Here is a 48588-nt window from a genome sequence, read left to right on the forward strand (position 1 = left end):
CTACCTGAAACTCATAAAAAGCTATATTTAGAAAGACATTTACAAATAGTAATTTAGTGTATAATTTTCACCTTAATCTTGTCCATTATTCGTAAAATAATAATGGTTTATTAAGCATACCTTTTTTAAAAAAAATAATTTTAAAATTTTTTATTTTTTTATATAACTGGTCTAAAAAATAAAAAAGCCGTAGTACAACGTACTACGACCTTAATGGCAGGGGCACTAGGATTTGAACCCAGAACCAATGGTTTTGGAGACCACTACTCTACCGTTGAGCCATACCCCTAAGACATTAATTATTATATAACATAACTTTAAAGAAAGCAACAATTTTTCTAACTTTATATTATATTTTTTTCTTTACACACTATTTTATATAAATCTTTTATTCAAAATACAAAAATATATAGGATAAATCCTTAAAAATTTATCCTATATATTAACTTAGTTTGCTATTATCTTTAACTTCTTAACTAAGCTTTTTATCTTAATTATTTTACTTTAGATTTACCTATTAGCCTAAATTTATTGAGGCTAATAAAAAGCTTTATGAAACTTTGATATTTTTAATTAAATTGTAAATAATCATAGCAGCTTCCCCATTGCTTATACTGCGGCTTCCATTAAAGTTTCCGCTTTTATCACCTTTATTAAGGTTAAGTGCATAGGCCATTGCCGCATATCCTTTATATTTTTCATCTACATTATCTTTAAAAGGATTAATAAATACTTCTGGATGTATTGCTATTTGGTCATATCCTAAATATCTTATAATAAGCTTTGCTGCTTCTTGATTTGAAACAAGTGAATTGGGAGCTTTTTCTTCTTTTTTAACAACTCCATTTTGAATAAGCATATCATAAAATTCATCATCAGTATAATTGTTTTGCATTGGTGAATAAAGATATTTTAGAAAATTAATTTGAGAAATATTCATATTAGGATTAAATTTATCGCCTTCAATATAATATCCATTCTCTAAAAGTTCTTTTACTATCTTTTCACACCATTGTCCACTTATATCTGTATACTCTGGTAATTTATTCTCCTTATATACTTGTCCTGTATAATCTAATCTCTTACCGCTTATTGGATCAATAATATAATTTTCATCTAAATTCTTAAAATTATAAACTAATCCTGTTTTTGATTTATCTATCATAACATATTGCATTCCAAAGGTTTTTAATTCTTTAAATTTATTAAAGGCAGATTCTTTAGTCATTGCTTGGCTAACATCTGGGAATGTAATATTGTTATACCAGGTATTAGTGTATCCAACAATTTTTCCTTTAGTCGTATCAACTTGAACATATAATGAATTGTTTGTAAATTCAATTCCATTCACTTGACGAACAAAGTTTAAAGATAAAACGTTACTTTCTTCTGTAATTGCAATTTTAAAAACTTTATTTTCAATTTCTTTATATTTTGTTTGAGCAAATTTATTAGGAGCAATTGTCTTTAAAAAGTTTTCTGCTAAAATTTTTGCATCTGCCTTTGAAACAGTTTTGTTTGAAAGATTGTCATAATCATAGCAGTGTAAAGAAAGTACTTCTCCAGTATTTGCATCTACTTCACCGTAGGCATTATCAAATGAAATATTCCATGCATATCCATCATTTATATAATTCTTATTTAAACTTGCTTCCTTAAATTTCTTATCTGAAGTTATTATGTCTGTTGCCCCTCTAAGAATACTTTCTGCTTTTTCCTTTGAAATAAGTCCTGAAACATTTTTAACTGCTTCTGTTTCCTCCTTAGTTAATTCTTGATTCATCCTAGTTAAACTGCTTTGTGCACTGATTCCACTTGCAGAATCTTTCATGTCATTATATAACTTATTTTCACTATAAAGCGTTACTGGTTCTCCTGTTTTTGCATCTATAGCTTGACTCATATTATCATGTGTTGAATATCCTGCAAATACATTCATTTTCTTTTCCTTATAATCATAATATGAATAATATTTTAAATTAACACCAAGCTTTTCTATATATGCTTTTTCTGCTACTGCAGCTTCAATTGTTTTATCTACACTTGGGTATTCCATTCCTTTACCTTCTAGGTTGTTTCCTGAGAAAGAAGTAACTTCTCCAGTATACTTGTTTACACCAATGTTCACAGTAACAAAATTAACAGGAATTCCATTTACAAATTTTTGATAAGCAAAATTATATTCTTGATTAGAATAACTATTAGAATCTTCATCAACATTTTTCATTTGGCTTGCATCTGCTATCATAGCTTTGCTTAAAAACTCCTCAGCTGTAGCTTTTGCCACATCTTTTGTAATTCTAGCTAAGCCTTTTTTATCTTCATCTCCATCATGTTTATTATACTCATATAAAAAACCATTTTCTCCCACAGATGCAGATACAACTCCATGATTCCCCTCCTTTTCTGACCAACTAAGGTTCCAAACTCTAACTTTACCATTAATCGTTTCACGCTCACTTGAATAATGTGTGAACTCACTATATTTGTCTGGAACCTTTATAATTTTCTTTGCATCTACGATTGCCTGTTCAAGACCTTTACTATCTTCTTCTGCTCCAAAGGCTGGTACACATATAGTGAATAAGAACAAACAAACCATTAGTATTCTAGTAAGAAACCCTTTCTTCTTCATAAATTTACACGCTTCCTTTCATTATCTCCTTATCTATATTTTACAATGTTAATAATATAATGTCTTGAGATTATTTTTAAGATTTAAATCTTATTTCAATATTAATACGATTCATAGATTTAAAATTTTGCACTTTAAAAAATTTTTTTATATTTTATTTTATATAGAATTTTTAAATAACGAAAACATGCATAAATACATAATCTAAACAAAAACCATTTATGGCCCTTAAAATCAATAAATGATAAATAAATTAATAAAAGGCAATATATAATGTAAAATATATAAGTTCTAATTAAGAAAGTTCATAATTTAGTTGGTTGTCTTATCCAATTACTCTAATATAGAAATTAAATCTTAATGAACAAAATTTTTTAGAACATATATAAATTAAAACATATAAATAAAATGGAATTATACTTGCTAAAACAAGTATTAATTCCATTTTTTAATCCTATTAAATTGGCTATATATATTCTATTTATTTTTATCATTTTTCCGTACTTCCATATATTTTTCCAATGATATATTTCCATAGTATTTTAGTGCCTTTATAAGCTCATCCTCATTAATTATTCCAAGTAGCTCCATATCTTCATTGAGTATATAAAAACTATTAAATTTATTTTTATCAACTAAAGTTAATACATTAACTAAACCCTTTTTGTAATACACAGAAATGGCCTTGTTTTCTATGTAATTATGTTTCTTTAGCTTTCTTACCTTATTAAACATATCCCCCATTATTATATACATAGTTTTTTCTCTTTCTAAAAATGTTGTATATGTTATTAATATGGCTGCAAGAAATAAACTTATATTTACCTTATGTAATAATAGCATTATACTAAATCCCAAGAATAATACCCCTGAAATAATAAAACTAAAAATTTCTGTAATTTTCTTTGATTTTTTATATAAAAATCTTTTTGACAATAATATTTCACATATTCTTGATCCATCCAAGGGATATGCTGGCAGCAAGTTAAAAATACCTAAACATAAATTAATCATTATACTGCTTTTTATAAATTGCACTTTAAAATAATTATAAAGAAAACACATAATGACAGTTATAAAAATATTAAATAATGGTCCTGCTAAATATACCATTAATTTTCTCTTTTCAGTTAATTCATCAATATTGCTTAATTCAGCCTTTGCACCTAATATACTAATGTTTAAATTATTAAATTTGCACCCAAAGTTACTTGCAATTATTATATGTGCAAATTCATGTAGTATTACCCATAGAAAGCTAACAAGAACATCGCTTTTAAAATCACCAAGCCACATTAATATTGATAATTCTACAATCAATACCATATACCATTTTTTCATTTCCAACCCCTATAATATTGCTAGAACAGTATATCTGCACACGCTTAATTTGAATTGCTATTATCCCTTATATATTGCATAAAATTCACTGCTTTCAACTTTAAATTTTCTATTTTTAAATCGTCTGCAGTAAAATTGCCTATTCTTAGGTCCTTCCCTTGTATATTTCCTATGTACATTCCATTAAAAGCATCTATGGCTCCATTATAATTAAAATCTTGCTCTAAGGTCTGTTTACATCTAATATGTAATTCATTAATTTGAGCTACTGGAATATATTTTAATCCAGTGAAAAATAATAATAAGATTGTAGCACCTGTTAATTCTATAATTACTCTTTTAATTAAAGTTTCTATAATTGTATCTTTTGATCTTAAATTAATCCCATATTTTGAGCTGATAGAATTATCAACTTTCTTATCTTTAGTTAAATATTTATTATTTGTGCCTTTCGCCACTTTATTTATATTCTTATAATAATTTTCATAAGCTGATCTATAGCTGCTCATACTATACTCCTTTAAATTTATTATCATCTAATTATATTTAATAGAAGATAAAAATATGAATATAAAATTAGAACATCTATAATAACGAAATATGAAGGAGAAAATTCCTTTAGAATTTTCTCCTTCACTATTGACGATTTAAAAATGTATTTTCTTTCTTCTCATTCCTACATTTATTACTAACCCTACGGAAATTACAGTTGTAAGCAGCGAGCTTCCACCATAACTTATAAGAGGCAGTGTTATTCCCGTAATAGGCATTAATCCTATTGTCATTCCTATGTTTTGGAATATTGCAAATAAGAAATATGAAACTATACCAACGCATATAACAGAACCAAATATATCTTTGGCCGTTCTCCCTATTGAGATCATTTTATAAATCAAAAATCCATACATAGTTAATAGCAAAATGGCACCTACAAAACCCCATTGATCTGCTATTGCTGAAAAAATGAAATCTGTTCTAACTTCTGGGACATTTTGTGCAGAATAGCTTGTATCTTTATTATTATTATCTAAAGATGGTCTGCTTCCTAAAAGTCCACCTGAACCAATTGCAATTTCAGATTGAGTTAAATGATAAGTATTAGCATTATCTGCCTCTGGATTTAAAAATCCTGCAAATCTTGCTTTTTGATAAGGTTCTATGATTCCTGAATTCCAAACTATAGCTATTAAAAGAACTAATGTAGCTAAACCTCCACCAATAATCCTCATGTCTAATCCTATAGTGAAAAAAATTCCAAGAACTATGAAAAAGCATACCATACTCATTCCCATATCAGGTTGAGTTACAATAAATACAACTGGTACAGCTGCATAAAAAGCTAAGATAAAAAAGTTTTTAACATCATTAATCTTGCCTTCCATTTCTTCTAACTGTTTGGCAAGCATTAGAATAATTCCTATTTTAGCAAATTCAGCTGGTTGAATCTGAAATGAACCAACACCAATCCATCCTCTTGCACCATTAACAACCATACCTATCCCAGGAATTTTAGCAAGTATTAGAAGAACTACTGAGCCCCAATAAAATATAGGTACATACTCATATATTATTTTGTAATCAACTGCCATTAAAAAATACAATGCAACCATAGATAATCCAAAAGCAATAGCTTGCTTTTTTACAAAGGATAATCCATTGTCCATCCCTTTTGTACAAAGATATATATTTAGTGTACCATATAAAATCAAAAGAATTAAAGAAACTAATGCAGTCTTGTCAATTTCTTTAATTAATCTAGAATCCAATTTGAATTGTTTAAACAATATTTCACCTCCAAGTTAAGTGTTTATATCATAATTTTAAGTTAAAATATATTTTTGAATAATTTCATCCCTTACAATTATACCTTATTATTACTCCATTCTCCATAATAATTATGCTCATCTAATAAATCATAATAATTTTGTAATAATTAAAAATTATACTTTAATAAATCCTATATATTTTTAGAAAATTTAATATTATATATGCCTTAAAATAAATGTATAATAGATATTATAAAATGGTTTCTTATAAAAAAATGCATAAAGAATTCTAGTTAGCTAAAAAACCATCCACAAAGCCTAATACAATCGGCTTATATGAATGGTTCTTATGATTACCTGTTATTATCTTCCTCTGATATTTTTAATAGGAATATTAGCTATTAATGCAGAATTATTTGCGCCTTCTTCATCGTCGCTTCTATTCACGGATATTTCAACATCTTCTACTTGTATATCTATGTACTTAGAAATTACTTCTAATATTTCTTCTCTTATTTTTTCTATAACATCTGGTGCAATTTCTCCTCTATCGTGTATAAGAATCAATTTTAACCTATCTTTTGCAACTTCTTTAGGCGTTGGTTTATTATTAAAACTTTTAAAAAAACCCATTTTTATATCCTCCCTTAATTGCGCTTAAATAGCTTCTTTAAGGAGCCAAAGAATCCTTGATTATTATCTACTTCTAAATTCATTAAAGGAACTTCTTCTCCTGTAATTCTTCTTGCAATATTTTTAAATGCTTGTCCTGCATATGCACCGTCTTCTAATACGATAGGTTCTCCTTTATTAGTTGAAACAGTTACATTTTTATCATCTGGTACAACTCCTAATAATTCTATTGAAAGAGTTTCTATAATATCAGATACGTCAAGCATATCACCATTTTTAGTCATTTGATAATTTAATCTGTTAATGATTACTGAGTGATCTTCTAAACCCTTTGCATCAAGCTTTCCAATTACTCTATCTGCATCTCTAACAGATGTAATTTCAGGATTTACAACCACAATTGCTTTATCTGCACCTATAACGGCATTTTCAAAACCTTGCTCAATACCTGCTGGAGAATCTATTAATACATAGTCAAATTCTTCCTTTAATTCTTTAACAATTTTAAGCATGTCTTGTGCTCTTATATCATCCTTATCCTTTGTTTGTGCCGTAGGTAAAAGGCAAAGATTAGGCAATCTTTTATCTTTTATAAGACCTTGCTTTAACCTGCATCTTCCTTCTATGACATCTATTATTGTATATACTATTCTGTTTTCTAGTCCAAGTAATACATCTAAATTTCTAAGTCCCGTATCACCATCTATAACAACTACCTTTTTTCCAATTGAAGCTAAAGCAGTTCCTATATTAGCTGTAGTAGTTGTTTTACCAACACCACCTTTACCTGAAGTTATTACAATAGATACTCCCATTTACAAATCCCTCCGACACTTTAATATATATATTTGTTTGGTAAATATGGTTCAACTATTATTGCCCCATCCTTAATCTTTGCTAATTCTGGATAACTTGGTTTTTCAACATCATCTGGAGACATAGCTATTACGCTTGCAATCTTTAATATTTCTGGCTGCAACAAAAATGCAGCAATAACTGCTTTTGAATTTCCATTAGTTCCTGCACTTACTTTTCCCCTTATGCGTCCTAAAACAATTACATTTCCTGATGCATAAACTTCCGCTCCACTATTTATATCACCAATAATAACTATGTTACCTTGGTACTTAATACACTGTCCACCTCTAACTGTTTTCCTTATAAATTTAGTTCTTCCCTCATTTACCCCTGAAAACACTTTAGGTTCTTTTTGAATCTCTTTATCTACTTCTTTTTCTATATCTTCTAGAACAATATCCTTTAATTGTATTTCAGTTAATAAGGTTTGCTTTAAAGTTTCAGCTTGTTTCTTATTAATTGATTTTAAATCTATTGATAAAATTAAGGTTGTCCCTTTATAAAAATGCTTTCCCTTAGAAAGTTTCTTTACTAACAACAGAAGCATATCTTCAAAACAAGCAAACTTATTCATGTTAATAGTTGTATTTATCCCATCTTTATTCCCTTTTATTAAAATACCATCATTATTATACATTCCCTACCTCCAATAAATTTTGCAGGTTAAAATGGCTGAATTCTTTTTTAAAATAGCAACCTCTTTACGATTATATCATTATAACAACTATTTTTGTATATATCTTTCAATAATTTTCAATTTAATTTTATTAAAACTCAAAAAAACTTACACTCTGACTTCAACATTATCTACTATATTAATACTATCTTCTTTAACCTCACAATCAACTGCAATTATATTTACCCCTGCTTTTTTCGCTTCCCTTAAGGCATCTCCAAATTCCTTATGTGTTTCATCATTGGGCTCAAAATATAAGACATTCTTCATTTGTATTACAAATATAATATAAGCATCGTAACCTTCTTTTAAACAAGCACAAAGTTCCTTAATATGCTTAACAGCTCTTTCACTAGGTGCATCTGGAAATCTTACAACCTTATTATCTTCCAAGGTTACACCCTTTACTTCTATAAATGCTTTTCTAGCTTTTGTCTCAACATAAAAATCAAACCTAGATTTATTATATGTAGTTTCTGGTTTTATTAAAGTAACCTCCTTAAACAAATTTCCTTTAAGTATCCATTCATGAACAACTTTATTGGGAACTTGAGAATCCATATTTATTAATCTTTCATCTTTTACAACACCTATAAGCGAAAATTTAGTTTTTCTTTTTGGATTGTCATTTTCTTCGACAAATACTGTGACACCTGGAATTAATAATTCTCTGCACCTTCCTGTGTTTTTAACATGGCATATTTCTATTTTCCCATTAATCTCAACTCTTGCAATAAACCTGTTTGGTCTTTCTATAAATTTTCCTTTTATAATATTTTCATATTTCATTTGTTCCTCCAATAAATTAAGTTTTAATAATATTATTAATTATCCCTTATATGATATTATATTCTACTTTAACTATCTTAACTCCTGTGATAATTTAAAATCTTAATTAGCATATATCACTATCTTAGTCATTTGTTTTTAAAATAACATTCTATAACACAAAACAAATATTATATCACTCATTTTATAAAAAATAAATATTATTCTCGCAAAACGAATAAAATTTAGCATTAAAAGTATATTTATACTTCTTTTGCTTTTTATTCACAATTTTATTCATTTAACGACAAATATATTTACTTTAATTTTATACTATGTAAATATATAACTGAAAAGTAGCTTAATGGTTACAGATAATTTAAATAAAGGGGAATTTAAAAATGAAAAATTTTAAAATCAGAATATTATCTTTAGGAGTTTTATCTGCTGTCATATTTTCTTCAACTCCAGTTTTTGCAAAAACTAAACCATCTTCTGAAAACAAAGTCTCTACTGCTATCTATTCAGAAACAAAGACTGCTTATAGGTCTAGTGACATTGTAGGTGATATTGTAAATGGTGGTGGCGTTATTGAATATGGTGATGAAGGAGAAGCAGTAAAAAGAGTCCAAACTGCTTTATGGAATTTAGGATATTTAAATAATACAGTATTTCAAACAGATATAGACGGATATTTTGGAGACAAAACACGTTCCGCTGTAAAATCTTTCCAAAAGCATTGGAACTTAAGTCCAGTTGATGGGAAAGTCGGTAAAAAAACATGGTCAAAAATGAGATATGCATTAGATCAAGACTAATTATATTCAGATTACAGATTGGTGGTAACTTCAGTTACTGCCTTTTTATTTTATACAATGTGTAGTACGAACATTTCCAACAAAATGCACACTGATGTAATAACCGGATATAAATTAATGTTTTTATCCACGTTAATCTAATAATATCTAAATCAAAGTATTATAAATGTCCTACTAGATAAGATTCTTATTTACGTTTCTAACACGATATAATACAACAATAATACATTTTTCTTGTAATATCATTCTTAATCTTCTTAACTCAATTCCATTTCACGCATTCAATGGTCAAAGTTTTATACTTTCATTAACATAAAAAAATATCTCTAATAGTTTTATAATCACTTCACAAGACTATACACTAATAGAGATATTCATAAATTTATTTACGTATTATTTTTTATTAAAAGGGTTATTTACAACATATTTTTGAAATGATTCTGATTTTGTAGCGTAATTAGGATCCAGCTGTAATATTTTATCCTTAAAATATTGCTCATAAACTGATTTAATTACTGGTGCCATATTAGTTCCATGTCCTCCATCAAATGCTACTGCAACTACAGCTATTTGCGGATCATCTTGAGGAGCATACCCTGCATAAACAGCATATGGCTTTCTTCCAAAATCTGTTTGATCTTCTCTAACGTCGGCTGTACCAGTTTTACCTGCTGTTTGTATTGGAAAACCTACAAATGTAGTACTTGCTGTACCTCCATCTGACTCATTAACAGCTACCATCCCTTGTTTAATTACTTTTTGAGCACTATCTGAAATTTTCACTGTATTTAATACTTCTGGTTTGAATTCTTGTATTAAATTCCCATTATTATCTGTAATCTTGTCAACCAAATGAAGTTTATATCTTGTTCCACCATTAGCAATCGTTGAAATATAGGATGCTAATTGTACTGGAGTAAAACTATTCATCCCTTGGCCTATTGATGCATAAACAAGTTGAGCTGGAGATTTCATATCTCCAGGCGTATTATTAATTGTAAACTGAGCTATTGCTTCTGCTACTGCTGAAACTTGAGCATCTAAATTCACTTTCTTACCTAAACTCTCTAAGCTAGCTACTCTATTCTTATATATATCAGAATTATCCATTATATTCTTAATATCACTTCTTACGGCTTTAGCAAAATTATCATGGGTCATTAATGGTTCAACCTCAACCTTTTTTAATTCTGCCTCAACTTTTTCCTTTATAGCTTGTTTAGAAGTTGCAACTTTTTCATTATCATTATCATGAAAACCAAAGTCAAATGGGATGAATGTTTTCCCATTATATTCTCCCTTTTCCAAAGCATCAACTAAATTAAATCTTGCCATTGAAATAATATTGTCTTTCCACGATTTAAAGTTATATGTTTGCCCAAAATTTTCTCCTATTTCTATTCCGGTTACACCTTTTTCTTTACCGCTTGGATCAACACCCAATCCAAATTGCCATGCATATTTTGCAATAGAGTCTAATGCTCCAATATTATTTTTACCACCTTGTTGTATAAGTATTCTAGTTGCTATATCGTAAAAATAATAGTTAATTGATTTTTGTATTGCTGTGCTCAGACCTATTAATCCTTGGGGTGCTTCTAATCCTTTTGCGTGGAAGCTTGTGCCATATATTTCAGGATGTTCTACATTATAGTCTCCCCTGTCATTTATCATTGTAGTTGAGTCTATTGCTCCTGATTCTATTCCAGCAACTGCTGTAAGAGGCTTAAATGTAGAACCTGGAGGAATCAATGACATAGTAGCATAATTATAAAAAGGCTTCGGATATAGATCAAAGCTATCTGATCTAGTTCCATCTGAACTTTTGGGGAATAATTCATCTACAGTCTTATTTAATCCCATCTTTTGTATAAATTCCTTTCCGAATTTTTCTAAATTCGGGTTGAAGTATTGATTATTTTCCTCCGTTGTTAATTGTCCTGCAACTGTAAACAAGTTTGGATTATAATTCGGATAACTTACTAAAGATAAAATTCTTCCTGTTTTGACTTCAACTGCAACTAGAGCACCTCTTGTCGCGCTTAAAAATCTATATCCATCTTCTGGCGTATTTCTTATTTTTTCAAGACTATCAGCAAAAGCTTGTTCAGATACATATTGAACACCACTATCTATTGTAAGGTGAACATCCTTTCCAGGGTAAGATTCAAGTTTAAATAATTCTTGAGTCATTCTTCCTTGCGAATTAACTTTAATTGTAGTTCCACCTTTAACACCAGCTAATTGTTCTTCAAAAGCTGATTCTATACCAATAGTACCAATTAAATCTGATGAAATATCATAGCCTTTAAGTTCATACTTTTCTTTTTGTGTATCACCAATTGATGATACATATCCTAAAACTGAAGATGCTAAATTATTATATGGATACTCTCTTATTGGTGTAAGACTAACATCTATTCCAGGTAAATCTGAAAGTTTTTGCCTAACTATTAAAGAAGTTTCTCTCTTAATATTTCCTGCAATAGTTACTGCACGATATCCCTTAAAACTCTGCATTTTTATAGCATCTTTTACCAGCATAAATTTTCTAATGTCATTTAGGGAATATCCTTGCTCTAGAATTAAATTTGTTAATTCTTTATCTGACATTGGTGAATATATTTTGCTTTTCTCTTTCTTTGCATAGTCTGGATCTATAAGTTCAATTAAATTATAAGCTTTAACCAACTCATAAAAGGAATCTTCTGGACTTATCTTTAAAAGAGCTTTATCCAGTTGTGCATTTTGTTCTTCAGATAACTGTTCAACATTTTTCAAATTTTCATCTTTCTTTTTTAAAATATCATTTAAGCCTCGATCCTTTTTAAACCTTAATTCTTCATAGTCTTGAGATTCTTTATTATCACTTTTATATTGTAAATATATTTTATTTTGACTATCTATTTTTAAAGGCAGCGTATCTTGAATCTTTTCTCCATTTTCATCTAATATCTTAAAAAGTTGTTTCATCGTTGAATATAGTTGTTTATCTGCCTCATCTGTTTTGGTATAAGTAATTGTATAAGTCTGCTTATTAGTAGCTAAAATATTTCCGTTTTGATCATAGATCTTTCCTCTTGGAGCCTTTTCTGCCACAAATCTTGTTGATGTAACGTCAGCTCTTTCTTTGTATTCTTCATAACTAAATACCTGTAAATACAATAACCTAAAAGTGATAATAGTAAATATTACACCCATGACAATGCATAAAACAGTATATCTTGAAATTTTCTTTTTCTTTTTAATTGTTGGTTTATTTACTATCATTTAAACCTCCATCTTCGCTTTGAATATTCATCATCATAAATATTCATCACTACTTTATACACAAAGAACATTATTATACTATTATATATTCCCATAATGATACTTTTTGAAAATTGTATTTCAATATCCGCTAAATAGAATACTGTGAACACTCCAAGATACTTCATTATGGTAATAATGAAAATTGAAATTACAGGAATTAATTTCTTTTCTTTTACTATTCCTACTCCAATATAGTTAGCTAAAAGGCATAATAATAAATTTAGTAAAGAATTTACTCCGAAGCCATTAAAAAAGAAAATATCTTGAAGTATTCCACTAACAACGCCTACAAATACAGCTTTCTCTTTTCTATTTACTATAGAATAAGCAATAGCAGTTACAAATAATAAGCTAGGGTAAACACCTCTTATTGAAAAAAAGGGTATTAATGAATTATCTAATATAAGTAAAGCTATAGAAACTAAAATAATAACTAACTTCTCCATTTATTTCCCTCTAATTATATTTAATTTCTCTCGTATCCTTTGGAGAGACAATAAATAATTCCTCTAATTTATTAAAATCTACATATGGCTTTACAATTGCACTTTTCATTACCTTTACTTTATCTTCTTCCACTGAGATTACTTCTCCAATTCTAATTTCCTTTGGATAAAGCATTCCTACCCCAGATGTCATTATTACATCGCCTTCTTTAACCTCTGAGTCCATTGGAAGGTCATATACCTTAGCTAAGTTTCTATTTTTACTATCTGAAAATCCTTTTATATACCCTGTAGCATCTCTAGTACTTTGAACCATAACACTTACTGCTATATTTTCATTAACCAAGGATTGTACTATACTCCAATTACTTCCTACACTGGTTACTTGTCCCACTAAGCCTTGAGCTGCTATAACAATCATACCTTTTTGTACATTGTCATTTTTACCTTTATTCACTACATAGCCATCTAAAAAGTTTCCACCGCTATGTGATATAATGTCACATGCTATATAATCATAATTATTTCTTTCTTCCTCGAATTTTAATACATCTCTTAATCTATCATTTTCTTCTTTTAAATCTGAATAAGCTGCCAATTCATTTTCGAGCTCTTGATTTTTCTTAACTAACTCTTTGTTTTGTGCTTTTACTTCTGAAAAGTTTAAGAAGAAATCTAATGTTCCTTTAATTTTATTAGTTCCATTATATATTACACTTTGCAAGGGATTTAGAGTACTACCGGCACCATTTTCAATAATACTTCTATTTTCTTTCTTCACAGTATAAACTATTAACCCTAAAAAGCCAACTGACAGCACTATAATAGTTACTGCCAGTTTATTCCTAAGAAGCTTCATTTACTAACCTCTTTGATCTCTACTAATTTTATCAAAATCTTCTAGTGCCTTACCTGCCCCAAGTACTACACAATCAAGAGGTGCCTCTGCAATATGTACAGGCATGTTCGTTTCTTTGTTTATTAATACATCTAATCCTCTTAAATAAGCACCTCCACCAGCAAGCATTATTCCTTTTTCCATAATATCTGCTGAAAGCTCAGGTGGTGTCTTTTCTAGTGTAGTTTTAATTGATTCTATAATAGCAAATACTGGTTCCTTTAATGCATCTCTAACTTGAGTTTCTGTAATTTCAACAATCTTTGGAAGACCTGAAATTAAGTCTCTTCCCTTTATTTCCATTATCTTTTCTTCTTCTTCACTTGGATATGCTGATCCAATTTCCATCTTTACTTGTTCAGCAGTTCTTTCTCCAATCATCAAGTTAAATTCTTTCTTTATATAAGAGATTATTGATTGATCTAATTCATCTCCTGCTTTTCTAATAGATTTACTAGTTACTATACCACCTAAAGAAATAACAGCTACTTCTGTAGTACCGCCGCCAATATCAACTATCATACTTCCTGTTGGTTCACTTACTGGAAGCCCTGCTCCAATTGCTGCTGCCATTGGTTCTTCCATTAATATAACATCTCTAGCTCCTGAAAGCTTTGTTGCTTCTTCAATAGCTCTCTTTTCAACTTCTGTAATTCCTGATGGGTAACAAACTATTATTCTTGGGTTCTTAAAGGCATTCTTAGTTGATACCTTTTCTATTAAGTTTTTCAGCATTGTTTGTGCTATATCAAAGTCTGCTATTACACCATCTCTAAGTGGTCTTATTGCTACTATATTTCCTGGAGTTCTACCTATCATAAGCTTGGCTTCTGATCCAACTGCTAATGTTTTTTTAGTCATAGTGTTTACTGCAACAACTGATGGTTCTCTTAAAACAATTCCTTTACCTTTTACAAATACTAGGGTATTTGCAGTTCCTAAATCTATCCCCATATCTTTTCCTGATCCAAAAAATCCCATTCGTTTTTTCCCCTTCCGATTTTACATTAGTCCTCTCTCTTTGAGGCTAACAAATTTATTATTTCCTACTATAATATGGTCTACTAAATTAATTCCTATTATATTTCCACATTCTTTAATTCTTAATGTAATGTTTATGTCTTCTTTACTAGGCGTTGGATCCCCTGATGGATGATTATGACATATAATTATAGATGCACTGTTTTTATCAATTGCCTGCTTAAATATTTCTCTTGGATGAACAATTGAAGTATTTAAACTGCCTTTAAAAACATCCTTAGTTCCGATAATTATATTTTTGGTACTTAGTAATACTACCTTTAAAATTTCTTGAGTTAACTCATTCATTTCTCCCATGAGAAGATCTGCTAAGTCCTTTGGAGAGTTAATCTTAACATCATTTTTCATTGCTTTTAGCGTTTTAAACCTTCTAAAAAGCTCTGATAAGGCTAAAATCTGAGAAGCTTTTCCTTCTTTTATGCCTTTTATAGATGTTATATCATTAAAGCTTGCACTTAAAATTCCATCTAATCCCTCTAACTCTGATAAAAGTCTTCCACTTAATTGAAGTACATTTTCGCCTTGAGTCCCAGTTCTAAGTATAATTGCTAATAATTCAGAATTACTTAAACTCTCAGCTCCATAAGTTAATAATTTTTCTTTAGGTCTTTCATTTTGTGGTATATCCTTAATTTTAAGGCTACTATCCATAAGTTTATTACCTCCACATATATGATACTCTCTTATTCCCTCAAAATTATTGTACTTCTTCCAGCATAAATTTCAATTTGTTTAATGGAAGTCCTACAACATTATAGTAACATCCCTTTATTTCCTTAACAAATATTCCACCTATACCTTGAATTCCATAAGCCCCCGCTTTATCTAAAGGTTCACCAGTTTTTATGTATTCGTGTATCTCATCATCACTTATTTCAGAAAAACTAACTTCTGTAGCTAAACTTTCCTTAATTATCACATCTTTAACAGTATTAATAACCACTATCCCAGAATAAACTAAATGAATTCTTCCTTGAAGTGATTTTATAATATTAAACGCATCTTCTTCATCCTTTGGCTTTCCAAGAATCTTATCTTCTAAGGTAACTATAGTGTCTGCTGATATTATAATTGAATCCTCATTCATTTTTCTTTGAACGTCAAGTGCCTTCCCTAAAGCTACATCTTTAACATATTTGTCGATTGATCCCTCAAAAGGAACCTTACTTTCATCAAAGTCACTTACTATTATATCAAAATCTTTGACTAATCTAAATAGAAGTTCTTGCCTTCTTTGTGAAGCAGACGCTAATACTATTTTCATATTATTCACATCCTAAAATAAAGAATCTAATGTATATTATTGACAAATAATATGCATTGTAGACATGTTAATTTTTAACTAAAAAAATATTAATTAAAAAAAGCATAGAAATGACAGTAAAGTGTATAAATCATTTCTATACCATATAGTTTATCATTTAAGATGTTCTTAAACAAGTCTGTTATATTAACTTATAGCTTTTTTTATACAAATGTAATTTTGTTGTAATAATTATTGATTATTTCTTTAGAAAAATGATCAACAAACCTGTTATTTCATTTTCTATAATACTTTATCAGCATACTATTTTAATAGTCCACAATTAAATAAACAACTTCATAACTACTCAAATATACTTTGCATGATTTATTTGTTATTTCTTTTGTATATCTTAATTTTTAAGCAATTTGTATAATTCTTGCATATTTTTACCATTATTTGTTTTATCCAATTCCTCTGGCAAAGCTTTTACGTAATTATTTAAAGCTTCTATTTTTTTAGATTTAATATTATCATCATTTATAACTGTATCGACCCATGTTTTAAATTCTGATGTCTTTATACTTTTCACTTCACTTTCTTGAAGTTTATTTGTAATTGTTAAGTAACCATCTATTATTTCAGTTAATTTTTTCATTTCACTTTTATCACTTTGAATATTTAAATTAACTTTAGCAACATCCATATTATTTGCTTTAAATTCTTGTATTTTTTTAATTCCATCCTGTTCTTTATATATCCCAGCCAACACTCTGTACTTACCTTCATCTTCTACTATAAAAGGCTCACAGTATTTAGATATAGACGATATTATTTCTTTAGCATTTTCTTCTTTAGAATAATATCCACATTGTAATGCTATAAAATTTTCTTCTTGGCTTCCATTATTTATTTCACTTGAATTTTTTGAATTATTTTCAATTTGTTTTCCTTGAAAAATAAAATTGCTAATATAAAAGCCGAAGCCTATAGTTATTGAAATAACTACTGCAATGTTTAATAAAAATTTTATCTTACTTGATTTTCCATATTCATATCTTGTGTATCTCATAGTATACCCCCTTTTTAATTATTTTATTCTATAAAATACACTTCTATGAATCTGCTTTACAGATTTTTTAAGTAATAAAAAAACATCCTACTAAATAAATAGAAGGATGTAAATATATTCTTTAATATAAATAACTATAATATGTTATATATTGCACTTTAAATTTTACATTATTAATAGCTAAATTTAAGAAATCACAAAAGGATTTTTATCTCTAGTTATCAATTGTCAACTGAAATATATCTATGTATTAATTTTTCTATTTAACAATTCTTCTCGCTGTTGCATATTTTTGTGAATAATATCCATCTGATAAAGAACTTACCATTACAGGCTTTCCTGTTCTTGGTGCATGAATAAATTCACCATTTCCAATATAAATACCAACATGGCTTGTTGAACCTTGTGTATTGAAGAAAACTAAATCTCCTGGTTTTAAATCACTTCTGTTTACTTTAGTTCCTTCCCCTACTTGAGTATATGTAGTACGAGATAGATTAATTCCAAATTTACTGAATACATATTGTGTTAATCCAGAACAGTCAAAGGCATTTGGCCCAGCTGCTCCATAAACATATGGTTTTCCCAAGAATTTATATGCGTAATTAACAACTTGTGTTCCTTTACTAATAGCACCTCTTGAAGCTGTATCAGTGCTTCCACTATCTAATGTTTCTTGTCCATCCGAAGGTGCTTTAATTACTTTTGTCGTTTTAAGTTCACTAGTCTTAAGTGTAATTCCTTTATTAGGTGTAAGTGTAGTATCAGCTTTAGCATTTTGAGTATTAATAAGACATGCTCCTGTAAAAACCAAAGCTCCAACTATGCATTTTATAAGCATATTTTTTTTGTTTCTCATATGTATTTCCTCTCCATAACCTAATTATAATTAATCTAGAAAACATTTTCATTCTTGCTTAAACCATCGTTTAAAATTTCAATATGTTCTTAGTATATTAATAAGTTGGATATTGGTCAAATTTTTTACACTTTTTTATTTTTATTCTAACTAAAATATCTTCCTTTTTCTCAATATTTCTCTATTTCTCTATTTCTCAATGATTTTATTTAATTTTACATTTTTATTCTTTTTCTAGCCTACTATATATGACTCTAATCCCTCAATTTAGTCTATTTTTATTTTTTTATATGGAAATATGATAAAATCCAACTGCAAATGTTTGTGTAGACATTGGATATTAAAACAAATATTTTATGTAACCTTTAAATAATTTTCTAGATAAAAATATGTTCAATAACTAAATATATGTAATCTACTTATTTAGAACAAATGTCTTAATAATTTCAAATTAAAATCACAAAAATAAACCTGAGTATTTTTAATTTATACTCAGGTTTTGCATTCTTAATAAATTTCTAATCGTGCTCACACTCTTTTTATAGATTTAATCAAATTCTTATTTGTGCTTCACACTTTTTTTATAGGTGCATTTTTTATTAGGCTCTTATTTCTTTAAGGACTTCTAGCAAATATTCAAAGCATCTACGAGTAGATGATATATTTAGATGTTCATTTGGAGTGTGTATATCTATTATATCTGGTCCAAAACTTATCATATCTAAATTACCTAATTTTTCTTCAAGAATTCCGCATTCAACTCCAGCGTGAATTGCAACAATTTCAACTTCTTTTCCATACATTTTAGAATATACTTCTTTACATATATCTCTTATTTTTGAATCTTGTCTGTATGGCCATGCTGGATATCCTGCATTAGTGGTAAATGTTCCGCCTAAAATTTCTGTTACGCATTTATTTCTTTCCACTATTTCTTCTCTTAATGACAATACAGAACTTCTTACTGCGCTATCATATTCCACATCATTTTCATTAGTGGTGACTACACCAAGATTAGTTGAACTTTCTGTTAAGCCTTCTATATCAGCACTCATTGTATTTACACCATTTGGATACATATATAGTAAGTTAATTACCTTAGATGTAGTATCATCAGAGAATACCTTTTCTACATTACTTTCTGGATCTGATAGATATACTTTTAAATCTGGATCTTTTTTACCAAATTCTCTTTTTAACTCTTCACATACTCTTGTTTTTAATTCAATTAATTTCTTTTCATCCTTTAAATTAATTGATATGATTGCTTCTGCTTCTCTTGGAATAGCATTATTCTTTGAACCACCATTTATTGAAACTAAATTAAAATCTAATTCCTTTGTAATTTCTTTTAATAATCTTCCAATTAATTTATTAGAATTTCCTTTTTCTAAATGAATATCAGTTCCAGAATGTCCTCCCTTTAGCCCTCTTATTGCAAGCGTATATTCCTTGGTTTCAGATTTCTTATCAATCCATTCAACAGGAAGAGTAGATTTTGTTCTAATTCCTCCTGCACAGCTGACTAAAAGTTTTCCTTCTTCCTCTGAGTCTATATTCAAAACTATTTTTCCACTAAGATAATTGGGCTGAATTGCCATTGCACCACTCATGCCAGCTTCTTCATCAGAGGTTATTAAAACTTCAATTGGTGGATGCTCTAGAGTATTATCTTCTAAGATTGCCATCGCATAAGCAACTGCAATTCCATCGTCTCCTCCAAGTGTAGTTTTATCTGCATATATATAGTCTCCATCAACAACTAATTTAATAGGATCCTTAGTAAAATCGTGTATTTTGTCACTATTTTTTTCGCATACCATATCCATATGTCCTTGAATTATAACTACAGGTGAATTTTCATATCCTTTTGATGCTGGTTTTTTAATAATTACATTTAAAGCACCATCTTGAATACATTCTAACCCTAAATTTCTTCCAAAAGTAATTAAATAATCACTTATTTCCTTTTCATTCCCAGATCCTCTTGGTATTTTGCTTATCTCCTTAAAATGATAAAAAATTCTTTCCTCTGTAATTTCCTCTAAATTTTTCATACTTTACTCTTCCTTTCGCCAATTATGTGATAAAATATCATTATACATATCTTTTTTCTTAGTTTATCATAAAATACTATGATATTATTTATATTTTTATGATTTTATGATTTATTATTTTACACACTATAAGTATAATGTATAAAATTTTAATGTGAGGTGTCTATATGCAAAAAACAAAAATGATTTTTACTATTGGTCCAGCAAGTGATAATGAGGAAACTTTAAGAAAGTTTATTGAAATTGGAATGAGTGCTGCAAGATTAAACTTTTCTCATGGTACACATGAATCACACAAAGAAAAAATTGAATTAATCCAACGTATACGTAAAGAAATGAATTCTGCAACAGCTATAGTCCTAGATATAAAAGGGCCAAAAATCAGAACTCATAACTTTGTAAATGATGGTGTTACTCTTAATGACGGAGATAATTTTGATTTCATTTGTGGTGAAGAAATTCTTGGTGATGAAAAAAGATGTTCTATTTCATATGATGTCCTTTATCAAGACATAAAAGTTGGCGGAAAAATTCTTGTTGATGACGGTTTATTAAAATTTAAAGTTACTGGTGTTGATGGGAAAACTATACATACAACAGTTATTGTTGGCGGAGAAATTAAAAACCATAAAGGTGTTAATGTTCCTAATGTAATTATTAAATTACCATCAATCACAGAAAAAGATATTGAAGATATAAAATTTGGATGCAAAATGGGTGTTGACTTCATAGCTGCTTCTTTCATCAGAAAAGCTAGTGATGTTTTAGATGTAAAAAAAGTTTTAAAAGAAAATCATGGCGAACATATAAAAGTAATAGCTAAAATAGAAAACCAAGAAGGCGTAGATAATATGGATTCTATAATCGAAGTAACTGACGCTGTAATGGTTGCCAGAGGAGATATGGGTGTTGAAATCCCAATTCAAAGAGTTCCTATAATTCAAAAACAAATTATAAAAAAATGTAATGAAGCTGGTAAAGTTGTAATAACTGCAACTCAAATGCTTGATTCAATGATTAGAAATTCACTTCCAACTAGAGCAGAAGCAAGTGATATTTGTAATGCTATTTTTGATGGTACTGATGCAATAATGTTAAGTGGTGAAAGTGCTTCTGGTTTATTCCCTATAGAAGCTGCAAAAACAATGTCTAAAATAGCTCAAGAAGCTGAAGAGTATTTAGATTATGATCATTTAACTTCAAGACTTAGAGAACCATCTCTTAATGATTATGCATCTGCAATAAGCTACTCAGCTTGTAGAACTGCAAATATGTTACATGCAAAAGCTATTGTTGCTGCAACAAAAAGTGGCGCAACTGCTAGAATTCTTTCAAGATATAGAGTTAAAGCTCCAATCATAGCTATAACACCTTATGACCAAGTAAGAAGAACATTAAATTTAAATTTCGGAATATGTCCTATGAAATGTGATATGTTTAATACTACAGATCAAATCTTAACTGAAGCTAAGAACATAGTACATGAATTAGGTATAACTAATCCTGGTGATGACATAATAGTTGCTGCTGGAATGCCAACAACTCATACTGGTGGAACTAATATGTTAAAGATAGAAAAGATCTAATTCCATTAAGATTTATCAGTTAAAATTTAAATGCAATTTCCTTTGTAAATTGTATCACTAAAAAAGGAGCTGTTGCAAAACTAATATAGTTTTGTTGCAGCTCCTTTTTATAAAATAGAAATTGATAATCGTAAAATCAAAACAAATGCTAACTCTTATGCTTTTGTTTTGAAGGTGCATTATTTCTAAAAAAGTGACCCTAACTTCATTAGTTTTTTAATCTAATCATATTAATTATTTATGCCATTTTCCAACCAATAGCCTTTTTTCTCACTCCAACAAAGTTTGCATAAATTCCAGGCTGGCTAACAAGTTCTTCATGTGTACCCTTTTGTACAATATGCCCTTTATTAATAACCAAAATCTGGTCTGAATTTCGAACTGTTTTTAAACGATGAGCAATCATAATAACTGTTTTATTTTTAGTCAATTCATTTACTGCTGTCATAAGCTCACTCTCGTTTTCTGAGTCAACACTAGACGTCGCTTCATCCAATATAATGATTGGAGAATCTTTCAATATTGCTCTAGCAATTGATATTCTCTGTTTCTCTCCTCCTGAAAGACTTGCACCACCTTCACCAATAACTGTTTTATATCCATCAGGCAGCTCCATAATAAATTCATGACAGCATGATTTTTTAGCTGCTGAAACAATTTCTTCCTGAGTTGCATCACTCTTACCAAAGCGGATGTTATTCTCAATAGTATCTGCAAACAGGTAAACATTCTGAAATACTTCACTTATATTTGAAAGAAGACTATCTAAAGAGTATTCCTTTATATCTATTCCCCCTATAGTAATTTTTCCGTTATTTACATCCCAGAATCGTGCAATAAGATTACACAATGTACTTTTTCCTGCTCCAGACGGTCCAACGATAGCCGTTGTCGTATTTTCTGGAATTATAAAACTTACATTATCTAAAATATTGTGACTACCATAGGAAAAAGATACATTCTCAAACTTAATATTGTAGTCTAAAGGATGCTGTTCCTTTCCTTTTTCATCCATTACTGGAGTACAATCAATAGCATTTATCTTTTCAATAGAAACATCTATAATTCTAAGCAGTGAAGACATACTTCCAGCAGATTGAAGTTGTCCAAAAATCATAAATGCAGCTACTGTCATCATAAGACAAATAGGAAGCAGCATACTGCCATCTATGTAAAAGATTATAGCCTCTATAATTACAATAATACTTACCATATATAAAATAATCTGCTGAAGCATTGTATATGGCACAAATGCTCGTTCCATCCTTAAATTGTTGTTTTTGCTTTCCTTAATTGCCCTCTTTACTCTTGTATTTGACTGGTTACCTAGATTAAAGGATTTTACAATAAGCATTCCCTGAATATATTCCAAAATATCTCCAACCAGCTTTTCTTGAGAATTCTGTCTTTTAGAAGATACTTTTTCTGATTTTTTCTGTAACATACCAATACACAATGTGAATAAAAAAGTTCCTGTTAAAATTGTAATTCCAATTCTCCAATCCATAAAAAACATAACTGTAATAACAACACCAACGTGAATATAGCCACCTAAAATATTAGCAAGCACCATTGAAGCATTATTTTCAATATCTCCCATAGTGGTAGTTACGTCTGACGTAAGACTACCAAGATTATTGTCATTAAAATATCCCATAGGCATGTATTTCATTCTGTCTCCAATATGAATGCGCTTTTCTCCACACATAAAATAACTTACCTTAGTTTTTCCAAAATCAGATGCATAACTGCACAATACTTTCAAAATAATGCTCAATATCATAATAATTAGAATTATCCAAACATCTTTTGATTTAACTCCATTTATCAATCCATTAAACACTATTGCCAGCGCACCAAATGTAAGCATATCAAAAATAGAATTCAGCACAGAAAAAACTACTACCCTTTTTAAATTTTTTTTCATACTTCCTGAAAATTTATAGATTTTTTGCAATATCTTTATCATGCTCTTATCCCTCCTTTATTCCTCATCTTTAATATCAATATGTTTCATCCACATATTATTATATACTGTACAGTTTTTTAGAAGATTTTCATGAGTTCCTTCTCCTTCAATATGTCCATTTTTGACAACTAGGATTTTATCAACATCTGTTATAGTCGATAAACGGTGAGCAATCATCAAAACAGTTTTGTTAACTATAACTTTTGCCATTGCTTCTTGAATTACTAATTCGTTTTCAGCATCAATGTAAGCTGTTGCTTCATCCAGTATAACTATGGGGGCATCCTTAAGCATAGCCCTTGCAATAGCAACACGCTGACGTTCTCCACCAGAAAGATGTCCTCCTGCACCTCCTACTGCTGTATCATAACCATATTCTAATTTGGTAATAAAATCATGGCAGCCACATTTCTTTGATACTTCTTCCACTTCCTCATCAGTTGCTGAAGGTTTTCCCATACGGATATTTTCTCTTATTGTTTCATCAAACAAATAGTTATCCTGAGAAATATATGCAATCATATCCATTAACTGTTCATTTGGTATTTTACGAATATCAACGCCGCCTATTTTAACAGCGCCTCCCTTAACATCCCAAAATCCTGCAATGAGTTTTGTTATTGTAGATTTTCCTCCACCACTTGGTCCAACAAATGCTGTAATTGTATTGGCTGGTATTTTTAAGTTTACATCTTTTAACAACGTATGTTTGTTATCATAAGAGAAGGTTACATGTTCCAATTCAATATCTAAAGTTTTTAATAACGTTTTTTCTTTCGGCCTATCAAGTTCAATTTCATCTAGAACACTGCAAATTTCTCCAACTACTGTTTTCAGCTGTGCAATATTATCTGTATAGCTAATTGCTGCAATGATTGGATTTACAATTCCTAATGAAAGTACGATACAGGTTATGAAATCTGGAATACTAAGACTTTTGTTTAAGCAAAGGATATATCCAATTGGAAGTATACTCACCAATACACCTGGCCATATAGTAAAGCTTAAGGATTTAAACCATTGAGCTTCTTTCATCCAATTTACTGCATAAGAAGCATTGTCATTTACAGCATCAGCATATCTTTGATATGAATTAGCAGACTGATTAAAAGCCTTAATTACTTCAATTCCATTAATATATTCAATAGCTGTTGTTGTCATTTTTCTCATCCTCTGAACCAAACCATTGAATTTTTCTTCATATCCTCTCGCCATTCCTTTATAACAGAGAAAGCCAATAGGAAGTGTAATCAATGAAGCAAGTGCCATTCTCCAATCCAGCGAAAATAAATAGATTAAAATAAGCACAGGTACACAAAGATTTGCTGTCATTTCTGGTACCAGATGTGCAAGAATAGTTTCCATACCTTCCACTCGGTCTACGATGACATTTTTCAAATGACCAGATGGAGTATTTACCATATAACCCATAGGAACTCTTGTTAGTTTATCCGCTAAACGCAGACGAATTTCTTGCAAAGTTTCAAATGTTGCTGTATGAGATACTATTGTTGAAAGATTAGATAATACAATCTTAAGTAAAAATCCAAATCCAGCAATTAAAAACCACTCCATATAGACAAAAATATTTTTTTCATTATCCATTAATAATATTACAATTTTTGACACCGCATAAAATGGAACCAGACTTGCAACCACACCAAGAACCGCTAAAACGATTGACAATATATAATTTCCCTTGTTAGGTCTGATAAATTCTATCAATCTAGATAAAGCATTATTTTCATTTTCCATTTCATCATACTCCTTAACATATAAAATAGAGGCTAGTTAACTTCATCTAACCAACCTCTATTTTAGTTATATATTCATTTTTCTACCACTCTTCTATGGCAATTAACACTCCATTTAGACAGAAATTTTTATTTAGCTGGTTTTATCTTTATTACCTATTTTAACAATGATTTTCGGTATTCCGATGGCAGTATTCCTATATTTTTCTTGAAAGCATCTGAAAACTTGCTTGGATTCTCATATCCAATTTTATTTGCAATTTCGGTAATACTCTCATTGGTTTGCTTTAACAACAAGGCAGCCGTATGAATTCGGTAATCTTTCATATAAGCATATATAGAAGTACCATATACTCCCTTAAAGCAAATTTTCATAGAAGTCAAAGAAATATTAAATTTTTTAGATAATTCATCCAAAGAAATATGATCTTGAATATGTTCTACCATGTAATTTCGGATTGCCTTTACTGTCTGTACTTGATTTCTATAAAAATACCGATGTTCTTCTCTACAATCCTTTTCCTTCAAAGAAGATAAAAACATAAGAAGCTCTATTACTTTCAATTTAAAATATCCATGAATTAATTCAGCAGGTGCTGTGTATAGTTCTGAAAAAATATGTTCAATAGCTTGTTGCCCACGAATAATTATAAACTTATTTCTACTGCACATTCTTTTCTTAATTTTATAAATATCAATTGGGATTCTACCTAACGCTTCTGAAATTTTTTCTATTGTATCTGCCGCTTCTGGCAGATTAATTGTAATAGAAATACCATGAAAATGTGAAAGTGGAAAGCTAGTTGATTTAGTTTCATTGCTCAACATTGTTAAGGACATATCTCCAGCTCCAAGGTAAATACAATCACCATTCTTAAATTCACATTCAAACCTGCCTTCTCGGCAATGATTAATTTCTATTACATTAGGCTTAGGTAATTTATTTTGATTAAAACCATTTTCCATATGAAAATCATTATATAATAAATCAATGCCCGGAAAAATGTGATAACATGTAATTGTCCCATCTCCAGTTTCATTACTAGTTTTATAGATATGGCAATCTTCTTCTTCTATCCTCTGCATTTCTGAAGCAAAGAAATCTATAGAAATCCTTTTTTCCAATCCATTCCATCTCCTCTTATTTCATTGACTAAAACTTAATTTATATATTGTCTTACTCCTTCATTTGTTCATAAATGGTAATAAAATTATTATACTTTAATTTTGACCAAGTGTCATTTAAGTCATGTTTTCTTTTATGCCGATATTAGATTAAAATAAGACTCTACTAATCAAATTCATGGTTTGATTAGTAGAGTCTCTATTCATTTTAAAATTCATAGCCTTTGTTCTTTTACTGTTAATTGTTAACTAACCTAATATCTACTCAAATTTAAATCCTTTAAGTAAATCTCCTAAAGAAGTTCCTTCTTCATCATTATCAACATAATTAAGGTATTCTTTATTACTTTCTAATGCATCTTTAATACTTAAAGCTATTTTCTTTTCTTCTTTATTAAAAGTTAATACTTTTACCTTTACCTTTTGATTAATTTCTAATACATCTGCTGGTTTTGTTATATGTTCATCTGTAATTTCTGATATATGTACTAATCCTTCTATGCCATCAAATAATTCAACAAAAGCTCCAAATGAAGTAAGGCGGACAACTTTACCTTCTATTAAATCGCCTTCCTTAACATTACCACCATGTAATGCCCAGGGTTCTTTCGCTACATCTTTTAATATTAAAGATAATCTTTCTCTTTCCTTATCTACATTTCCTATAAATACTTCTACCTTATCTCCTTCTTTAACTACATCTTCTGCTCTATTTACTCTTTCCCAAGATAAATCTGAAAGATGAATCAAACCTTCTATTCCACCAATGTCAACAAAAGCACCAAATTTAACTAACTTTTTAACAACGCCTTGTCTTTTTTCCCCTTCTATTAAACTATCCCATATAGCTTTTTTATTTTTGTTATATTCAGCTTCTTCAATTATTCTTCTTGAACCTACAATTTTATTATTATTAAAATCTAATTCTGTAATTTTAATTTCTAGCTCTTTATTAATTAAGCTACTAAGTTCAATTCTTTCTCTTCCTGCAAGAGAACCTGGAATAAACACTCTTATATTTCCATAATAAGCAATTACTCCACCTTTAGTTTCTTCTTTAACTTTAACTGTAATGTTTTTTTGTTCTTTAAAAGCTTGCTTTATATCTTCTTTTTCCTTAATTGCTAAAACTCTTACTAATGAAAGCTCAACGTAACCTTCTCCATCATTTGGAGACAAAACATATACATCAATTTCATCATCCTTGTTAACTACTTCCCTAGGATCTTTTTCATCTGCTGATAATTCTTCTCTACATATTAATCCATCAAAAGCATAGTTTATGTTAACTGAAACTTCTTTATCATTTACTTCAATAACCTTCCCCCTTAAAATATCTCCTCTGTTTAATCTTTTTACATCATAATCATTTAAAAAATCACCCATGCTGCCTTGTATTTCTTCATTAGACATTAATAATCACTCCTTAAATTATAACTTTTCTACTTATTATATTAATCTAATAAAAACGTTTATACAAGTATGTGTTAATATACTATAATATACTTAAGATAAAATTTATTTCACAAAATTTTTATTGAATTAACAATAGATTCTACTAAATGAAACGAATTTGATGTAAAATAAAAGCAAAGTTTAAATTTTTTCTTAAATTTTAAGATAGTCTGTATAATTGCTTTATAATTTTATACTCTAAAAAATTAGTAAAATCGAATGTTTTTACTTTATAATTATTTTCACTTGAATATAAACTTTATTATAATAACTAACAATTTTTTGTTCAAATCTATCAATATAAATATAAAAAATATTTAAGCAGTATCAAATACCATTTAAAACACCATTAAATACTATTATACATAAGATATATAAACCTTTATGTATTATATTTAATTCTAATCGTCTTTTTTAAGGTTTTTTCGGTGTTTTTGCATATTGTGTATAGGTACTCTTTTATATATAATAAATACATAATCTTTTAAGGGGTGATCACTATTCATGAGATTAAGAAAAAATATGTTTTAACTATACTCTTAACCTTTATATTTGCATTTTCAAATTTACCCTTAGATATTTTATCTAGTGCGGGTATAACGCCATCTGATAGTACTGTAGCTTTTGCTAAATCTAGTGGAAGTAGGTCAAGCTCAAAGAGCAGTAGCAAATCTAGTGGCAGTTCAAGCTCAAAGAGCGGGTTTAGCTCAGGTTCTGTTAGTGGTTCATCAAGTAAATCTTCTAGTAGTGGTTCAAGCTCTAATAGTAGTTCATCCTCTAGCAGCACTACTGGTTCCACTAGTTCCAAAAGTGCTGAAGGTTTTAAATCAGGTGATTTTTCAAGTGGTAGCAGTGGTTCAAAAGTTAACTCTGATTCAAGTTCGACTTCTGGTTCGACTTCAGAATCAAGTTCAACTTCTGATTCAGGTTCGACTTCAAAAAGTGCTGGTGCATCTTCAGGTTTTAAGAGTGGTTCATACTCTACAACTGATAAGGATAAAACTGACAATGCTTCTACTTCTGGAAACAATAACACCAGTAACACAACTAATACAAATGATAACAAAAGCAATAATACCCAAAACTATAACACTGGCTCTAATAGGAGCTCCTTCTTCCCAATGTTCTTTGGTGGAGGCGGTGGATTCTACAGACCATTTTATTTCGGCTCACCTTCGAGCTCAATAATTAATGCTTTAGTTTTAGTGGTAATATTTATATTAGCTATAATCTTAATAAAAACATACTTAAATAAAAAGAGAAAATAATAAATATTTTGGAGGTATTAATATGGGAATTTTTACAAGAATGTCAAATATGATTAAAGGAAAAGTAAATTCAACATTAGATGAAATGGAGAATCCAGTTGAATTATTAGATCAAAAATTAAGAGATATGGATGAACAATTTAATAAAGCTAAATTAAGTTCAGCTCAAATTTTAGGTAATGTTCATGAAATTGAAAAGAAATTAAATAATGCTAAAAAAGAAGCTGAAGATTATGATCAAAAAGTAAGATTAGCTTTAAGTAAAGGAAATGAAGACTTAGCTAAGAGAGCTTTAGCTAAAAAGGTTGAAACAGATAAAAAGGTTTCTTCTCTACAAGCAAGTTATGATAATTCTAAGGTTCAAGCTGATGCTTTAAAAGCAAATCTTCGTGCTTTAGAAGAAGAAATTACAAAGACTAGAAACTACAGAGATGAAGCTGCTGCAAGATTTGCAAATGCTGAAGCATCTCAAAAAGTTAATGAAGTTCTTGCAAATGTGCAAACTAAGAGTAACTCAATCCAAATTGATAGTATTGAAAGAAAAATTCAAAGAAAAGAATCTCTTGCTCAAGGTTTAGGAGAATTAAGAAACATAGACAATTTTGATAGTGAATTTGAAAAATTAGATGAAGTTGACTTAGACCTTGAATTAGCAAAATATAAATCTAACTAGGTGAAAATATGGATAATGATATTGATTTTATTAACGGGGAAAGAAGATATTGGGGGAAAATTTATACAGACGTAGCTTATGCTATAAGTGAGATATCTCCCTTTGTCTCTGAAAGAGATTTAAATATAAGAAAATATGTTACTAAAGCACCCATTCTTCAAGAATATGTTAAACTTTTAGATTCTGCTGAAGTTGACTGCAAAAAGAAGTCTTTATTTTCAATGTTTAAATCAAATCCAAGCATTACTTTACTTCAAGATTATAAAGCAAAGCATAAAGAAAACTTTAAACAATTAGAAAAATGTTCCCACTGTACATGCTTAAGTTGTGCTTTTGACTGTAACTTTAAAAAATGTTCAAGCTGTCGAAGTGGTTCCATGCTTTACTTTTGTGATAAAAAGAAAGTTAATGTAAGAAAATTCGAAAATTTTACGTTAGATCTTACTAACAACGATACTGGAAGAGCTTCAAAATACACAGTTTTAGGTGTTGTTGAAGATTGTGAATTAGATAAGTTGTACATCTTATTACAAAATGTAAGTAATTCTAGCGATAAATTAGTACTTTATTATTACTCAGGAATTAAAGATGATTCCTATGGTGAAATAACAGATGCTGAAGAATTTGATTTTGTAGTTGAAACTTATCAATCTGCAGAATAAATAATAAAGCAGAAGTTGTTCTAAACTTACTTGTCCTAAGCTTAGCTTAAGACAAGTAAGTTCTAACAACTTCTGCTTTTTGCTTAACCTTCATCATACATAGCAAACTGTTGCAACTGTAATTCTTTTCTCTTTTCCATTTCTTTAAAACAGTAATTTATTATATCACTTCTTTTTATTATCCCTATAAACGTTCCATTATCATCAGTTACTGGCACGAAATTTTGGCTTACAGCTAATGATATTAAACTTTCTATATTGGAAGTTATAGATACTGATTTATGGACTATTCTTCTTTTTATTTCTTTAACTTTTATAGACTCAGTATTTTTGAAGCCTAAACTCTCAGTATTTTTTAATTTCCATAATAGGTCTCCCTCAGTTAAAGTTCCTACATACTTTCCTTCTCTATTTATAATTGGTATCGCCGTATAACCGTAGTGCTCCATCTTTTCCATAACTTGCCTCATTGTTGATTCTTGATTTTCACATACGACTTCGTTTTTAGGTGTAAGAAAAAAGGCTATATTCATAAATAAAATCCTTTCCTTAAATGTATTCGTTTGTTCTTGTTACAAATATATTTTACCATATTTAAAAGTAAAATTCTTTAACGAAATTATTACTTATTCGTGAATATTTCTTTAAAATTAACTTTATTCATCAGAATTTTCTAATTTATAAATATAATTTAAATATACTTCGTTTTTTACAATGCTATTAACTTCATTATATGCTTCTTCTCCTTTTAATGTCTTTTTAACTAAAACTTCACATAAAACATTATTCTTACATTTAGGACATATACCTACAGCTGCAAATCTCCAATTTAAAAGCTTTATCGAAGTTTCCAACTCAATCTTTTTACCACACTTAGGACATTCCAGCCTTAACTTTTCTTCATTGATTTTAACATTTTCAAGATTTGAAACATGTATTGCTGGCATATTATATACATCCTTAACTAAATAATTTTTTATTACTCTAGAATTGTATACTCTCCTAAATACCTCAACTGTATATTGAGCATCATTCAGTGCATCATGGAGCTTTGTTTCATCTACCTTTATTTTAAGTTCATCTAAGGCTGCCTTAAGTCCTAATGCTTTCTTATGTGCTAATATTTTAGTTACATATTCTTGAATATCTAAATACTCATTAAGCCAACTTAAATCCTTGTAATTATAATGATTTGCATTTATTATTAATTCTACAACGTCATCTTTTGCCCATGAACAGAGAACATCTCCTTCTTCAAACATATCTCTAAGCTTTCCTATAGCTTCTTCAAAGGTTACTCCCTTTTCATTTAATATATCCATGTCTATCTTTGTAATTTCAGTTACTACTGGATTTATTACAGGAAATATACTAGGTTTAATATATTCTCTAAGTTCATTTATAGGCTTCATGTATTTATCTACCTTTACAGCTCCTATTTCTATAATTTCATTTTCTAAACCTATTGAATCAAAATTACCATGCTCTTCAAAAAAGTTCTTATGATAATTAGTTATATTTTTTAAATTGTTAAACTCTAAATCAATAATAATGTACCCCATACTTATTCCTTCCTCAAGTCAAATTTGCTTTTATCTAGCACCCAATTTCTATCCCCGCAAGCTCCATTAAATGAATTGCATTTTGTGTTTCACTTTTTCCTTTTCTCAATATATAGTCAAATTTAATTTTATCATTTTCATAGAATTCTCTAAAGTTATAATTTATTATATTTTTGCTCTCTTCTTCTAAAGCACATAATTCTAAATCGTGAGTAGAAACAAGTCCTACTCCACCATATTGAAGTAATTGCTTAATTAAAACTATAGCTCCAATATGCCTATCCTTTGAATTAGTTCCTTTAAATATTTCATCTAAAAGGAAGAAAATCTTTTCTCCTTTTTTGCAGGCTTCTATTAATATTTTTATTCTTAAAATCTCGGCATAAAAGGAAGAAATGCTTTCTTCTAAATTATCCTTTGTCCTCATGCAGGTATATATATTCATAATTCCACATGAGAATTTCTCAGCACATACAGGTGCTCCTATATAGCTAAGAAGTAAGTTTACACCTAAAGTTCTTAAAAATGTGCTTTTTCCAGACATATTAGAGCCTGTAATTAAGGATATCTTATGATTTCTTCTTAACGAAAATGTATTTCTAACAGCTTTTTCTCCAATCAATGGATGCCCAATGTTTATTCCCTCTATTTCATTTTCATTTAAAATTACTGGATACGCCCAAGTTTCATTTTCAAAGGAAAGATTAGCTATACTGCTTAATGAATCTATTTCATGCATTACCTCAAGCCAATTTTCAAGTTTTTCACCATTTCTTTCTCTCCATTTTTCTAAATTTCTCATTAAGAAAACATCTGAAAATATAATTACATTCAATATTAAATAATATGCATTGTATTTACTATTACCTGACCAATCTAGTATATTAGAAAATTTCTTCATTTCTTCTTTGCAGCTTGAATTTTGACTTTTTAATTTACTGCTTAAACTTGTTAAATATAAAGAATCAAATTTTTCATCTTCTATTAAACCTAAAATTCTGCTATATCCATTTACACTAGCTTTTATTGAATCAAATAAATTGATTTCCTTTGCCATGCTCTTAGATAATATTTTAATAACAACAAAATTCACCATTAAATCTAAAATTAAAAAAGATTCTGGAACTATTTTTCTTATAGCTAAATATATTGAAAAAACTGTTATAAGTATAAAAGTACAAGCGATTGCTACTCTTAAAGGACTTGAAGTTTCTTTTTCCTTACTCCATTTAATTAAGCTTAATAAGTCCATATTCTTTGATTTTTTCAGCTTACCTTCAACAATTAATTTTTGTCTCCACTGGGCTTTTTGTCCTAATTCTCTTATAGATTCTTGCCTTTCTTTTATCTGAGTATTATCTAAAACCTTTTCTCTCTTTAGTAATTTTGCTAATTCCTCTCTTCCACCCTTAGTAACTGTAGAATTAATATATTGGAAAATAGAATTATTCCCAAACACATCTAAATCATTTGTAAATGGATGGTCTTCTTCTAAATATTCCACCCCTTTGTCCTTAAACTCCCTAAATTGACCTGATATTCTTTTTAGTCCTTTTTCATTAATCTTTATTAATAAATCAAGTTTATTTTTATATTCAAATATACTGTTATGATAAATTACTAAGGCTAAAAAAATACCTATAAAAGCTATAGTTACAATAAAAAGTGCTCCTATTTTATTTTCTCTATATAAAAAGTAATCAATTAAACTTCCTAATATTAATACCGCTAATCTGCTCCAGCCAACAACATTTACTTTGACCCTTACAGCATTAATTTCTCTACTATTGTTTTCTATATTATTTTTATAAAATTCTTCTGCTAAATTCATACTACCTCCTTAAGTAATTTTATTTTTTCACCTTATTTCTAACTAGTAAATTTCTCTTATTAGCCTTATCTGGTTCTATTTCAAATTTATTCAATGATAATATAAATGATGATAACTTTGAGTGACCATAATTTCTTGTATCAAAATCTGGATAACGCATGTTGAGTTTAGTTCCAACCTCTCCGAGACCTATCCACCCCTCTTCATCTGATCTCTCATCTATTATATTCTTTATAGATTTTATAACTTCTCCTCTATTTGCCAGACCTTCTTTAGGTACCTGCTGCTTTTCTAAAGTTTCATCACCGCTGCTAACTTCTGTAACACTTCCAGCTAGAACTTCAAGATATTTAAACTTTTCACAAGCTGATATGAAAGGTGTAGGTGTTTTCTTTTCACCCATACCAATAACGTACATTCCAGCTTCCCTTAAACGCGCAGCTAATCTTGTAAAGTCACTATCACTGGAAACAATACAAAATCCATCTACATTTTTTGAATAAAGTATGTCCATAGCATCTATTATTAATGCTGAATCTGTTGAATTTTTGCCTGTTGTATAACTATATTGTTGAATTGGTGTGATCGAGTAATTAAGAAGCACACTTTTCCACGAAACAAGTTGTGGTTTAGTCCAATCTCCGTAAATTCTTTTATACGTTGGTGTTCCATGATTAGAAATTTCATCAAATATAAATTTTATATATTTATCCGACACATTATCTGCATCAATTAAAATTGCAATTTTTTTATCATTCTCCATTTACTATACCCTTTCTCAATAATTTAATATTGCTTTTAATTTTCTTTTAGTTCATCATCCCATATAATATTTTTACCTCTAAGTGTTTTATTAAATTTTTTTGACTTTTTTCTAACTTCATAAAAAATTTAACAATCACTTTTCCTACTCACCTCATTCTAGTTTTTCTTCTATAGTAAATATTGTATCATTTTTCTATTTAATTTTGGGAATCATTGCTTTATTTTTTATTATTATAATTTAAATACATACCTCAATATATTACCATAACCTATCTTCTTTATATTTTAATTTCAATTATTTTTTATTTATAAATAAAATTATATCCTGTTTTTCTCTTTCTATAATTTTTTTTGATAGTATTTAAAATACAGTGCTTACTTCACTATTATAACCATTATTAACCAAGTAATTAAGTATTTTTATAAATAATTCTCTAAAATAATATATATTCTTAGCTAAGCACAAATTAAGGGAACTCATTAAATGAGTTCCCTTATACTATGCTAAATTATAAAAACTATTATTAACTAACATAACCTATTCTTTTGATAAGCATTTATATATTTCATCTAAATTATATTTAATTGCTTTTATATAATCTTTATCATCTTCCTTAGATTCTAACGTCAATATTGGAACAACCTCTGCTCCAACTTCTTTTGCTAAGGTTTGTGATACTTTAGGGCTTGCTAAAGACTCTGAGAAAACAGTCTTTATATTATTTTCTTTGCAGAACTTAACTAAATCTTCTAGCTGCTTTGGTGTTGGTTCTCCTTCAGCAAATAAATTTTCTACTGATTTTTGATTTAAGCCAAAATCTCTACATAAATATCCAAAGGCAGCATGTCCTGTTACAAAATTCTTTTTATTTAATGCATCAAACTTAGGTTTATATTCATTATATACATTTTCTAATTCTTCTTTAAACTTTTTATAATTTTCTTCGTAATAGTCTTTATTCTTTTCATCTAACTTAACAAGAGTATTTTTTATGTTTTCAGATTGTATTTCTGCATTTTTTACACTTAGCCAAATATGAGGATCAACGGCATCTTCTTCTTTTCTAACTTCAACACCAGTACTTGAATCCAAAATAGTTACGCCTTTATCCTTAATAGCTTCATTAACTTGGTCTACCCAGCTTTCCATACCTAATCCATTATAAATAAAAACCTTGCTCTTAGTTAATGTTTCAAAATCTTTAGTTTTAGGTTCATAATCATGTGGTTCCATATTATCTGGTACTAAACAAGTAACTGTCACTTTGTCTCCAGCTATTTTTTCTGTAAATTCTTTTAGTGGATATATGGAAACAATAATATTTAATTTATCATCTGCTATATTTTGGGTTGTAGTTTCAGTCTTAGCGTTACACCCTATTAACATAACCCCTGTTAAAATAGCTAAAACTCCTGAAATAATTTTCTTTTTCATATTATACCTCCGTATTTGCATTTGATTTGCATTTGCAACTCTGTTTATAATATTACTTTTATTATTCAAATATGTCAAGATGAAGGATACATTAAATAAAAATTTTATCTCAGCTCTAATCTAAATTTAAATTCACTTTTTTATTTTTAGTTTATATTTATCTGGTCAGTAATTGATATTTTAAAATTTATGCAAACAACTTCTTTTTTAATAATGTATAAAAAATAATATCAACTGCTATTACATACGAATTCTCATCAATCTATAGAACATTACTTTAACAGTACTATATTATATTCATAGGAATTATTATCTAAAATCTTCTGCTCCACTTCCTGGCAGGTAAATAAAATCACTTGAGCAAAACCTTCCTCAATTAAAAGTTCTAAAGCTTTTTTTCTCCTGTCATCATCATATTGTACAAAAGCATCATCTAAAAATATTGGGACTTCTTTATTTTTAAATAACATGTTTATAAAAGATAATCTTAACGCTAAGTATAATTGGTCTTTAGCTCCATTACTCAGTATATCTCCATCAAAGAGCATTCCATTATTTCTCACCTTTAGCTTATAATCTTCAGCTATTTTAGCATCTTCATAGCCGCCATCTGTTAATAAATTAAATTTCTTTACAACTTTTCTATTTAAATCTGGACCAACATTTTTTCTAATTTCATCAAAAGATTCTTGAAATAAGTCCCTTGCTAAATTCAAGGCTTTAAATTCCTTCTCTAACTTTGTAATTCTTTCCTCATTAATTAATATGTCTTCCTCTATTTCTGGAATTTCTCTCTTCCCTAAAAATCTTTTTTCTATAAGATGCTCCAAATCTTTTATTTCTTTTTCTTCCCTCAATAATTCATTTGACTGATTTCTAATTTCAACATCTATTTCTTCCTCTGATTCATAAGAATAATTTATGTCTTGACTTATTATCTGCTTCATTTCCTTTTTGATTTCATCTATATTTCTATCCTTAAGCAAAACCTTATAAGTTTCTTCTACACTTTCAAGAGCACTTTTTATTTCCTTCATTTGATTCATTTTGTCTTTATATTCTTTTAACTTAACGTGCATATCTGCTATTTGTATATCTTCTAAACCAAGTATAGAAACTTTTTTTCTTATTTCTTCTTCTTTATCAGCTAGCTGCTCATTAATATTTTCTATTTCTTTCTTAATTCCATCAAATTCATATTCATTTCTATTTATGTTTGATTTTAATTCTTCATAAATCTCAACTTGTTCTAATACTTCCTCCAAGGATTGGCAACCTAATACATTATATAAGGAGGCTATTACACCTTTATTTCTATTATAATTTGTTTTCAAATTAGTAATATCATACTTATTGATTTCCTCTTCCTTATTTTTGATAATTAACATCATATTATCTTTATAGCTTTTGTATTTATCATATTGAGTAAGCTTATTAATAAATTCCTCATAACTTGCAGCTTTAGTTTCATTAAGATATAAATTTAATTTATCTTCACATTCTGTAATTTTTTCTTTTAAACTTTCAATTGCTTCATTGTTATTTTTAATAATATCTATATTTTTTATTTCTAAAGAATATCTCAAATATAATCTAATTAATAAAATAAATACAGGAATACTTATTATAACAACAGGAATTATCTGCTTTAGAGCTGAATAAATAAAAATCAAACTGCTAATAAAGCCCGCTAAGTAAACAGCTTTTATTTTTTTATCAATATTCTTTAAGCTACCTTTTATTTTAGTGTAACCTTGATTTTCTATTTTATATTTTAATTCCTTTAGACCTTCTTTATAAAAATCCAGTAATTCTTCTATTTCACTTCTATGTTTTTCTATAAATTCTAAATTACCAATACTACTCCCCTGCTTATTAATATCCATTTTAAATCTAGAAATTGAATTTTGAATATTAACAATATCGTTTAGCTTTTCTTCTAAATTCTTTTGGTCAATTTTCAAAGAATATATTTTTTCTTTAATATTATTTCCCATAGAAGATATAACCCTATAATTCTTAACATTTTCAGTCTTTTCCTTTAATGCTTCCTGAAGCTCATAAAATTTATTCATCTTTTCTTGTTTTATATCTAATAAACTTAAATATCTTGAACACTTTTCATCAATTTCTTCTAAAAACTCAAAGGTTATATAATCCTCGCCTTTTTTTAGCTCTTCACTGATAGCTTCCTGCTTTCTTTTTAATTCCTCACCTTTTATTAAATAATTGCTAATTTCCTTATAATCCTTTTGAAGCTTTATCTTTTTCACATATTTTTTATATAAGTCTAATTTTTGAATTTGTTCTTTTATATTTATTTTGCATTGTTTCTTCTTTAATAAGCTTTCCTCATTATCAACATTTTCTTCTGCTAATTTATAAGCTTCCCATAACTCAGCTTTAAGAGAATTGTGATTTTCTTTTAATAAATCAAGCTCTCCGCCTTTTCTAGTAGCCACTAATTGCTTTTTTCTTTTTTCCAGCTTTTCAATAACCTTTCTTACTGAAGTATTTTCATCTCCAGAATTATATATATTAGTTATCTTTTCCATGATTTCTTCTTCTTTATCCTTTGAAACCATTACCCCTAGCTGGCTTATAAATAAAGTCTTAACAAAAGTTGCCAAATTTATACCAAAAAAATATTTTCCTGGTTCATTTTTATGTTCAATTTCTACTATTTCTCCAGTTATCTCATCAAGAATTTCGCAAGTATCTTCTTTTTTGCTCATTCCAAAGCTTCTTTTTATAATATAACTTTTTCCTTTAAAATCTATTAAAAGTTCGCCAGAAATCCTCTCTCCAGTTAAAGGTAAGTATTTTTTTCGCTCACTATCTCTGCCCCTTGAATTATCAATTCCATATAACCAAATTTTTATAAAATTTTCTATGGAGCTTTTACCTTGCTCATTTTTGCCATAAATTAAATTAAACCCTTTGGTGAAATCTAAACTCTTTCCCTTTATTCCAGCAAAGAATTCAATATTAACTTTCTTAATTAATATATCATTCATAAATCTTTACCTCTTCACCTGAAATACTTTGAAGTCCTATCTTTAGTGCTAAAGTTATAATTTCTCTTTCCTCTTCTGTTTCTGCATTTTCTAGTTTTTCATATATTTTTTTAGCAAAGATACTCTTTAAAGAATATCCTTCAATTAATTTGTTTATATCTACTTTAATTTCACTTCTATCTATAATTTTTACAAAATAAAATTCATCCTTAAGTAATTGTTCTAAAAACTCTTCATTTAATGTGAATTCTTCGCTTACTTCTCCTATTAAAATTATCTTATAAAAATTATTTTTTCTATCGTCAATTTGGATTTCATTAATAATCTTATTTTTAACTTCATTATATCCAAAACAGCCCTTAATATTTATTTGTTTTTCATAATAATTTCTAATTGAGGTTCTAATAAAGCTGCCTTCTAAAAATTTATTTTGAAGTTCTATTAAAACTATGCCCTTATCCTCAAGCTCATCAAAACCTCTCCCTTGAGGACATCCACTATAACTGTAATAGGTGTTTTCAATCTTCTTTATCTCTGAAAACTTATGTCTATGCCCTAACGCTATATAATCCACATTAGATTTACCTATCTCTTCTTCTGTAATTGGATTATAATCATTTCTATCTTGAGTATTTGTAATTTCACCATGAAGAACCATTATGTTATTATAACCTTCTACTCTTTTAACATCTTTTAATAGAGACTTATTTACATGAGAAGTATTAAAACCAGCTCCCCAAACTACAGTGTCCAAATCCTTCAATATTATGCTTTTCATGCTTCCATTAAAGATATAAACATTTTCAGGCCATTCTACAATACTATAAAAAGATTTTTCATTAATTGGATCATGATTTCCTGGGCTTATAAATACCCTTACTTTACTTATACTCTCAAAACAATTTTTTATAAAATAAAGTGTAGTTTTATTTACAGATAAATTATCAAATATATCACCTGAAATTAAAAGAATATCTATTTCTTTTTCTAAGGTTATTTTTATTATTTTTTCAAAAACCTGCTTTAATTCTTCTTTGCTTTTTAAAGCTTCTTTTGGTGTCATTCCACTAAAGGGAGTATCAAAATGTACATCTGCGGTATGTAAAATTTTAATTTTTTTCATATTAATCACCTATAATTAATTTTTTATAATCTTATTTTAACTTTAATTAATTTTATAACTTGATTTTTATTTTGATTAATTTTTTTGTACTTTCACTTTTATTACAATTATTTTTTATAATCTCATTTTGAATTTTATTTTACTTTTATAACCTCAAGTTCTGTTTTTTAATTCCAATCACGAACCTTTGTTCTAATTCTATCACGAAATTAGTAAAGAGTCCAAAAGGATTGTCTACTTATTCTAATCTTATTACTATGTTAGAGTCTTTTGATTTCCTTTTGTTTCAAATATTTTCTTTTTTAATTTTTTGAAGACAAAAAAGAGATAATATTACCTATCAGAAACATTACCTCGTATCATTGTAAGAAAGTCACAAACTCAGATCTCTCTTAATCTGTTATTTAGCTTTTTCTTATTAGCTGCTTTTTCTTACTTACAAGTTTTGAATTAAAATCTAAATATCTTTTGTATGAATAATAACAAAAACTCATTCCCAAAAGCTCTGCAGTTATTAAAATTGATATCAATTCCACAATTGATATAACAGATTTATCAATAACATAATTATAAATGGATGGCATGCAGGAAATAACTCCTATTAATCCAAATACAGATATAAACGCTACTATTACATTCTTTTGCTTTATTGCAATCAGATAAATGAAAACAAGTCTTGAAATTGTACCAATAACTCCTCCAAGGATGGAAGAGAAAATCAGCATCCCAACATTTTTTCCGTTTATATTTATTACAATTATTTGAATCATACCAGCAAATAACCCAATAAACATGGATATTAATAAATTAAATAATAAATCTTTAAAATTCTGTTTCATAATTAATTCACCTCAAAACCCAAGATATTTTTTGAAATTATTTAAATACTTTCGTGTAACATAAACCTCTTCATTTATATCAATAAGCTTTAATATAAGCTTACTATTAAACCATGAAATGATTCGGTCTACTTTTACAATATTTACAACGAAACATTTACTTACTCTTATGAACCCCTTGTTTTCCAGTCTTTCTTCTAATTCATAAAGCTTTTCCTTTACCTTATATCTTTTGTCCTTTGTCCTACAAAAAACATCATTGCCCATTGCTTCAAAGTAATATATGTTATCATAACTTAGTATTTTGAGCTCATCCTCCTCACATCTTCCTGTGATTATATTTTTAGCTTCCTCTTTACTTCCTGATATCTTATCTAAATAATTAATTAAAACATTTATTGTTTCCACACTGAAATATATGCCTATTTTTCCATTCTTTAAATCAAATCCTTTTTCAATTATACACACATCAGTATTTTCACTAATTTTTATTTTACGGTTTGCAAGGATTTCTTCTAACATCCTCCTTAGGTTTTCACTGCAAATTAATTCTACTTCCATTTAACCTCCCCTTTTACTTTAAACTTCAGGAAATGCTCCTGGAATTGTAATAGATAATATAATTCCTATAACTAATATCATATTCATAATTACAACAGTCATAATATTATGTCCTGTTAATTGTATCATAACATTAATTAAGTAAATTACCGTCCATATTTTTGTTATTAAAATATTAACTTCTATAAATAGTGGAGATTTTCCGAATTCTTTGTCATATCCACTTCTAGCTTCATACATGGTATAGGGCTTTCCAAGCATAATTGAAATAAATCCTGTTAACGCTAATACTATATATGAAGTTAAATACTTGTGCTGAAGAACAGAATCAATATTTAAGTAGAAATAAATTATGTTAGAAATAGAAAAGTAAGCTAGTAATACTCTAGACATAATTCCTATATTTTTATTTATTATCCCTTTTATAAGCAGCATAAGTACACAAACAAATCCTAAAACAAGTCCTATTTTACCTTCAATGCTCCATAGAAGTATTAAAGGTAGAAAACCTATTGTTACATTAAAAAATGCTTTCAGACTGCTACTCATAATCCTATCTCCTACCTTTTTCAAGTATTTTTTTATGATCAGCGATCATAAAATTAATCATATTTTTCTGTACTTCTTGCCTAAATTTTTCTCTTTTCATAAAATACCTCATAATTATTCCCTTCATTTTGTTCTTAAAGGATACTTTTTTTAGCATTGCATTTTTCTTATAGTAGTTATAGTCAGCTAAAAAAATAGCTCCCAAATTTCCCTCTATAGAATCTGCGAATAATTTGTTTGAAGCTATCTCTAAAAAAGTTTCTGGTTTAAAATAATTTCTTTCTGAGTATCTTACACTCATTTTAGCGAAAGTATATATTTGATTATCTATAGCAGCATTATCTTCAGCTTCATCAGTAACTAATCCAATTAAATTACTTCCTTGAGTATGAAATTCTAATATCTGTTTTAAATTCTCATTTTCACTTAAATTGCCTGAAATTATATATCCTATATGCTTGGTTTTGAAGAAAGGAACATGATTATAGCAAAAGCTTCTATCATAATAAAGCTTAAAGCGTGAAGATAAATATCTATCTTTTATGGTTCCCGCAAAAATGATTACATCTCCATTCTTAATAATATAATCTAAAAATTCTCTATAACCATCTTTATAATCATAAACACATTTATTTTGTGCAGCACACTTGCAACAACCTAGACAAGGCCCCTTTATATCAACTTGATTAAGATTTAGAACTTCTATTGGATTTTTTATGTGACTTTTATATTTATCTATCATCTCATTAAGATTATAATCTTCTTTTGCTGCATCTGTTAAAATAATTATTTTTTTAGTTGTATCAATAAATTTGTCTGTTTCTCCTTTAATGTATTTAAAGGTACTTTTGTTCATTGGCTTAAATAATTTACTAGTTGTTAAGCCTTCCTCAATGTAAGTAAGTAAATTTTCAAAGAATAATTTAAGTTCCCTTCTTGATTTTTCTTTGGTCAAATCATTCATTTCATGAGATAGATATTCTACATAGTTCATACCTAAGTCCTCAGCAATTGCTCTGATATAATTGTGTGCATGAATATCTGCATAATGAATAGATGTAGAAAATGCACTAGTATATTTACCTAAAAAATAGCTTTCTAATTTATTTTCAAATATTAATTCAATGAATCTTTTATATTGAGAATGTACTAAAGCATGATATAAAGAGAAAGCCCATATAACAGCATCCGCCTCTTGAATCTTTGTGCACAAAGACTTTAACTTTTCAGTATCTTTTTCATAACCTTTCATTTCTGCAACAATGTGAATATACTGAAATTCATAGTTCTCATAATTTTGTTCTAAATACTTTATAGACTGCATTGTAACACTTCGCTCTGACTTTGGACTTCCATTTAGAATTATTATTTTCATAATTAACACCTCCGACTTTCTATATTTTTATTTTATTGAAAGATATAAAATAAAACTACACATTTTCTTTAAGATGCATTTTAACCCAAACAAGATGCATTAAAAAGCCAAAAATCGAAGTGAATATTTTTCTTAGTTACTACCTCAAATTTAAAAGTCATGAAATAATCCTAATGTTATTCTATGACTTGTAGTTATAGAATAGTTATTTCAGCTTCTTCCTTAACTCTCTGAATTACACCAATTGTTCTTAATAAATTACCTATAATAGAATATAAAAAACCAACAGTTATATTTATGTTGGGACCAAGGGTAAAATCAGTGGTGCCTTCTTGGATGTTTTTATATAATTCGTTAAGCCTTATAATTGAGATTCTTGTGTAAATAAGGATTGTGTATATACCAAGGCAGCTTGCTATGGCATCTATCTCGGTTGGCGTCGGATGCTGAACTTCCTGTTGACTTTCAGTCTGCTGCTGATTTTGTTGTGACTGCATTATTCTTTGGATTATAAGCTCTTTGGATTTTTGTGTTGAAATAATAAAGAGTATGTTAGAGAATAGATCAATATATAAGCATGACAGTGATATCTCTATTAATTCTAAATCTAATTCATCATTAACTGAAGGATTTACAGGTATAGGCATTTCTATCTTCACCTCAAAAAATTAGTACAATATAATATATTAAATTAATATTATATTGCTCTCATTTTTTAAGTTAATAGTCACATATATTGATATATATAATTTACTGCTGTTGACATTCTTGAGCTAAAAATATGTTTATATAATTTTTATGTGACTCTTTTTTGCTTCCAAAATCTCAATATAAATCTTATTGTTTTTATAAAAATCTTTGACCTTCTCTAATAAATTATCTATATATTAAAAAACATAAAAACAAGAGATACATTGCACATCTGTGTAATGTATCTCCCGTTTTAGAATATGAATTTATTCATACTATTTCTAGCATAAATTCATTTTGAATTTAACTTAGAACCATAAGATTCTTATTATATTCTATGTTCATATTCCTCTACCATTCTCTTTACCATTTCCCCGCCTACTGAACCACATTGTCTTGAACTTAAGTCTCCATTATATTCTTTAAATGGAACTCCTAGTTCTTGAGCTACTTCGTTTTTGAACTTTGACAAACCTTGTTTTGCTTCCGGAACTAAAACCCTGTTATTACTGTATGACATAACGATCCCCTCCTCGGCTAATTTGGTATTATCAGTAGAAAAAACTATTTTTAATTTCCCCTTCCGACAATAGTATTTTAACCTTTGAAGAGTTTTTTATCCTAATTAATATAAGGATAAATTTGAAAATTTATCCTTACTCTAATCATAGCCAATTATAAAAATTTACTTTATATTATATTTTTAATTTTCCCTATGATTTAATCCGACTAATACTTTTTTCGTATTATACTCATTATTTTAGCTTCTTATACAACTAAATGTTTTAAAGTAGCTTCTATGTCTGTTTTGATATCGACAAAATTATTGTTTTTTTCTTTTATAAAATAAGTTAATAAATCAATAGCAATTAATTTATATTCATTAGTATCTTTTTCTGAAATTAAATTTTCATCTTTAATTTTAGTTAAATATTTATCCATCACTTTAAAAAAACTAACTATTTCATCTTTAACTAACTCTTCTGATATAACCTCTTGACTTATGGTTAATAATCTTTTTCTAAGATCTAATACTTTCATTGGAAATAATAGATACATATTTTTTTCAAATAACTGCTTAAAATCATACTTCCAGCTTTTCATTACATTAACCTTATATTCTATATTTTCACCTTCAGATTCTTCTTTAAATTCAAAAGTATCCGGAACTTCAATATTTGAATTAAACATTATCAAAAATCTATTACAGTTATCATTTAACTCTTTATTTAGATTATCCATATTATCGTTTTCATATTCTTTTTTCTTCTTATTTAAATTTATTACATTTCTACAATTATTTTCATAATCTATTTTAGATATTATTATTGCTATATTTTGATCATCTACAGTTTCAAATTTAATTTCATATTCAAATTTTCTATAATCATCTTCTGCTAAAATTCTCATGTTATATACACAACTCTTTAAATTTGGCGTCTGATTATTTTTAATATATTTTATCTTAGCATATTTACTTAATTCATCATTATATATAGAATTTACAAATTCTATTAACGGCATTTTATTGCTAAATGAGAAAATTCTCTCTATAATTGTGTTTAATTTTTTTTCATATCTAGTTTGATTATTTTTTAAATCCATAAAATAATTTTTATTTTTTAAAGAATCAAATTTTTTCTCAAAATTAACATAAGACTTTTTATTGTCTTCTTGCTCATTTTCAACGATATTATCTTTTAGCAATCTATTTATATTATTTATTTTTTCTTTTCTTATTTCACTTAGTAAAACCACTTTATTCATCATTGTCTTCCACCTCATAATGGATTATTACCATTTCATGATTATAATATACGAAACTTGAAAAATTTGCAATGTAATATTTTTCCATTTAGACATCAAACGACACCAAACTGCTATGTAAACCTTTAATTTTATAGTTGTTTTTTATTAAATCAATAATTTTTGCTATTATTTACAAAATTTATACCATTTTTTTTATGTTTTTTTATCAAATGTAAAATTATATCTTTTTTAGAAGTAAATTATATATTATCTTACTGTTGTATTTCATCGAATTTAATCTAATTATGTTTTAGTAAAAATATATCTGTTTTAATAAATAAATTATATCTATTTAATATATATGTTCAAAGAAATAAATTACCTCTGATTAATTAATGTATATGTTTTTAATGTTTCAAATTAGTTAAAACTTATATTGATTACTTTAATATACTAAATTAATTAAAACCTTACAAATAATAAAATAGGAATCTCTATTAATAGAGATTCCTATTTATCACTTACAAAAAAATTTATTTACAATTACTTTTTTAATTTTATCTTTCTTCTCTATCCACATATTTCCTCTTTTTAACTACATTCTTATATGCTGGTCTAATTATTTTCCCTGCATTCACAATTTCTTCAATACGATGAGCACTCCAGCCTGATATTCTTGAAATAGCGAAAATAGGTGTAAATAGTTCTGGCGGTATATCAAGCATTCTATATACAAAAGCTGAATAAAAATCAACATTTGCACTTATCCCTTTATACATTTTACGTACCTTAGCAACTACTTCTGGTGCAAGCTTTTCAACTTTTGCATATAAATTATATTCATCTTCTAATCCTTTTTCCTTTGCAAGCTTTTCAACATGTTCTTTGAAGATGACAGCTCTTGGATCTGATATAGAATAAACTGCGTGTCCTATACCATAAATCAAACCTGAATGATCGAAAGCTTCCTTATTTAATATTTTTTCCAGATATTCTTCAACTTCTTTATCATCTTTCCAGTCCTTTATATTTTGTTTTATATCTTCAAACATCTGTGCAACCTTAATATTTGCCCCACCATGTTTAGGCCCCTTTAATGAACCAAGAGCTGCTGCCATAACTGAATAAGTATCTGAACCAGCTGAGGTAACAACATGAGTAACGAAAGTTGAATTATTTCCTCCACCATGTTCTGCATGAAGCACAAGTGCAAGATCGAGGAGCCTTGCTTCAAGCTTAGTATACTTACTATCAGGTCTAAGCATATGAAGAATGTTTTCGGCTGTACTTAAATTAGGTTGTGGACTGTGTATTATTAAACTATTATTATCATGATAATGAGTGCATGCTTGGTAGCCATAAACTGCCATTAATGGAAAGCATGCTATTAATATTAAACATTGTCTTAATACATTTTCCACGGAAGTATCCTCTGGTGATTTATCTAGACTATAAAATGCCAATACACTTCTTGCAATTGAATTCATAATATCTTTACTTGGCATTTTCAAAATCATATCACGGACAAAATCATCAGGCAGATTTCTATAATCTGCTAAAAGCTTTTCAAAAGCCTTTAACTCTTCAGTTGTAGGCAAATCACCAAATAAAAGTAAATAGCAGGTCTCTTCAAACCCGAAACAATCTTTCTTTAAAAATCCATCAACAATATCTGTAATATCAATACCTCTATAAAGTAATTTACCTGGTATTGGAATCATTTCATTTTCCTCAACAATATAAGAGCGCACATCCCCAATTTCTGTAAGCCCAACAAGCACCCCTCTGCCATCAATATCTCTAAGACCTCTTTTAACTTGATATTTGTTAAATAATTCATTATAAATTTTATTGTTTTCAGTTGCCTTAGTACTAAGGCTTTTTAACAGTTTATTTTCAAACTTAACACTCTTTTCCATCATAATCCCCCTTAGAATTTTTATTCATTGCTTTTTGCCATTTAATAATTTAATTTTAATTTATCACTTTAGAAGCTTAAACAGTTATAGTTATAAATATATATGTCCTTATAAATAAACTGCATCAACTTATTTATATATATAAGTTCTAATTAAGAAAGTTCATAATTTAGTTGCTTGTCTTATCCAATCACTCTAATATAGAAATTAAATCTTAATGAACAAAATTTTTTAGAACATATATATATACTTTTAATG

At 28.1% G+C, this 48588-nt stretch carries 41 protein-coding genes and 1 tRNA gene; 5 read left to right on the forward strand and 37 right to left on the reverse strand.

Annotated elements, in window-relative coordinates; translation table 11 throughout:
* Positions 1–214: 214 nt before the first annotated feature.
* The 9 genes from CLPUN_RS15410 to sfsA all read right to left on the reverse strand — a co-directional run bounded on the left by CLPUN_RS15410 (position 215) and on the right by sfsA (position 8698).
* Positions 215–289: transfer RNA gene (locus CLPUN_RS15410), tRNA-Trp, on the reverse strand.
* Between the two features lie 261 nt (positions 290–550).
* A complete protein-coding gene (locus CLPUN_RS15415; protein WP_077848141.1) occupies positions 551–2635 on the reverse strand; it encodes a YcdB/YcdC domain-containing protein in 2085 nt (694 codons plus the stop codon).
* 477 nt (positions 2636–3112) lie between these two features.
* Positions 3113–3976, reverse strand: a complete 864-nt coding sequence (locus tag CLPUN_RS15420; protein WP_077848142.1) for a M50 family metallopeptidase — start codon at positions 3974–3976, stop codon at positions 3113–3115.
* 44 nt (positions 3977–4020) lie between these two features.
* Positions 4021–4485, reverse strand: a complete 465-nt coding sequence (locus tag CLPUN_RS15425) for a hypothetical protein (RefSeq protein WP_077848143.1) — start codon at positions 4483–4485, stop codon at positions 4021–4023.
* Between the two features lie 138 nt (positions 4486–4623).
* Positions 4624–5760: a rod shape-determining protein RodA gene (rodA, locus tag CLPUN_RS15430; RefSeq protein WP_077848144.1), complete on the reverse strand. Its 1137-nt coding sequence runs from the start codon at positions 5758–5760 to the stop codon at positions 4624–4626.
* 345 nt (positions 5761–6105) lie between these two features.
* Positions 6106–6375, reverse strand: a complete 270-nt coding sequence (minE, locus tag CLPUN_RS15435) for a cell division topological specificity factor MinE (protein WP_077848145.1) — start codon at positions 6373–6375, stop codon at positions 6106–6108.
* Between the two features lie 14 nt (positions 6376–6389).
* On the reverse strand, positions 6390–7190 hold the full coding sequence (minD, locus tag CLPUN_RS15440) for a septum site-determining protein MinD (RefSeq protein WP_077848146.1): 801 nt from the start codon (positions 7188–7190) through the stop codon (positions 6390–6392).
* 20 nt (positions 7191–7210) lie between these two features.
* Positions 7211–7870 (reverse strand): septum site-determining protein MinC, encoded by a 660-nt coding sequence (gene minC / locus CLPUN_RS15445; protein ID WP_077848147.1) that lies wholly within the window; start codon positions 7868–7870, stop codon positions 7211–7213.
* Positions 7871–8017: 147 nt separating this feature from the next.
* A complete protein-coding gene (sfsA, locus tag CLPUN_RS15450) occupies positions 8018–8698 on the reverse strand; it encodes a DNA/RNA nuclease SfsA (protein ID WP_077848148.1) in 681 nt (226 codons plus the stop codon).
* A 380-nt stretch (positions 8699–9078) separates the two neighbouring features.
* Here sfsA and CLPUN_RS15455 point away from each other — a divergent pair, with 380 nt between their 5' ends.
* Positions 9079–9495, forward strand: coding sequence for a peptidoglycan-binding domain-containing protein (locus CLPUN_RS15455; protein ID WP_077848149.1), 417 nt, complete (start codon positions 9079–9081; stop codon positions 9493–9495).
* Positions 9496–9888: 393 nt separating this feature from the next.
* Here CLPUN_RS15455 and CLPUN_RS15460 read toward each other — a convergent pair whose 3' ends face one another.
* From CLPUN_RS15460 to CLPUN_RS15500, 9 genes are all read right to left on the reverse strand, one after another.
* Positions 9889–12765 (reverse strand): penicillin-binding transpeptidase domain-containing protein, encoded by a 2877-nt coding sequence (locus CLPUN_RS15460; protein WP_077848150.1) that lies wholly within the window; start codon positions 12763–12765, stop codon positions 9889–9891.
* Positions 12762–13253 (reverse strand): rod shape-determining protein MreD, encoded by a 492-nt coding sequence (gene mreD, locus CLPUN_RS15465; RefSeq protein ID WP_077848151.1) that lies wholly within the window; start codon positions 13251–13253, stop codon positions 12762–12764. Before mreD ends, CLPUN_RS15460 begins: the two co-directional genes overlap by 4 nt.
* Before the next feature lie 10 nt (positions 13254–13263).
* Positions 13264–14112, reverse strand: a complete 849-nt coding sequence (mreC, locus tag CLPUN_RS15470) for a rod shape-determining protein MreC (RefSeq protein ID WP_077848152.1) — start codon at positions 14110–14112, stop codon at positions 13264–13266.
* A gap of 3 nt (positions 14113–14115) precedes the next feature.
* A complete protein-coding gene (locus CLPUN_RS15475) occupies positions 14116–15132 on the reverse strand; it encodes a rod shape-determining protein (RefSeq protein WP_077848153.1) in 1017 nt (338 codons plus the stop codon).
* Between the two features lie 21 nt (positions 15133–15153).
* Entirely contained in the window at positions 15154–15843 is a 690-nt protein-coding gene (gene radC, locus CLPUN_RS15480; RefSeq protein WP_077848154.1) for a RadC family protein, read from the reverse strand.
* A 46-nt stretch (positions 15844–15889) separates the two neighbouring features.
* A complete protein-coding gene (locus tag CLPUN_RS15485) occupies positions 15890–16456 on the reverse strand; it encodes a Maf-like protein (protein ID WP_077848155.1) in 567 nt (188 codons plus the stop codon).
* A gap of 391 nt (positions 16457–16847) precedes the next feature.
* Positions 16848–17507, reverse strand: coding sequence for an SPOR domain-containing protein (locus CLPUN_RS15490; protein ID WP_077848156.1), 660 nt, complete (start codon positions 17505–17507; stop codon positions 16848–16850).
* 259 nt (positions 17508–17766) lie between these two features.
* Positions 17767–18366, reverse strand: a complete 600-nt coding sequence (locus tag CLPUN_RS15495) for a C40 family peptidase (RefSeq protein WP_077848157.1) — start codon at positions 18364–18366, stop codon at positions 17767–17769.
* A gap of 599 nt (positions 18367–18965) precedes the next feature.
* The gene (locus tag CLPUN_RS15500; RefSeq protein ID WP_077848158.1) at positions 18966–20423 is read right to left on the reverse strand and encodes an aminoacyl-histidine dipeptidase; all 1458 of its coding nucleotides are present in this window, start codon (positions 20421–20423) and stop codon (positions 18966–18968) included.
* Positions 20424–20590: 167 nt separating this feature from the next.
* Between CLPUN_RS15500 and pyk the strand changes: the two genes are divergently transcribed.
* Complete coding sequence (pyk, locus tag CLPUN_RS15505; RefSeq protein WP_077848159.1) at positions 20591–22009, forward strand: pyruvate kinase; 1419 nt, start codon at positions 20591–20593, stop codon at positions 22007–22009.
* Positions 22010–22247: 238 nt separating this feature from the next.
* Here pyk and CLPUN_RS15510 read toward each other — a convergent pair whose 3' ends face one another.
* The 4 genes from CLPUN_RS15510 to rpsA form a co-directional block, all read right to left on the reverse strand.
* Complete coding sequence (locus CLPUN_RS15510) at positions 22248–23978, reverse strand: ABC transporter ATP-binding protein (protein WP_077848160.1); 1731 nt, start codon at positions 23976–23978, stop codon at positions 22248–22250.
* A 15-nt stretch (positions 23979–23993) separates the two neighbouring features.
* Positions 23994–25733 (reverse strand): ABC transporter ATP-binding protein, encoded by a 1740-nt coding sequence (locus CLPUN_RS15515; RefSeq protein WP_077848161.1) that lies wholly within the window; start codon positions 25731–25733, stop codon positions 23994–23996.
* Between the two features lie 155 nt (positions 25734–25888).
* Positions 25889–26857 (reverse strand): AraC family transcriptional regulator, encoded by a 969-nt coding sequence (locus CLPUN_RS15520; RefSeq protein ID WP_242954151.1) that lies wholly within the window; start codon positions 26855–26857, stop codon positions 25889–25891.
* Positions 26858–27118: 261 nt separating this feature from the next.
* Positions 27119–28270 carry a 30S ribosomal protein S1 gene (gene rpsA, locus CLPUN_RS15525; RefSeq protein ID WP_077848162.1) on the reverse strand — a complete coding sequence of 384 codons (1152 nt, stop codon included), beginning with the start codon at positions 28268–28270 and terminating at the stop codon, positions 27119–27121.
* A 533-nt stretch (positions 28271–28803) separates the two neighbouring features.
* Here rpsA and CLPUN_RS15530 point away from each other — a divergent pair.
* The 3 genes from CLPUN_RS15530 to CLPUN_RS15540 are packed head-to-tail and all read left to right on the forward strand — an operon-like array spanning position 28804 to position 30915.
* The gene (locus tag CLPUN_RS15530) at positions 28804–29580 is read left to right on the forward strand and encodes a hypothetical protein (RefSeq protein ID WP_077848163.1); all 777 of its coding nucleotides are present in this window, start codon (positions 28804–28806) and stop codon (positions 29578–29580) included.
* A 22-nt stretch (positions 29581–29602) separates the two neighbouring features.
* Positions 29603–30253, forward strand: coding sequence for a PspA/IM30 family protein (locus tag CLPUN_RS15535; RefSeq protein WP_077848164.1), 651 nt, complete (start codon positions 29603–29605; stop codon positions 30251–30253).
* 8 nt (positions 30254–30261) lie between these two features.
* On the forward strand, positions 30262–30915 hold the full coding sequence (locus CLPUN_RS15540) for a DUF1292 domain-containing protein (RefSeq protein ID WP_077848165.1): 654 nt from the start codon (positions 30262–30264) through the stop codon (positions 30913–30915).
* An 83-nt stretch (positions 30916–30998) separates the two neighbouring features.
* On the opposite strand, the gene CLPUN_RS15545 is transcribed toward CLPUN_RS15540, so the two are convergent.
* The 15 genes from CLPUN_RS15545 to CLPUN_RS15615 all read right to left on the reverse strand — a co-directional run bounded on the left by CLPUN_RS15545 (position 30999) and on the right by CLPUN_RS15615 (position 48330).
* Positions 30999–31448 (reverse strand): CBS domain-containing protein, encoded by a 450-nt coding sequence (locus CLPUN_RS15545; protein WP_077848166.1) that lies wholly within the window; start codon positions 31446–31448, stop codon positions 30999–31001.
* A 123-nt stretch (positions 31449–31571) separates the two neighbouring features.
* Complete coding sequence (locus CLPUN_RS15550) at positions 31572–32477, reverse strand: 3'-5' exonuclease (RefSeq protein WP_077848167.1); 906 nt, start codon at positions 32475–32477, stop codon at positions 31572–31574.
* Between the two features lie 34 nt (positions 32478–32511).
* The gene (locus CLPUN_RS15555; RefSeq protein ID WP_077848168.1) at positions 32512–34308 is read right to left on the reverse strand and encodes a MutS-related protein; all 1797 of its coding nucleotides are present in this window, start codon (positions 34306–34308) and stop codon (positions 32512–32514) included.
* Between the two features lie 19 nt (positions 34309–34327).
* A complete protein-coding gene (locus CLPUN_RS15560) occupies positions 34328–35071 on the reverse strand; it encodes an NYN domain-containing protein (RefSeq protein ID WP_077848169.1) in 744 nt (247 codons plus the stop codon).
* A gap of 540 nt (positions 35072–35611) precedes the next feature.
* A complete protein-coding gene (locus CLPUN_RS15565) occupies positions 35612–36508 on the reverse strand; it encodes a metal ABC transporter solute-binding protein, Zn/Mn family (protein ID WP_077848170.1) in 897 nt (298 codons plus the stop codon).
* 272 nt (positions 36509–36780) lie between these two features.
* Positions 36781–39516, reverse strand: coding sequence for an AAA family ATPase (locus tag CLPUN_RS15570; protein ID WP_077848180.1), 2736 nt, complete (start codon positions 39514–39516; stop codon positions 36781–36783).
* 1 nt (position 39517) lies between these two features.
* A complete protein-coding gene (locus tag CLPUN_RS15575) occupies positions 39518–40648 on the reverse strand; it encodes a metallophosphoesterase family protein (RefSeq protein WP_077848171.1) in 1131 nt (376 codons plus the stop codon).
* Between the two features lie 404 nt (positions 40649–41052).
* Positions 41053–41487, reverse strand: coding sequence for a hypothetical protein (locus CLPUN_RS15580; protein WP_077848172.1), 435 nt, complete (start codon positions 41485–41487; stop codon positions 41053–41055).
* Positions 41488–41499: 12 nt separating this feature from the next.
* Positions 41500–42048: a LytTR family DNA-binding domain-containing protein gene (locus CLPUN_RS15585; protein WP_077848173.1), complete on the reverse strand. Its 549-nt coding sequence runs from the start codon at positions 42046–42048 to the stop codon at positions 41500–41502.
* Between the two features lie 18 nt (positions 42049–42066).
* Positions 42067–42597: a hypothetical protein gene (locus CLPUN_RS15590; RefSeq protein WP_077848174.1), complete on the reverse strand. Its 531-nt coding sequence runs from the start codon at positions 42595–42597 to the stop codon at positions 42067–42069.
* 4 nt (positions 42598–42601) lie between these two features.
* Positions 42602–43972 carry an NAD(P)H-dependent oxidoreductase gene (locus CLPUN_RS15595; protein WP_077848175.1) on the reverse strand — a complete coding sequence of 457 codons (1371 nt, stop codon included), beginning with the start codon at positions 43970–43972 and terminating at the stop codon, positions 42602–42604.
* Between the two features lie 194 nt (positions 43973–44166).
* Complete coding sequence (locus CLPUN_RS15600) at positions 44167–44619, reverse strand: hypothetical protein (RefSeq protein WP_077848176.1); 453 nt, start codon at positions 44617–44619, stop codon at positions 44167–44169.
* Between the two features lie 371 nt (positions 44620–44990).
* Positions 44991–45182: an alpha/beta-type small acid-soluble spore protein gene (locus CLPUN_RS15605; RefSeq protein ID WP_077848177.1), complete on the reverse strand. Its 192-nt coding sequence runs from the start codon at positions 45180–45182 to the stop codon at positions 44991–44993.
* A gap of 248 nt (positions 45183–45430) precedes the next feature.
* Positions 45431–46432 carry a hypothetical protein gene (locus CLPUN_RS15610; RefSeq protein WP_242954152.1) on the reverse strand — a complete coding sequence of 334 codons (1002 nt, stop codon included), beginning with the start codon at positions 46430–46432 and terminating at the stop codon, positions 45431–45433.
* 536 nt (positions 46433–46968) lie between these two features.
* On the reverse strand, positions 46969–48330 hold the full coding sequence (locus tag CLPUN_RS15615) for a citrate/2-methylcitrate synthase (protein WP_077848178.1): 1362 nt from the start codon (positions 48328–48330) through the stop codon (positions 46969–46971).
* Positions 48331–48588: the final 258 nt, after the last annotated feature.

It is taken from the genome of Clostridium puniceum (assembly GCF_002006345.1).
Lineage (GTDB): Bacteria > Bacillota > Clostridia > Clostridiales > Clostridiaceae > Clostridium > Clostridium puniceum.

What these genes read in the sequence shown, in the direction of transcription:
- CLPUN_RS15490 (WP_077848156.1), bottom strand. Translation starts at nt 17,507, where the DNA reads ATGAGATACACAAGATATGAATATGGAAAATCAAGTAAGATAAAATTT.
- mreD (WP_077848151.1), bottom strand. Translation starts at nt 13,253, where the DNA reads ATGGAGAAGTTAGTTATTATTTTAGTTTCTATAGCTTTACTTATATTA.
- CLPUN_RS15475 (WP_077848153.1), bottom strand. Translation starts at nt 15,132, where the DNA reads ATGGGATTTTTTGGATCAGGAAAAGATATGGGGATAGATTTAGGAACT.
- CLPUN_RS15420 (WP_077848142.1), bottom strand. Translation starts at nt 3,976, where the DNA reads ATGAAAAAATGGTATATGGTATTGATTGTAGAATTATCAATATTAATG.
- rpsA (WP_077848162.1), bottom strand. Translation starts at nt 28,270, where the DNA reads ATGTCTAATGAAGAAATACAAGGCAGCATGGGTGATTTTTTAAATGAT.
- CLPUN_RS15545 (WP_077848166.1), bottom strand. Translation starts at nt 31,448, where the DNA reads ATGAATATAGCCTTTTTTCTTACACCTAAAAACGAAGTCGTATGTGAA.
- CLPUN_RS15550 (WP_077848167.1), bottom strand. Translation starts at nt 32,477, where the DNA reads ATGGGGTACATTATTATTGATTTAGAGTTTAACAATTTAAAAAATATA.
- minC (WP_077848147.1), bottom strand. Translation starts at nt 7,870, where the DNA reads ATGTATAATAATGATGGTATTTTAATAAAAGGGAATAAAGATGGGATA.
- CLPUN_RS15590 (WP_077848174.1), bottom strand. Translation starts at nt 42,597, where the DNA reads ATGAGTAGCAGTCTGAAAGCATTTTTTAATGTAACAATAGGTTTTCTA.
- CLPUN_RS15580 (WP_077848172.1), bottom strand. Translation starts at nt 41,487, where the DNA reads ATGAAACAGAATTTTAAAGATTTATTATTTAATTTATTAATATCCATG.
- CLPUN_RS15565 (WP_077848170.1), bottom strand. Translation starts at nt 36,508, where the DNA reads ATGAAAAAGAAAATTATTTCAGGAGTTTTAGCTATTTTAACAGGGGTT.
- CLPUN_RS15615 (WP_077848178.1), bottom strand. Translation starts at nt 48,330, where the DNA reads ATGGAAAAGAGTGTTAAGTTTGAAAATAAACTGTTAAAAAGCCTTAGT.
- CLPUN_RS15555 (WP_077848168.1), bottom strand. Translation starts at nt 34,308, where the DNA reads ATGAATTTAGCAGAAGAATTTTATAAAAATAATATAGAAAACAATAGT.
- CLPUN_RS15460 (WP_077848150.1), bottom strand. Translation starts at nt 12,765, where the DNA reads ATGATAGTAAATAAACCAACAATTAAAAAGAAAAAGAAAATTTCAAGA.
- CLPUN_RS15485 (WP_077848155.1), bottom strand. Translation starts at nt 16,456, where the DNA reads ATGAAAATAGTATTAGCGTCTGCTTCACAAAGAAGGCAAGAACTTCTA.
- CLPUN_RS15600 (WP_077848176.1), bottom strand. Translation starts at nt 44,619, where the DNA reads ATGCCTATACCTGTAAATCCTTCAGTTAATGATGAATTAGATTTAGAA.
- radC (WP_077848154.1), bottom strand. Translation starts at nt 15,843, where the DNA reads ATGGATAGTAGCCTTAAAATTAAGGATATACCACAAAATGAAAGACCT.
- CLPUN_RS15455 (WP_077848149.1), top strand. Translation starts at nt 9,079, where the DNA reads ATGAAAAATTTTAAAATCAGAATATTATCTTTAGGAGTTTTATCTGCT.
- minE (WP_077848145.1), bottom strand. Translation starts at nt 6,375, where the DNA reads ATGGGTTTTTTTAAAAGTTTTAATAATAAACCAACGCCTAAAGAAGTT.
- CLPUN_RS15610 (WP_242954152.1), bottom strand. Translation starts at nt 46,432, where the DNA reads ATGATGAATAAAGTGGTTTTACTAAGTGAAATAAGAAAAGAAAAAATA.
- pyk (WP_077848159.1), top strand. Translation starts at nt 20,591, where the DNA reads ATGCAAAAAACAAAAATGATTTTTACTATTGGTCCAGCAAGTGATAAT.
- CLPUN_RS15595 (WP_077848175.1), bottom strand. Translation starts at nt 43,972, where the DNA reads ATGAAAATAATAATTCTAAATGGAAGTCCAAAGTCAGAGCGAAGTGTT.
- sfsA (WP_077848148.1), bottom strand. Translation starts at nt 8,698, where the DNA reads ATGAAATATGAAAATATTATAAAAGGAAAATTTATAGAAAGACCAAAC.
- CLPUN_RS15605 (WP_077848177.1), bottom strand. Translation starts at nt 45,182, where the DNA reads ATGTCATACAGTAATAACAGGGTTTTAGTTCCGGAAGCAAAACAAGGT.
- CLPUN_RS15425 (WP_077848143.1), bottom strand. Translation starts at nt 4,485, where the DNA reads ATGAGCAGCTATAGATCAGCTTATGAAAATTATTATAAGAATATAAAT.
- CLPUN_RS15535 (WP_077848164.1), top strand. Translation starts at nt 29,603, where the DNA reads ATGGGAATTTTTACAAGAATGTCAAATATGATTAAAGGAAAAGTAAAT.
- CLPUN_RS15500 (WP_077848158.1), bottom strand. Translation starts at nt 20,423, where the DNA reads ATGAAAAATTTAGAGGAAATTACAGAGGAAAGAATTTTTTATCATTTT.
- CLPUN_RS15585 (WP_077848173.1), bottom strand. Translation starts at nt 42,048, where the DNA reads ATGGAAGTAGAATTAATTTGCAGTGAAAACCTAAGGAGGATGTTAGAA.
- CLPUN_RS15515 (WP_077848161.1), bottom strand. Translation starts at nt 25,733, where the DNA reads ATGGAAAATGAAAATAATGCTTTATCTAGATTGATAGAATTTATCAGA.
- CLPUN_RS15495 (WP_077848157.1), bottom strand. Translation starts at nt 18,366, where the DNA reads ATGAGAAACAAAAAAAATATGCTTATAAAATGCATAGTTGGAGCTTTG.
- CLPUN_RS15575 (WP_077848171.1), bottom strand. Translation starts at nt 40,648, where the DNA reads ATGAAAAAAATTAAAATTTTACATACCGCAGATGTACATTTTGATACT.
- CLPUN_RS15540 (WP_077848165.1), top strand. Translation starts at nt 30,262, where the DNA reads ATGGATAATGATATTGATTTTATTAACGGGGAAAGAAGATATTGGGGG.
- minD (WP_077848146.1), bottom strand. Translation starts at nt 7,190, where the DNA reads ATGGGAGTATCTATTGTAATAACTTCAGGTAAAGGTGGTGTTGGTAAA.
- mreC (WP_077848152.1), bottom strand. Translation starts at nt 14,112, where the DNA reads ATGAAGCTTCTTAGGAATAAACTGGCAGTAACTATTATAGTGCTGTCA.
- CLPUN_RS15560 (WP_077848169.1), bottom strand. Translation starts at nt 35,071, where the DNA reads ATGGAGAATGATAAAAAAATTGCAATTTTAATTGATGCAGATAATGTG.
- CLPUN_RS15510 (WP_077848160.1), bottom strand. Translation starts at nt 23,978, where the DNA reads ATGATAAAGATATTGCAAAAAATCTATAAATTTTCAGGAAGTATGAAA.
- CLPUN_RS15415 (WP_077848141.1), bottom strand. Translation starts at nt 2,635, where the DNA reads ATGAAGAAGAAAGGGTTTCTTACTAGAATACTAATGGTTTGTTTGTTC.